This window comes from Actinoplanes sp. NPDC051346, from assembly GCF_040682215.1.
GTDB lineage: Bacteria > Actinomycetota > Actinomycetes > Mycobacteriales > Micromonosporaceae > Actinoplanes.
The window spans coordinates 1-57,671 of record NZ_JBFBAJ010000005.1 but is presented as its reverse complement, the minus strand read 5'-3'; the positions used below and the strand labels follow the sequence as shown (position 1 = coordinate 57,671).

The following is a 57,671-nucleotide window of genomic DNA, read 5'->3' as shown; positions in this document are numbered from 1 at the left end:
CGCCCGGGCGGCGTACGTCTATCCCGGCGGCAAGGTGCTGGTCACGGCGGACGCGACCACCGAGTGCCGCACCAGCGTCAAGCCGGCCACCTGCACGATGACCGCACCGGCGACGCCGACGAGCCCGCCGCCGCCCGCCGTCTTCCGGGGCGCGGACACCAGCGGCATGGTGACGCCCGCCACGGTTCTGGCCCTGTTGAACAGGGCGGCCCTCGACGCCGACGCCCGGGTCGCCCAGCGCGACACGACGATCGCCGGACGGCACGCGACCTGCGTCGACCTGACCGGCGTCGACGGCGCCGCCGCCCGCGACTTCGGGACGTGCATCACCAACGAGGGCGTGCTCGGCAGCTTCAGCGGCGTGCTCCACCAGGTGCGGGTCGACGTCGCCATGACGGACTACGCCGACCGGCTCTCCGAAGACCTGTTCGAGATGCCCAAGTCGGCAAAACTGATCGACCGCCGACGCGGCTGACCGACCGCCGACGCGGCTGATCGGCGCTAGACGTGGCCGATCGGCGCTAGACGTGGCCGATCGGCGTCAGACGCCGAGGAGGAAGCTGAGGTGGCGCGGCGGTGGTGAGCCGTGCGCGAGCATGGCGTCGTGCCAGGCCTTCGGGGTGGCGCCGAAGGGGCGGGCCGCCGCGATCGCCGCGACCTCCGTGTAGCCCACGAAGTAGGTGGAGAGCTGGGTGGAGGTGAGCAGGGCCCGTTTCCACTTGCCCGCCGCCTCACCCTCCTCCTGGAAGCCGCGCGTCATCATCAGCTCCATGGCGTCGGCCTCGGCCAGGTCCTCGCAGTGGGTCAGCTGATCGATCATCGCGTTGAGGCTGATCCGCAGCTGCATCTTGAGCTGCTGGAGGCGCACCGGCAGGCCGCCGAAGCCCAGCCCGGCCATCAGCTCCTCCGCGTAGACCGCCCAGCCCTCGACGAACGGGCCGGAGAAGCCCAGCGCCCGCACCCGGGTGCCGGCCCGGAACCGCCGGGAGTGGGCGAGCTGCAGGAAGTGCCCCGGCATGGCCTCGTGCACGGTCAGGTTGCGCAGCATGTGGTCGTTGTATTCGCGGTAGAACGACTCGACCCGCGCCGGCGACCAGTCGGCCGGCGTAGGGGCGATGCAGTAGAACGTCGGGACGTCCGCCGTCTCCAGCGGACCCGGCGGGTCACAGTTGGCCACCGCGACGCCACGGGCGAACTCCGGCATCTCCTGGATCACACAGGGGTCGTCGATGATCGTCATGAGGTCGTGCTCGCGGACGAACTCGGTGGCCTCGGCCATCGTCACCTTGGCCAGGTCGACGATCGTGGCGTTGTCGGGGTGCTGGGCCGCGCACGTGTCGAGGGCCCGGCGCACGGTCTCGTCGGTGGTCGGGCCGCCGACCAGCTCTGCCGCGGCCTCGCGGAGCCGGGCGGTGACCTCGTCGAGGTTCTGCCGGGCGCGGGCGAGAACCTCGGCCGCCGGCAGCTCGGTGTCGAGGGTGTGCCACAGCCGGGCCTCCCACAGCGGCCGGCCCAAGCGCGGGTCGCGGCCCGGCTCGCCGCTCTCCAGCCGGGCCCGGAGCCAGCCGTCGAACTCGGCTAGGGCGTCCAGCGCGGCGGCCAGCGCCGGCTCGATGCCCCGCATGTCGGGCGCCTCCGCCAGCAGGGCGGGCACCTCGTCGCGGATCAGCGCCGCCGCGCCCGCGAACTGCCCGACCGCCACCTCGGCGTGCAGCCGGGGCATGTCGCGCAGCACCGCCCGGGCGGTGGCCAGCGCGTCCGGGATGGCGGCGAGCCGGCCACCGAGGCTGGCGAGCCGCTCCCTCGCCGGGGCGAACGGGCGGGCGATCAGGGCGTGCAGCAGGGGACCCGGGTTGTGCTCCAGCGGGTTCCACTCGTGCTCGCGCACGTCGGAGAGCTCGAAGATGCCGCGCTCGACGACGGCGGAGAGGATCGCGTGGTCGACCTGGTCCTGCTGGCCGATGGCGTCCGGATCGACGCCGGCGAGGGCGTCGGCCGCGTCCCGCAGCATGGTGACCCGCTCAGCGACCGCGCCGCTCGAGTGGTCGGGCAGACGGTCGTCGTAGCGGTGGTCGCCCGCATAGGTGGCCAGGGCGGGGTCACTGTCGAGGATGGCGTCGACGATGCGCTCGGCGAGCGGCACGAACTCCGGCATGATGCGAAATCTACTCGCCGGGTGCGACATCCTCCCGAATCCGTACGGCGTCGGCGTATCGCAGCGCCGCCTGGCGCAGCAGCGCCTCGGCGTCGAGGCCGTCCGCTCGCGCCTGCGCCACCGTGCGCAGCAGGGCGGAACCGAGGTCGGGGTCGGCGGGCAACGGCACGTCCAGGCCGGCCCGATCCACCCGTTGGAGGATCTTGGCGGCCAGCGACAGCGCGGGCTGACTCAGGGCGATGCCCTCCAGCACGGAGTCGCGCGCCTTCTCCTCCTTCTTGATCCGCTCCCAGTTGGCGATGATCGCCTCGACGTCCTCGACGTCCTCGCCCGCGAAGACATGGGGGTTGCGGCGGACCATCTTGTCCACGAGGTCGCCGGCCACGTCGTCGACCGTCCAGCGTTCGTCTTCGGGAAGCTCCTCGGCCAGCCTCGCGTGCAGCACGACCTGGAGCAGCACGTCACCCAATTCCTCCCGCAGGGCGGCGAGGTCCCCGGAGACGATCGCGTCGTACGCCTCGTAGCTCTCCTCGAGCAGGTAGGGCGCGAGGGTCTCGTGGGTCTGCTGCCGCTTCCACGGGTCGCCGCCGGGCGAGGCGAGCCGGTCCATGACGGCGACGGCGTCGAGCAGCCGGGCTCCCGGTGGATCCCAGGATCCGTAGCAGAGCTCGAGCTCGGCCAGGGAGGGCTCGCGCGCCAGCCGCAGCCCGAGCCTGCGGGCGAAGTCCTCGTCACCGGCCGCGCCAGCGAGCCAGACCACCGTGCCGTGCTCGGCCAGGAGCCCGATCAGAGCTTCGGGGTCGGGCTCGACGACCGTCACAGTGACGCCGGCGGCGCGCAGGGCAGTGGCCTGGTCGCCGTCGGTCGCGGTGAGCACGGGCCCGGCGCGGACGAAATCCCACGCGGCCGCCGTCAGGATCCCGGCCGGCAGCCGCGGGGAGGTGACCAGCAGGACGATCCGGCCGGCCTCGGGCATCAGGCCGCGGTGGTCACGGCGGGGACATCCGTGACGTACGCGTTCTCGGCATCCTCACCGCCGATGGAGAGCACCACCAGCGGGAGGTCCTTGCCGTCGCCACCCTGGATCGTCAGGAGTGGGATCTGCTGGGCGCCGTACCGAGGATTGATCTTGACCTTCTGGTCCGCGACGACCCGCTGAAGGTCATTGCGCATCCCCACGAACGTCTCCAGCACCGACTTGTTCTCGGGCGAGAGCATCTTGCTCTGGAAATCGTCGAACGTGGTGGTCGGTTCGGCCGCGCCGCCCGCGATCAGCCGCCGGTAGACGTCGTGCAGATCGTCCTGGGTGAGCTGCGCCGGGGTGACGGTGGGCTCCAGCGCGGCGCGCAGCTGGTGCGCCTCCGCGTAAAGCTGGGTGTACTCCCACGTCGGCGAGTAGTTGCGGGCCTGGGCGACCTGCGCGACCGGCGCGGGGTCGGTCGGCTTCACGCCGCGTGCCTGCGCCGCCTTCCGCAGGAGGTCCACCTCGAGCAGCGCGTTCAACACGTCCTGCCGCGAGATCGGCATGGTCGGCGGCGGCAGCGCCTCGGTGGCGCCGGCGGCCTCGCCCCGGCGCTGGGCCTGCTCGCGCGCCTCGGTGAGCTGGTCGCGCACCTGGTCGTAGATTCCCTCGACCCGGTCCTCGGAGATCTTTCCACCTGAGGTGTACGCGGCCACGTCCGGTGACTGCTGGCAGGCGGTCAGGCCGGCCACGGCAAGGACGGCGACGACGGCGGTGGATGCGAGTCGGCGAGCACGCTGCATGGTCATGACTCTCTCACGCTCCGGTAGTGACGCTCGCCACGGGGGCGGAAATGTCGCCCAAGACGTCCTTGAGCAGCTGGGTGCACCACTGCAGGAGCTGGAGGTCGCGCAGCGGCTCGCCGCCCACCCGGCGGGTGCTCGGCCGGGGCACGCTGACCTGGTCGTTCGTCGTCTTGTAGACGGAGTCCGGGTGGTAGCGCTTGAGCCGCAGCTGCTTGGAGTCGGGCAGCCGCAGCGGCGAGAAGCGCAGGTGCTTGCCCTGGACCGAGACGTCGGTGAGGCCGTACGCCCGGGCGACCAGCCGGAACCGGGCGACCGCGATGAGGTTGGCGACGGGTTCGGTGGGTTCGCCGTACCGGTCGGTCATCTCGGCGACCACCTCGTCGAGGCGGGCGTCGTCGCGGGCCTCGGCCAGCTTGCGGTACATCTCGAGGCGCAGCCGCTCCACGGCGATGTACTCGGTGGGCAGATGGGCGTCGATCGGCAGGTCGACCTTGACCTCCGGCTCCTCCTCGGGCCGTTCGCCCTTGAAGGCCTGCACCGCCTCGCCGACCATGCGCACGTACAGGTCGAAGCCGACGCCCTCGATGTGGCCGGACTGCTCGCCGCCGAGCAGGTTGCCGGCGCCGCGGATCTCGAGGTCCTTCATGGCGACGTACATGCCGGCGCCGAGCTCGGTGTGCTGGGCGATGGTGGCCAGCCGCTCGTGGGCGTTCTCGGTCAGCGGCTTCTCGCGCGGGTAGAGGAAGTAGGCGTACGCGCGTTCGCGCCCCCGGCCGACCCGGCCGCGGATCTGGTGCAGCTGGGCCAGGCCGAGCAGGTCGGCGCGCTCGACGATGAGGGTGTTGGCGTTCGGGATGTCGATGCCGGACTCGACGATGGTGGTGCAGACCAGGACGTCGAACTCCTTCTCCCAGAAGCCGATCATCACCTTCTCGAGCTGCTCCTCGCTCATCTGCCCGTGCGCCACCGCGACCCGCGCCTCGGGCACCAGCTCGCGCAGCTTGCGGGCCGTCCGGTCGATCGACTCGACCCGGTTGTGCAGGTAGAAGACCTGGCCGTCGCGCAGCAGCTCGCGGTGGATGGAGGCGGCGACCTGCTTGTCGTCGTGCGCGCCCACGTACGTCAGCACGGGGTGCCGTTCCTCGGGCGGGGTGGCGATGGTGGACATCTCCCGGATGCCGGTGATCGCCATCTCCAGGGTCCGCGGGATCGGCGTGGCCGACATGGTGAGCACGTCCACCGCCGCCCGCAGCGCCTTGAGCTGTTCCTTGTGCTCGACGCCGAAGCGCTGCTCCTCGTCCACGATGATCAGGCCGAGGTTCTTGAACCGGGTCGAGTTGGCCAGCAGCCGGTGGGTGCCGATGACGATGTCGGCGGTGCCGTTGGCCGCCTCCTCGAGGGTGAGCGTGGTCTCCTTCGGCGTCTGGAACCGCGACAGCTGCTTGATCTGCACCGGGAACTGACTCATCCGCTCGGTGAAGGTGTTGTAGTGCTGCTGGGCGAGCAGTGTCGTGGGCACCAGGACGGCGACCTGCTTGCCGTCCTGCACCGCCTTGAACGCGGCCCGTACGGCGATCTCGGTCTTGCCGTAGCCGACGTCGCCGCAGATCAGCCGGTCCATCGGGACCTGCAGTTCCATGTCCTGCTTGACCTCGATGATCGCGGCCATCTGGTCGGGCGTCTCGGTGTAGGGGAACGCGTCCTCCAGCTCGCGCTGCCACGGCGTGTCCGGTCCGAACGCGTGGCCCTTCGACGCCTGCCGGGCGGCGTACAGCTGGATGAGCTGGGCGGCGATCTCCTTGACCGCCTTCTTGGCGCGGGCCTTGCTCTTCTGCCAGTCGGCGCCGCCCATCTTGTGCAGGGTCGGCGACTCGCCGCCGACGTAGCGGGAGAGCTGGTCGAGCTGGTCGGTGGGTACATAGAGCCGGTCGCCGGGCTGGCCGCGCTTGCTCGCCGCGTACTCGATGACGAGGTATTCACGGTCGGCGCCGTTGACCGTGCGCTGCACGAGCTCGACGTAGCGCCCGATGCCGTGCTGCTCATGCACGACGAAGTCGCCGGGTTTGAGCTCGAGCGGGTCGATGGTGTTGCGCCGGCGGCTCGGCATCTTGCGCATGTCCTTGGTGGACGCGCCGCGGCCGCCGCTGATGTCGTTGCCGGTGATGACGGCCAGCCGGGACCCGTCGTCGACGAAGCCGTGGTTGAGCCCGCCGCAGGTGATCAGGAGTTGGCCGGGCTCCAGCGCGCCGCTGATCGAGTCGACGGGGGTGACGCCGAGGCCGGCGTCGCGCAGCAGTTCGGTGGCGCGTTGCGCGGTGCCGTTGCCCTCGAAGACGAGCGCGATGGCCCAGCGCTCGCCGGCCCAGCGTTGCAGGTCGGCGGCGAGGCGGGCGGTGTCACCGTGGTAGAGCGGCACCGGCTGGGCCTTGAGCGTGACGGCGTCGCCGGTGTCGGGACTGACCTCGACTTCCTCCGGCGCATCCCGCCATGGCTGGTCCGTGGCGGGTTTCTCGTCGGCGTCGGCCAGGCCGAACGGCGAGACCGTCCACCATGGTTGGCGCAGGGTCGCGGCGTGGGCGCGGACGTCGGCCAGGGTGCGGAAGGCGGCGGCGCCGACGTCGATCGGGGCCTGCCCGCCGACGGCCGCCGCGGCCCAGCTCGCCTCGAGGAACTCGTCGGAGGTGCGGGTCAGGTCGTGTGCCCGGGTGCGGATCCGCTCGGGGTCGCAGAGCAGGACGTGGGTGCCCGCCGGCATGCAGTCGAGCAGCAACTCCATGCTGTCGGTGCCCTCCAGCAGGGCCGGAGCCAGCGACTCCATGCCCTCGACCGGGATGCCCTCGGCGAGCTTCTCGAGGATCTCCGACAGCTCGGGGTGCTGCTGGGCGAGCTCGGCCGCCCGGGCCCGCACCCGCGGGGTGAGCAGCAGCTCGCGGCACGGCGGCGCCCAGAGCCGCTCGGCCGCTTCGATGGTGCGCTGGTCGGCGACGGCGAAGGTGCGGATCTCCTCCACCTCATCGCCCCAGAACTCGACGCGCGACGGGTGCTCGTCGGTCGGCGGGAAGACATCCAGGATGCCGCCGCGTACGGCGAATTCGCCGCGCTTGGTCACCAGGTCGACGCGGGCGTACGCCATGTCGGACAGCCGGCGCGCCACGTCCTCGAGCTCGGCCTCTCCCCCGGGTCGCAGTTCGACCGGTTCGAGATCGCCGAGGCCCTTGAGCTGCGGCTGCAGCAGCGACCGCACGGGCGCGACGACCACTCGCAGCGGCTCGTCGCCGGGGTGCGCGAGCCGGCGCAGGACGGCGAGCCGGCGCCCGACCGTGTCCGAGCGCGGCGAGAGCCGCTCGTGCGGCAGCGTCTCCCACGAGGGAAAGACGACGACGCCGTCCGAGGAGATCAGGCAGCCGAGCGCGTCGGCCAGGTCGTCGGCTTCGCGGCTGGTCGCGGTCACGGCGAGGACCGGCCGAGCGGCGCCGCCGATGTCGGCCGGTCCGGCGACCGCGGCGACGACGAACGGGCGCAGCGCGGCGGGCGCGGTCAGGTCAAGGGCGTCCGAGTCGACCCCGCCCTTGCGGGCCAGGTCACGGGCCCGTGCCAGCCCGCGGTCGCGCAGGGCTGCCGGGACGAGGCCACTGAGTTGCATCAAAAAGACTCTCTCGAAGGCACACCGAAAAACCCCGACGCCAGTTGGACGGGGGGTATGCCACAAGCTTAGTCCGCCCCCCGGTACCCCCGGAGCGACGGACCACTATCGGACAACATGTCCGACATGGCGCCAAACGGGTAGTCAAGACTGCCCGATTGTTGTGGTGAATTGTCTGGGGAGGCAATGTGCGGGTTCTTCTGCTCGTGACTGCGTTCAACGGTCTGAGTCAGCGGATGTGGTGTGCGCTGCGCGAGGCCGGACACGACGTCGGAGTGCTGCACGCCACCAGCCCGCAGGACATGATCGACGGCGTCCACGCCGCGCAGCCCGAGCTGATCCTGTGCCCGTACCTGAAGGAGCGCGTCCCGGCCGAGGTCTGGCAGCACTGGCGGACGGTGATCCTGCATCCCGGTCCGGTCGGCGACCGCGGCCCGTCCTCGCTGGACTGGGCCATCACCGACGGCGCGCCCGCCTGGGGAGTCACGGCGCTGCAGGCCGTCGAGGAAATGGACGCCGGACCGATCTGGGCCACCCGCACCTTCGGAATGCCGGCCGCGCCCCGCAAGTCCTCCCTCTACAACGGTCCGGTCGCCGACGCCGCCCTGGAATGCGCGTTCGAGGTCCTCGCCAAGGCCGCCGACCCCGCCTTCCGGCCCACCGCCGCCACCGAGATGACCGTCGCCAAGGGCGCCCGACCGCGGCCGCCGATGACCCAGGCGGACCGCGCTTTCGACTGGTCGGCGCCGACCGAGCAGATCGTCCGGCGGATCCGGGCGGCGGACGGCGCTCCCGGCGTGCGTACCGAACTCGCGGGACTGCAGGTTTTCACCTACGACGTGCACCCGGGTCTGGCCCGGGGCGTGCGCCCCGGCACGCTCGTCGCCCGCCGGCAGGGCGCGGTGCTCGTCGGCACCGGCGACGGCAGCGTCTGGCTGGGACATCTGCGGGACGCGTCACAGCCGGGGATCAAGCTGCCCGCCACGACGCTGCTCGGCCGGCGGCTGCGCACCGTGCCGCAGTCGCCGCTGCCGGCCGGCATCGAGCCGGAGGCGCCCTCGTACCGGCAGATCCGATACCGGCGCAGCGGCGCGGTCGGCTGGCTGGCCTTCGACTTCTACAACGGAGCGATGTCCGCGGGGCACTGCCGGCGGCTGCTCGCGGCATTCCGGCACGCCGTGGGGCAGGACACCCGGGTCCTGGTGCTGCGGGGAGGCACCGACGCCTTCAGCAACGGAATCCACCTCAACGTCGCGGAGGCCGCCGCCGACCCCGCCGCGTCCGCGTGGGCGAACATCAAGGCGATCAACGCGGTGTGCGCGGCCCTGATCCGCTGCACCCGACAGGTCGTGGTCGCGGCGTACTCGGGCAACGCCGGAGCCGGTGGCGCCATGCTGGGTCTGGGCGCGGACGTCGTGGCCGCCCGGGACGGTGTGGTGCTGAATCCCTACTACGACATGGGTCTGTACGGCTCGGAGCTGCACACCTACACGCTCCCCCGGCGCGTCGGCGCGGAGGCCGCCCAGCGGCTCATCGACGCGAAACTGCCGGTCAGCACGCACGAGGCGGCATCGCTGGGGCTCGTCGACGAGGTGGGACCGCGCCACCCCGAGGCGTACGCCGAGTGGCTGACCGCCCTCGCCCTGCGCCAGGCCGACCCGCGTACGGCGGGCCGGCGCCGGGCGGCCAAAGCCAAGCGGCTCGAGGCCGAGCGGGTGCCGCTGGACGTGTACGAGTCCCGCGAGCTGGCGGAGATGAGCAGCGACATCTTCGGTGACCGCTCGGGATTCGCCGCCGCCCGGCGGGCGTTCGTCGGCAAGGCGAAGAAGGCGACACCCGAGCGGCTCCTGCTCACCGCTCCGGCGCCGCACAACGCGACCCGACCGCGGCAGTTCAGCCGGCCGCGCAACCCGGCTCCGGCCGCGGAGCAGCCGCCGCGGCTGCGGTCCGCCACGCCCATGTCCGCCTGAGGACTATTGCCGCGATCCGGACATCGACGGGTGGCGGATGCCGGTCGGCGCGATCGCTCTCTGTAGACATCGAGGGCCAATTCTCGTGAGCGTGATCACGATAGGCATCCAGAATTGCGCGCCATCCGTGTGATCATGCAACTGTCTGTCACCAGCGTCGGTGGCATCCTTGCTGCTCAGATCCACGATGGACTGGATGAGGCTACTTAGCGTCATGAAGGCGAACTACGTCGCGTCTCAGCGCGATGCATCACACACAGTCAATTTTCCACCTACCGCGAGAGGACGTCGATGAGCGAGCCGCGCCCCCCGGCCGACCCGGCACTCGCGCGAGCGCTCCACGCGCCGACCGTGGCCCTGCCGGGCCGCTACGAGTACGCGGGGTACAGCGTGTTGGCCGGTCCCGCGGAGACCGTCGACGACGACGAGCCGCGGCGGGTACGGATGCGGCCGCTCGCCCGACGCCGCCCGTTCACCACGCTGCTCATCACGCTGTTCGCGTTCGCGTTCGAGGGCACGTTCTTCACCTGGCTGATCAGCTCGATCGAGCTTCCCGACCGCGGACTGCACCTGTGGCTCTACGCGGCCACCCTCTTCATGATCGCGGCGACCGCACTCATCGAGCTGTTCCGCCTCGTCAACGTGGTGACCCTGTGCCTCGCCACGCTCTGGGCCCGCGACCCGGTGCCGATGGTCCCGGACGCCCGCCTGCGCGTCGCGTTCCTCACCACGATCGTGCCGGGCAAGGAGCCGATCGCCATGGTGGAGCGCACCCTGCGCGCCGCCCGCGCCATCCGGCACTCCGGCCCGTTCGACGTCTGGCTGCTCGACGAGGGCGACGACGACGAGGTCAAGCGGATGTGCGGCCGGATCGGCGTGAAGCACTTCTCGCGCAAGGGAAAGACCGAGTACAACACCCCGGCGGGCGCCTTCAAGGCGAAGACGAAGCACGGCAACTACAACGCCTGGATCGACGCGCAGGGCGACGGCTACGACGTCTTCGTCTCGGTCGACCCGGACCACGTGCCGCTGCCCAACTTCTGCGAGCGGCTGCTCGGCTACTTCCGCGACCCGGACGTCGCCTTCGTGGTCGGCCCGCAGATCTACGGCAACTACGACAATGTGGTCACCCGGTGGGCGGAGTCGCAGCAGTACCTTTTCCACTCGCTGCTCCAACGCGCCGGCAACCGGCTCGGCGTCTCGATGCTGGTCGGCACCAACAACGCCGTACGCATCGCGGCCCTGCGAGGCATCGGCGGACTCCAGGACTCGATCACCGAGGACATGGCCACCAGCCTGGTGGTGCACAGCGCCAAGAACCCGGAGTCCGGCCAGCGGTGGCGCTCGGTCTACACGCCGGACGTGCTCGCGGTCGGCGAGGGGCCCTCGTCGTGGACCGACTACTTCAGCCAACAGGACCGCTGGTCGCGCGGCACGGACGAGGTCGCCGTGACCTCCTTCGCGAAGTCCGCCTGGAAGCTCGGCTTCCGCCGGGGCCTGCACTACCTGCTGCTGATGTCGTACTACCCGCTCACCGCGCTGGCGTGGATCCTCGGCGCCGTCAATGCCACCTGCTACCTGGTGCTCGGCGCCAAGGGCGTCATGGTGCCGCAGGAGGTGTGGCTGATGCTCTACGTCGACGCGGCCATCTTCCAGATCGGCCTCTACGTCTGGAACCGGCGGCACAACGTCAGCCCGCACGAGGAGGCCGGCTCGTCCGGACTGGCCGGCATGCTGGTGTCCACATTGTCCACACCGATCTACGTTTCCTCGTTCATCGGTGCGATCCTGCGCCGCCGCACCGGGTTCGTGGTGACGCCCAAGGGCGACTCGGCCAGCCCGGACCGGCTGCTGACCTTCCGGCAGAGCCTGCGCTGGGCCGCGTTCTACGTCGCCCTGCTGATCGCCGCGCCGATCGGCGGCCACGTCAACGGCGCGATGTGGGTGTGGCCCAGCCTCAACCTGGTCATCTGCCTCACCCCGCCGGCCATCTGGGCCGCACAGGAATGGCAGCGCCGCCGGGCCGCCGTGCCCGCACCCGTACCCGTGGAAAGTGAGATCGACGCACCCGTGGAGTCCTACGCATGAAGCCCCGCCCCCGCCCCTCGACGGCCCGCCGCCTGCTGAGCGCCGGCATCGCCCTGGTGGTCCTGAGCGTGCTCGTGTTCGTGAACCGGCCGATGGTCGCCTTCGGCGCCGACGCCTACCACGACTTCACGATCAACCGACAGTCCTACAAGGAGAGACACGGCCACTGGTCGCGTCTGGAGGTGCCGCAGGACTTCCGGGTCAACGCGATCCACGCCGCGCTGCTGAACACCGGCAAAGTGCTCATCATCGCCGGCAGCGGCAACAACCGGGACAACTTCGAGGCAGGCACGTTCCGTACGGTGCTGTACGACCCCGCGAAGGACTCCTTCTCCGAGGTGCCCACCCCCACCGACGTGTTCTGCGCCGGGCACACCTTCCTGCCCAACGGCAACCTGCTGGTGGCCGGCGGCACGAAGTCGTACGAGGTGTTGGAGAAGGACATCACCCACGCCGCCGGGGTCATGAAGATCAAGAACGAGGCGCCCACCGGGCCGCGCACCTTCCTGAAGGGCACCACGCTGCTCGGACGGGACGGGACCGCCTACCGCACCCGGGCCGACCTCACGGTGCCGGGCGCGAAGGCGATGAAGCACGGCGACAAGGTCATGACCCACGCCGGCGAAGCGGAGGTGTGGGTGGACGCCGTGCAGGCCGGCGACGGCTCCATCGTCGACCACCCGGCGCAGTACACGGTCGCCGGACTCACCGGCAAGGACAAGCAGAACATCTACGGCCTCTCCGACAAGATCACCCGGGAGAAGCAGGAGTACGGCGGCGACAAGACGTCGTACGAGTTCGACCCGCGCACCGAGCGCTACGTGCGCACCGGCGACATGGTGAAGAGCCGCTGGTACCCGACGCTGGCCGAGCTGCCGGACGGCGATGTGCTCGCCGTCTCCGGCCTCGACGAGTTCGGCCGGATGCTGCCCGGCGACAACGAGCGCTACATCAAGGACCAGCGGCGCTGGGTGGACGCGCCGGAGCTCAAGCGGGTCTTCCCGACGTACCCGTCCCTGCACCTCATGGCCGACGGAAGACTGTTCTTCTCCGGCTCCAACTCGGGGTACGGCTCGGACACCGAGGGACGCACCCCCGGCCTCTGGAACCTGAAGAACAACGCCTTCCAGGTGGTGCCGGGGCTCAAGGACGCGCGGATGACGGAAACCAGCTCGTCGGTGCTGCTGCCGCCCGCCCAGGACCAGCGGGTGATGATCTTCGGCGGCGGCGAGGTCGGCGAATCGGCGGTGTCGACCAAGCGGACCGCGATCGCGGACCTCGACGGGACGAACCCGGAGTACGCCCCCGGCCCGGACCTGCCGAAGCCGGCGCGCTACCTGAGCACCGTGCTGCTGCCCGACGACACCGTCCTCACCACCGGCGGCTCCTCCGGATACCGCGGCGGCCGCTACGGCGACCAGACCCGCAGCGACCTCTACAACGCCCAGATCTACCGCCCCGCCACCGGAAAGTTCGAGACCGCGGCGGATTCCACGGTCGGCCGCAACTACCACTCGGAGGCGATCCTGCTGAACGACGGGCGGGTCATCACGATGGGCTCCGACCCCCTGTACGACGAGACCGGCCGCAACCCCGGCACGTTCGAGCAGCGGATCGAGGTCTACTCCCCGCCGTACCTGTTCCGCGGCAAGCGACCCACCATCGGCCGCAACCCGGTCACGGTGCAGCGCGGCACCACCTTCGGTGTAGCGACGCCCGACGCCGCGCGCATCCGGGCCGCCCGGCTCATCCGCCCCAGCGCGGTCACCCACGTCACCGACGTGGACCAGCGCTCGGTAGCGCTCGACATCACGCCGGCCACCGGCGGCCTGGCCCTGTCCGTACCGAAAACCAAGGGTCTGGTGCCGTCCGGCTGGTACATGCTGTTCCTCATCGACGCCGAGGGAGTGCCGTCGGCGGGTCGCTGGATCCAGGTGCGCTGATGCGGCACGCCCACCCGTCGCACGGCCGATGGCCACTGACCGCCGCGGGGCTGTCCCTGGTCCTGGTCCTCGCCGCCATCGCGGTGCTGTCGCTGCGCGGCGAGGACTCCCCGGTCGTCGGCGGTCCCGCCGCCGTGCGCGCCCCGGCGCCGACATCGAGCGCCGACGGCCAGGCGCTCTACGTCGATGCGAACGGCGCGGCGGCGGACCAGGTTCGCGCCTGGGAACGCTCGGGCCGCACGGCCGACGCCCGACTGATCCGGCGGATCGCCGACCAGCCGGTCGCAACCTGGTTCGCCGACGACAACGCCGGCTACGCCGACCGCGCCCGGCAACTGGTGACCGCGGCGACCACCGCCGGCCGACTTCCGGTGCTCACCCTCTACTACATTCCGGACCGCGACTGCGCCGGCCAGTCGGCCGGCGGCGCCGCCGACGCACCGGCCTACCGCACCTGGGTACGCGCCATAGCGGCGGCCCTGCACGGACATCGCGCGCTCGTCATCCTGGAACCGGACGCCGTTCCCCAGGCCATCGAGGGCTGCCTCGGAGACCGGGCGACCCGCGAGCGGTACACGCTGCTCGCCGAGGCGGTCGGCGCGCTGCGGGCCAACCCGGGCGTACGCGTCTACCTCGACGCGGGCAACCCGAGCTGGATCACCGACCCGGCCCGGATGACCGCCGCCCTGCGCGACTCCGGCATCGCCCGCGCCTCGGGCTTCGCGCTGAACGTCGCGAACTTCGAGACCACGACCGACAACATCACGTACGGGACCCGCCTGTCGGCACTGCTCGGCGGCGCCCACTTCGTCGTCGACACCAGCCGCAACGGCAACGGGCCGGCCCGCAAGGGCGCCGGGAATCAACACTGGTGCAACCCGCCGGGCCGGGCGCTCGGCAACCCGCCCACCACCCGCACCGGAGTGCCGCTCGCGGACGCGTACCTCTGGGTGAAACGGCCGGGCGAATCCGACGGCGCGTGCGGCAACGGCGCGCCGCCGGCCGGACAGTGGTGGCCCGAGTACGCCCTCGCCCTCACCCGATGAGGCTGCCTGGTCACCGACGGCTGCGGCTGCAGTCGCGCTGACCGGGGGTGAGCAGCGGCGCTCTCGGCAGGTAGCGAGTCCCTTACGCCGACTCGCTCGGGCGAAATGCCTCGAACACCTCGCGCAGGTCGCGCGCCTCGGCGACGCCGGCGCGCTGCACACCGGCGACGACCTCGGAGGCCCGCCACCAGTTCGACGCGACGATGCGGCCGGAGCGGATCGCGGCGGCGGCCGCGGCGGCGGCCTCGTCCGGCTTTTCGGCGGCGAGGAGCGCCAGTCCAAGGTCGAGCTTTGCGGATGCCACGCGCCGTGGGCGGGCGCCTTCCCGCTCGAGCTCGGCGATGACCTCGCGGGCGACCGCCTCGGCGGCCGGGTCGCCGGCCCAGGCCAACGTCGTCGCCGTGTAGGCGTGCGCTTTCGCCGGGTCGTACTGGTAGTGGTGCTCGGGGTGCTCCGGGAAGGGCCGATGGTCGGCGAGCCTCGCGACCCGGTCCAGGGTTCGCCGGGTCGCGACCCGGTCGCCGAGGCGTGCCCAGGCCCGCCCTTCCTGCGCCGTCGCCTGCACGTGGGCCGAGCTGTCCCGAGGTGCGACTTGCTGGGCGCGCTGGGACAGTTCGAGGGCTTGTCGGTAGTGACCTGCGGTCAGGACGCTCCATGCCTTTGTCTCGAGGCACCAGGCAACGATCTCCCGATGCTCGGCCTGGTCGGCGAATTCCTCAGCGGTGGACAGGTACGCGTCAGCGGCGACCTCCTGTCCCAGATCGATGTGCAACGTGGCCCGTAGCAGGGCGAGCCAGCCGCCGACGACCAGCAGCCGCCGGTGCTGATTCAGGGTCTTGCGGGCGTCGACCAGCCGGGAGGCGTAATCAAGGTGGCGGCGCACCCGTGGGACGAGCTCCGCCGGCGGGGTGGTGGCGTATGCCATGGCCAGGACGTCCACCGCGCGTTCGAGCCGGTCGAGTGTTTCGGTGCTCACGTCCGAGGCGGTCACCCGGCGGGCAAGCTCCAGCGCCTCGGTTTCGGCGTCGGAGTCGTCCGTCGCGGCGGTCGCGAGCGCGGCAACGAGCACGCCATTGGCGCGCAGGGCGTCATCGAGCCTGCTCGCGATGGCGACGGTGGGCGGCTTCCGACCGGTTTCGAGCTCGTGGAGGTAGGACTTGCCATAGTGCGCGGCGGCGGCGAGATCGCGAAGCGAAAGACCGCGTTCGGCGCGCAGGCGGCGAAGTTCACGGGCGAAGGCGGCGGCAGCGTCGGGGGTCATTCGGTCACGTCCCCGGTCGAGGTCAGGACGAAGAGGCGCCCGACCGCGACAGCCGGCCACCCCCCGTGTCGAGGCTAACTCTCCCGACCAGCTCAAAGGGTGTGGGTAACGCTCAGGTCCGGCCATCGTCTGCCGATGAACTCGATCTGATCACTGAGGGTCGCCGAAGCTCCTTGCATGGCTGCCCGGTCCGGACTGCGGTGGCCACGCCTGCCCGTGCCTGCCGTGACGCTGATTCGACTGCGTATCGCGGAGGTTGTGGTGGCTGAGCCGATGCCGTCTGCCGGCTGGTATCCCGACCCGCACGGTGGGCGCGGTGACCGGTGGTGGGACGGGCACCGCTGGGGCGATGACGTGTCGTACCGACCGCCGGTCCCGTCAGTCGTCCAACCGGCCCATGCGGTTTCCGCGGTGAGGCTGGCCGGTTCCCGGTCGTCTGCCGGAGTTGCGCTGGCCGCGGTAGTCGGGCGATATGCGATGAGGGACAGCGGTCCCCGCCGGGCCGGCCTGTTCGCGTCGATGTTTCTGCTGACGGTGGGGCTGCTGATCGCGTACGCCGGCTGGACGATTGTACGGTCGGACGTCGGACCTCAGTGGATCACGACGACCGCGACGGTCGTGGACGTCACCGAGTCCCGGTCCAGCGACGGTACGACGATGCACAGTGCGGTGTACACGTACACCGACCCGGCCGGGCAGCGGCATTCGCTCACCGGTCGGTTGGGGACCAGTTCGCGGCCGACTATCGGCGCGACGACAGACGTGGCGTTCGATCCCGCGGACCCGGATTCCGCGGTCGTCACCGGCGGGTTGGAAGGACACTCCTGGCTGATCTTCATCGGGGTCGGTGCCTTGATCGCCCTCGTTGGCGGAGTCGCGCTGGTGCGACGACTGTTCGCCCTGACCGCCGGCGTGGGCCTGGTGGTCGGAGCCTGGGCTCGCCGGCGCGCGTGACGCGCGGCCGAGAAAGCGCCGCGACCGTGACCGTCCGGGTGAGGTGGCACCCTGGGGTGCGTCGCGACGGGCGAGCCCGACGGCGATGAGGCGGGGACAACCCGCCCGCGCCCTCGGACCCGCCCGCTCAGCATCAGTCCAGGCCGTGCACCGAGGGGACCTCGAGGGTCCGCTCGGTCGGGGTGCCGCCCAGCCTGATCTCGCGCAGGGCGGTGTTGTTCTTTGTGCTCAGCTCGGTCAGCTTCTGCTCCGGGTTGGCCTTGACCTCGATGTGGTAGGTGCCGTTGGGCAGGTCGGTGATCTCGAAGGACTGGCCCGGCCGGTCCTGGGTGTAGGTGTCACCGCTGCCGACGTCGAGCACCTCGCGCACCGCGGCGGCTGTGTTCTGCCCGCAGGAGCTGGAGAGGTCGGTGTTGTCGGGGCGCCACTTGGCGTTCGGGATCGTGTAGTCGACCGCGTCCGTGTTGGCCAGGCAGAACGCCTCCTTGCCGCTGCGGACGGCCAGCTTCTTGTCCGCGGAGAGCAGGTTGTACTGCGCGAAGTCGGTGAAGTGCCAGTGCCGGTGCCCTTCGCGCGCGTCCCACTCCATCGTGCCGGCCTCGACCGATCCGACCTCCTTGCCCTTGGCGTCGAAGAAGTACTGGTACGCGTCCATCAGCTCGGAGCCGGTGCGCCGGAACCCGTCGACGAGCAATGGGGATGTTCCGGCGTTCCACACCGTGGCGCCGAAGTTGACGAACCACTTTCCGTCCTCCTGCGACAGCGAGATGCCCCAGGCGGGCAGCGAGCGCAGGTCGGGACGCGGGCCCGGGGCGATGCGGGACAGCTTGACCGCCTTCGGCGCCTTCGCCGGCGGTCGGAAGCCCGGCTTGTATGCCGAGATCTGCAGGTTCGGGTCGCCCTCGCCGGCGTGCTCGCCGTGCTCCGCGAGGGCTGCCCGCGCCGACGTGTCCTCGCCGGCTCGGGCGGCCTTGATGCGGGCCTTGGCGACTTCCGCGCCGTTGCCGTCCTCGACCGTCCGTACGGTCAGGTTGATCGTGTGCGTGGCGGTTTCCGCCGGGACCTTGAAGTGGTCGCGGTAGCGCTGGTTCAGCGTGACGGTCGCCGTGTAGCGGCCGTCGACCAGGTCGATCGGCGCCGCCTGCGGGGTGCTGCTCACCTCGGCGTTCCAGCCGGCCTGGATGCCCCAGACCGCGCCCAGGTTGAACGGGTTGAAGCCCGAGCAGCCACGCGGGTAGGGGTTCTCCGCCGGGGCGTCGCGCCGGGTCCGCGCCGAGTTGTAGGAGCTCGGGCAGAAGTCGGTCTTGTAGTTCGCCACCTCGGCGCCGGAGGCGTCCTTGATGGTGACCGTGGTGAAGTCCTTGAGCCCGTTGAAGTCGGTGACCATCCCGGCCGGCAGGCTCACCGCCTTGCGCTTGCCGTTCTTGACGACGTACTGCTGGGCCACGATCGGGTCCGAGTACGACTTGCGGGTGGCGCGGATCTCGAACGGATCCTTGCCCGCGATCGCGTGGATGCCCAGGTCGAGGTAGAGGCTCGCCTCACCGTCCCAGACGTGGCGTTCCGCCGTGACATCCGGCGTCGTGAGGATCAACGCCAGCGGTGGCGGGTCGGCCGCCGCCGAAGCTACGCCCACGCCCGCACCGGCGAGTGCGACGGCCGCCGCGACGGCACCAACCGTCAACAGCCGAGTCCTTCTTGTCATGCTTTTCCTCCCCAGAGGGTTATGTGTCGCTCAGGGAAGCCGCAACGGTGTGAAGGAGCCGTAAGGCGGTATGAGACTTGCCTCAAAGCACACAGCCAGGGCACGGCACGGATACGATCGCGGATGTCGGGACAGCGCTGTCCGCCGTACGCCACGCAAAAGGAGCGCCCCCGGTGACAGACCAGCTCGGCCAGCTCGACCCTGACGGCCCCGACGCCGCCCTGCGCGCCGACATTCGCCGCATCGGCCGGCTTCTCGGCCAGACCCTCGCCCGGCAGGAGGGCAAACCGCTACTCGACCTCGTCGAGGAGGTCCGGGCGCTGGTTCGCACGGACGCTTCCGCGGCGGCCGAGCGCCTCGCCGCGATGGACGTCATGACCGGCACGAAGCTGGCCCGGGCGTTCTCCACCTACTTCCACCTGGCGAACATCACCGAGCAGGTGCACCGGGCCCGCGATCTCCAGCGCCGCCGGGCGCGCGACGGCGGCTGGCTCGACCAGGCCGCCAAGCGGATCGCCGAGAGGGGGGTGCCGGCCGATGAGATCGCCGCGGCGGCCCGCCGGCTCGCCGTGCGCCCGGTCTTCACCGCGCACCCGACCGAGGCGGCCCGGCGTTCGATCCTGTCGAAGCTGCGCCAGCTGGCCGACTCGCTGGACGCCGAGGCCGCGGCCGCGATCCTCTACGGCGCCACCGACACGACCGGTTCGACGCGGCGGTTCGCCGAGCTCATCGACCTGCTGTGGCAAACGGACGAGCTGCGGCTGGACCGGCCGGATCCGACGGATGAGGCGCGCAACGCGGTCTACTACCTCAAGGATCTCTACGCGGAGGCCGCACCGCAGGTCCTCGACGACCTCGCCGAGACGCTGCGCCAGCTCGGCGTCGAGACATCTCCCACGTCGCGGCCGCTGACCTTCGGTTCGTGGATCGGCGGCGACCGCGACGGCAATCCGTTCGTCACGCCGGCCGTCACCCGCGAAGTGTTGATCATCCAGCATGAGCACGGCATCCAGGCCACCGAGGCGGCGATGGACGCGCTCATCGACGAGCTCTCGGTGTCGCGGCGGCTGCGCGGTGTCTCCCTCGACCTGGCGGCCAGCCTCGCCGCCGATCTCGACGCGCTGCCCGAGGTGGCGCCGCGCTTCCGGCGGGTGAACGCCGAGGAGCCGTACCGTCTCAAGGTCCGCTGTGTGAAGGCGAAGCTGGCCAATACCCGGCAGCGGCTGCGGCAGGGCACCCCCCACGTGCCGGGCCGTGACTACCTGGGCAGCGACGAGCTCATCGCCGACCTGGAGCTGATCCGGGCGTCGCTGGCCCGCAACTCCGGGCAGCTGACCGCGATCGGCACGGTCGCGTCGGCCATCCGGACCGCGTCCGCGTTCGGCCTCCAGCTCGCCACCCTCGACGTCCGCGAGCACGCGGAGCGCCACCACGAGGTGCTCGCCCAGCTGTTCGCGCGGGTCGGCGAGGTGGACGACTACCGCTCGTTGAGCCGCGAGGAACGCACCAAGCTGCTCGCCACCGAGCTGACCGGACGTCGCCCGCTGGCGTCGGCCGATGCCCCGCTGACCGACTCGGCCCGCAAGACCTTCGACGTCTTCCACACCATCCGGGAGTCCCAGGACCGCTTCGGCGCCGACGTGATCGAGTCGTACATCATCTCGATGACCCTCGGCGTCGACGACGTGCTCGCCGCCGCGGTGCTCTGCCGCGAGGCCGGCCTGATCGACATTCACACCTCCCGCGCGCGGATCGGCATCGTGCCGCTGCTGGAGACTCCGGCGGAGCTCGACGCGGGCGGCGACCTGCTCGACGAGATGCTGTCGCTGCCGGCCTACCGGGAGATCGTGCGGGCTCGGGGTGACCTGCAGGAGGTCATGCTCGGCTACTCCGACAGCAACAAGGAAGCCGGCATCACCACCAGCCAGTGGTCGATCCACAAGGCGCAGCGTGCGCTGCGGGACGTGGCGGCGCGGCACGGCGTGCGGCTGCGCCTGTTCCACGGCCGGGGCGGCACGGTCGGCCGGGGCGGCGGGCCGACCCACGAGGCGATCCTGGCCCAGCCCTACGGCACCCTCGACGGCGCCATCAAGGTGACGGAGCAGGGCGAGGTCATCTCCGACAAGTACACGCTGCCGGCCCTGGCCCGGGAGAACCTGGAGCTGACCGTGGCCGCGGTCCTGCAGGCGACCCTGCTCCACACGCAGCCGTCGGTGGACCTGTCGTCGCTGGCCCGCTGGGACTCGGCGATGGACACGGCCTCGGGCGCGGCCTTCCGGCGGTACCGGTCGCTGGTGGAGAACCCGGACCTGCCGGCGTACTTCTGGGCGGCGACCCCGACCGAGCTGCTCGGCGCGCTCAACATCGGTTCGCGCCCGGCGAAGCGGCCGAACGCGGACGCGGGTCTGGGCGGCCTGCGGGCGATTCCCTGGGTCTTCGGCTGGACCCAGACCCGCCAGATCGTTCCCGGCTGGTTCGGCGTCGGCACCGGTCTGGCCGCGGTCCGCGAGGCCGGCGGCGCCGACGTCCTGCGGGAGATGTACGCCGACTGGCAGTTCTTCCGCACCTTCGTCTCGAACGTGGAGATGATGCTGACCAAGACCGACCTGACCATCGCCCGGCGCTACGTCGAGACGCTGGTGCCGGCCGACCTGCACCCGATCTTCGCCACCATCGAGCGGGAGTACGAGAAGACGGTGAGCGAGGTCCTGGCCGTCACCGGCCGTGAGCGGCTGCTCGCCGCGCAGCCGGAGCTGGAGCGCACGCTGGGGGTCCGCGACACCTATCTGGAGCCGCTGCACCACCTCCAGGTCGCCCTGCTGCGGCAGTACCGCGACCTGGGTGACACGGAGCGCCAGCCGGCCACCGCCCCGGGAGCGCGCCGGGCGCCGTCGGAGTCGACGGCACTGGAGCGGGCGCTGCTGACGACGGTGAACGGCATCGCCGCCGGCATGCGCAACACGGGCTGAGCAGGCTCAGCGCAGCTCGCTCGCGACCGCGGTGGCCTCCGCCAGTGTCGGCAGTCCTTCGAGGCGGTAGGTCACCGTGGCGGTCGACCAGATCAATGTGGGGGCTGCCAGCCGGGCGGTCTCCGTACGCTGCGTGCCCTGCCGGTCGATGTAGGTCACCGGGTGCGGGCCGGGCAGCCAGATCGCCGTGTCCCCGCCCACCTCGGTCCACCGTGCGGCGGACGACGACTTGAGGAAGGCAGGCGACACCCGGCCGTCGAACTGATCGAAACGCACGGCGCCGCCGCGGAAGGTCATGGTCACCACCCGCGGCGCGCCGCCGGCTCCGGGGTCGGCCAGCTCCACCTTTTCGGGTACGCCCAAAGCGAGCGGAACGAGCACCGGGAACTGGGCGGCGGCTTTCGCACCGGCCAGCGTGACCGGCCCCGGGGAGGGCAACGGGCTGGGCACCGCGGGCAGGGGCGGGCCGGGCTCGGCGCGTACCTCGATGCCCACCACCCGCAGCACCTCGCCGACCGCGGCGACCACCGCCGCGCGGGCCGGCGACACCGCGGCGACCGTCGCGGCCAGGGCGGCGACGCCCGCGATGAGCCAACGCTTCGCCCGGCGCCGCGCCGCGGGGGCCGCGGCGAGCCGGGCACGGACCGCCGCACGCTGGTCGGCCGCCTCGGGCACCTCCAGCTCGGTGGCCAGCGCGCGCAGCTCTGCGATCAGGGCATCGTCGTCAGGCACCGGTCACCTCCACGGCGAGCCGGTCGCGCAGCCGGGCCAGCGCCCGCGACGTCCGCGACTTGACGGTTCCCTTCGGAATGCTCAGCGCCTGCGCGGTCTCCGCCTCGGAGAGGTCGAGGAAATAGCGGCACACCAGCACTTCCCGTTCCCGGAAGTCGAGCCGCCGGACCTGCTCGACGAGCTGTCGACGGCGCTCGACCGCCAGGGTCACCTCGGCCGGGTCGGGCCCGGTCACCCCGGTCTCCTCCACGGCCGCGGCGCGCAGGGCCAGCCCGTCGCGGCGCTTGCGGGAGCGGTGCAGGTTGCGGGTCTCGTTGGCGACGATCGAGAACAGCCAGGGCCGGAACCCGGAGTCACCGCGATACCGCGAGATCTGCCGGTACGCCTTCACGAACGCCTCCTGCACCACGTCGTCCGCGTCCTCGCCCGCACCGAGCAGCACCGCGAACCGGTGCGCGGACGCCGTGTAGCGGACGACCAGGACCTCGTACGCGTCCGGATCGCCCTCGCGGGCCAGCCCGGCGGCGGCCGCGTCGTCGATTTCGCCGACCCTGTTCAGCTCGACACCTCCGCTGTGTCGACACCGCCCGCGGCCTGAGGGTTCCCGGCGGGCGGAACTTTTCCGCGGGCGGCGGTGTCCACCGGTCATGACGACCCGGCGCACCTTCCTCATCATCGCGGGCGCGGCGGCCGGCGTGACCGGCTGCCGCTCCCCTCGCCGCCCCGCCACGGTGGCCGTACCGGACAGGCTGATCGCCGAGACCGCCGCGGGCCTGGTGGTTCTCGAGGGCTCCCGGATCCGCGCGCTGGGCACCCGCGCGGCCGCCAGCCCCGACGGCACCTTCGTGTACGTGGCCGACGAAAGGACCCTGGACGGCTGGGCGCCTCAGGTGGTCTCCGGCGACGGCACCGCCTGTGCCCTGCGGCTGAAGGACTCGCCGAAGGGTTCGCTGATGGTGGCGCGCGGGTCTGACCGGCGTCGCTACGACGTGCCGTCCACCGTCCAGCCCGACGCCTTCACCAGCGACAACACCGGCCTGTTCGTGCTGGAGTGGCTCCCGCCGGAGGATCCGGAGCGCTACCGGGTGCGGCTGATGGACCTGACGACCGGCGCGCTGCAGCCCCTCCTGACCCGCGCCAAGGTGCCGGTGCCGCCGGGAGCGGAGGAGGAGATGCGCGGTGTGGGCCGCCAGGCGGTGCTCTCCGGTGACCGCAAGGTGCTCTACACGCTGTACACCCATCAGCCCGGCCACCGGCACACCCGCGACCTGGTCGCCGGCCGCGCCAGCGGTGCCCACTCGTTCGTGCACGTCCTGCACCTCGAGCAGCGATGGGCGTACTGCCTGGATCTGCCGCATCCGTTCGGGGAGGGCCCGGCGGAGTCGCACGCGATCGCCGTCGACCCGGCCGGCGGCCGGCTGGCGGTCGTGGACGTGACCTCCGGGAAACTCGCCTATGCCCGGACCGAGAGCCTGACCATCGAGCGGGTCGACCCGGTGCCGGCCGCCACGGGCCCGGCCGCCCTCGCGCTGGCGGGCACCCGGGCGTACGTGGGCACGGGCACGACCGTGACGGTGCTCGACGGCACCTCCCGCACCCGGCTCACGACGCCGTCTCCGGTCCGGGGCCTCGGCCTGAACTCCGACGCGAGCCTGCTCTACCTGGGCGGCACCGACGAGATCCGCTGGTGCGACGCGGTGTCCGGGGAGCCCCGGAACCGGACGCCTGTGCCCGGGCTGGGACATCTGCGCCACGTGGTTGTTCACCCTGGGACATAGGCACACCTCAGGGGTGAGTAAGGGTGATCACCTGATCCCCGCGGATGACAGGTCTCCCTAGGCTGTCACCTGTGAGCCTCATCGAAACCCAAGGGTTGACCAAGACGTACGGCGGGCGGGTGACCGCCCTGCACGACCTGACCGTCTCCGTCGAGCCGGGGATCACCGGGCTGGTCGGCGCCAACGGTGCCGGCAAGTCGACCTTCATCAAGATCATGCTGGGCCTGATCCCGCCGTCCGCGGGACAGGTCCGGGTCTTCGGCCTTGACCCGACGATCGACACCGACAAGGTGCGGTCGAGGGTCGGCTATATGCCCGAGCACGACTGCCTGCCGCCGGACGTGTCCGCGGCCGAGTTCGTGACCCACCTGGGCCGGATCAGCGGCCTGCCGCGGACAGCCGCGCGTGAGCGCGCCTCCGAGGCGCTGCGGCACGCCGGGCTCTACGAGGAGCGTTACCGCCAGATCGGCGGCTACTCGACCGGCATGAAGCAGCGGGTCAAGCTCGCACAGGCCCTGGTGCACGACCCGGACCTGCTGCTGCTCGACGAGCCCACCAACGGCCTCGACCCGGCCGGCCGCGACGCGATGCTCGCGCTGATCCACCGGATCGGCAACGAGTTCGGCATCTCGGTCGTGGTCTGCTCGCACCTGCTCGGCGAGATCGAGCGGATCTGCGACTCGCTGGTCGCGATCGAGGGCGGCCGCCTGCTGCGGGCCGACCGGATCTCGAGCATGACCGAGGCCAGCGACGTGCTCGCGGTCGAGGTCGCCGAGGGCACGGACGAGCTCGCCGCCGCGTTGGTCGAGCTCGGAATGACCCCCCAGGTCGACGGGCGCCTGCTGCTCGTGGCGCTGGACCACGAGGACACCTACGACCGCATCCTGCGCGTCGTGGCCGACCTCGACCTGCCGTTGCACCGTCTCGACCAGCGACGCCACCGGGTGGCCGAGCTCTTCGCACCGAGGGAGACCGCCGATGTCTGAAGGCAGCGTTATCCATGACATCGGCTACCAGCGCTACACCGGCCCGAAGTTGGGTCGCGGGGCGGTGTTCGGTGCCGTCTACGTGCACGGGCTGCGGGCCGCGTACGGCCTCGGCCGCTCGGCCAAGGCGAAGATCTTCCCGTGGCTGGTGATGGGCATCGTCACCCTCGTGGCGGTGATCCTGGCCGCGGTCCGCTCCCAGACCGGCCTGCTGCCGCTCAACTACGTACAGTTCGCGGACGCGATGAGCTGGCTGATCATCTTCTTCGTCGCCATCGTCGCGCCCGAGCTCGTCTCGCGGGACATGGCTTCCAAGGTGCTGCCGCTCTATTTCAGCCGGCCCTTGCGGGCCGCGGACTACATCGGCGCCAAGCTCGCCGCGATGGTGACCGCGGTCTGGGCGCTGCTGGCCCTGCCGCAGTTCATCATCTTCCTGGGCGCGGCCTTCACCGCCAAGAACGGGATGTCGGACGTCTGGAACGAGCTCGGCGACCTGCTGCCGGGCTGGGGCTACAGCCTGCTGTGGGCGCTGGTGTTCACCGGCATCGGCCTGCTGATCGCGTCCCTGACCGGCAAGCGCGCGTTCGCCGCCGGCGGCATCGTCGCGGTGTTCCTGATGACCACGCCGGTGGTCGGCGTCCTGGCGAATCTGCCGTCGCGGGACGTGCAGGAGATGGCCGGCATGGCCAGCCCGATGACGCTGGTGGGCGGCGTCGGCCAGTGGCTCGTGCCGACCGCCAACACGGGCCTGCCCATCGGCAGCTTCGGCCCGGTGTACGCCATCGAGGCGGCCACGCTGATCGCCACCTGCCTGCTGCTCCTACTCGCCCGATACCGGAAGGTGGCCGCGCTGTGACCACAGTGGACCTGGCGAACGTGTCCCGCTGGTACGGCAACGTCGTCGCCGTCAACGACGTCAGCATGAGCCTCGAGGCGGGCGTGACCGGCCTGCTCGGCCCGAACGGCGCCGGCAAGACGACCATCCTGCACATGATGGCGGGCTTCCTCTCGCCGTCGAAGGGCACCGTTACCGTCGACGGCGCGCCGACCTGGCGCAACCCGGCCGTCTACCGCGAGCTCGGCCTGGTCGCGGAGCGCGAGGCCGTGCACGGCTTCCTCACCGCCCGCGAGTTCGTGCTCGCGTCGGCGAAGATGCAGAAGCTGTCCGACCCGGCGGCGGCGACCGAGTGGGCGCTGAACATGGTCGAGATGGCGCCTGCGGCGGACCGCCGGATCGAGACCTACTCCAAGGGCATGCGCCAGCGCACCCGGGTGGCGGCGGCGCTGGTGCACAACCCGCAGGTGCTGCTGCTGGACGAGCCGTTCAACGGCATGGACCCGAGGCAGCGCATGCACATGATGGCGCTGTTGCACGAGCTGGGCGACCGGGGCCACACGATCCTGTTCAGCTCGCACATCCTCGAGGAGGTCGAGCAGGTCTCCGGCACGGTCCAGGTGATCGTGTCGGGCCGGCTGGCCGCCTCGGGCGACTATCGCAAGATCCGCCGTCTGATGACCAACCGCCCGCACGTCTTCGCGGTCCAGTCGTCGGACGACCGCCGCCTGGCGGTCGCCCTCATCGGCGAGAAGTCGGTCACCGGGGTGGAGATCGACGCGACCGGGATGACCGTGCGGACCGGCGACTACGGCAGCTTCACCCGCGCCCTGCCGCGCATCGCCCTGGACTCGGGCATCCGGCTGCGCAAACTGATCCCGTCCGACGAATCCCTGGAGAGCGTCTTCTCCTACCTGCTGGAGGCCTGACATGTCGACGGTCGCGTGGATCACGGCCCGGGGCCTCTTCGGCCGCAAACGGGCGCTGCTTCTCCTGCCGCTGCCGATGCTGCTGGTCGGCCTGGCCTGGCTCTGCCAGGCGTACAACGTGGACCCGGCGGAATGGGGCCCCGCGGTGCTCATCGGGCTCGGCCTGGCGGTGCTGCTGCCGGTCGTCTCGCTGATCGTGGGCACGGGCGTGCTCGGCTCCGAGGTCGACGACGGCACGATCGTGCACATCCTGACCAAGCCGCTGCCCCGCCGGGACATCATCCTGGCGAAGCTCGGTGTGGCGGTCCTGGTGAGCACGGTGACGGCCGCGGTTCCGCTGTTCGTCGCCGGCTGGATGGCCGACTCCCCCGCGTGGGGCGGCGCGCTCGTCGCGGCCGCGTTCGTGGGCGCCCTCGCGTACTCGGCGCTCTTCCTGCTGCTGAGCCTGGTCACCCGGCGTCCGGTGCTGCTGGGCCTGGTCTACATCCTGGTCTGGGAGGGCCTGCTGGGTCGCTTCGTGAGCGGCACCCGGGTGCTGTCCATCCAGCAGTACGTCATCACGATCGCCGACAAGATCACGCCGACTGCCCTGCTCGACGCGAAGGTGTCGCTGCCGGTGGCCGTGGTGATGGGCGCGATCTTCGTGCTGGGATCCGCCATCTTCGCGGTGGACCGCCTCCGGTCGTTCTCGGTGGCCGGCGAGACGAGCTAAACCGGCCGGTGCCCGACCTAATCGGCCGGTGCCCGACCTAATCGGCCGGTGCCCGACCTAACCGGCCGGGCGCCCGACGCCCGCCTGCCCCGCGTTTCCGGCTTCGCCGCCCTGCGCGACGACCGCGTTCCCGATCGGTTGGGGAGCTCGTCGAGCGCAGAGGTAGTGCAGGCAGAACTGGGTCAGGCGGGCTCGGGCCTCGGCACGCTGCTCGGGTTTCTCGCTTCCGACGGCCGCCATGGCCTCGGTGATCGCCTTGATGGTCGCCTGCTTGGTCTTACCCGGGATGGCGGCCGGAGAGGCGTCACCGATCCCGTAGACGAGGTCGAGGGTGACCTCCAGCAACTGGGTGTCGGAGAGCTTCTTGGCCCAGTTCTCCATGTTTCTGCGGGCCACCTGGTCGAGCATCGCCGCCGTCCAGTCGATGCCCTTGCCGATCAAGGATGCGGCCCGCCGGGATTCCGCCGAGCCGGCCGCACCGGCGGGACCAGCGGGGCCGCGTCCGCCGAAATCGGCGCGTACCGCCAGCGAGCCGGCGACTCCGAAGATCACGCCGTTGATCAGACCGTTAGCGGTCGGCGACGTGAGAATGCCCAGCTGGGCGGGGAGCCAGCCGACGAATCCGCCGCCCGCCCCGGCTAGCGCCAGGTAGCAGGCGAAGCCGACGAAGAAGCCCTTACGGCTCCAACTGTGCCAGAACTGGTAGGAGCTGAAGGGGAATCCGAACACCGCGAAGACCGCCGCCGTCAGCATTGCCAGGACAAGGGACATGACCTGCTCCGCGGTTTATATGATCTCAGGTCCAGACCCTACAACTCACCGTAGACTCGGCGCTTGCCTATGAATAACTAGAAGCTGGGCATAGACGACTTATCGGGTCGGGGTGGACTCGCGATGGTGGATCAACGACGCGTGTCGGGCCGCCACGCGGGGCGGCCACCGGATCCGGCGTGGACGTCATTGAGCTCCGCCGCCGCGGAGCGCATCCTGCGGGACCTCTGCGCGCATGTCCGCGACCGCTTTCCGGACCGGATCGACGACGCGTCCATCGAGACGCTGGTGACCGACGTCCTGAACAGGTGGTACAGCGGCCCGCTGAGGGACGCCGCGGGCGAGCCGGTCACCGGACTGCGGGCCGACGCCAACCGGGCCGCGCTCGCCTGGCTCAAGGAAGCGGGAACCATCCCGGCCGGCAGCCACGAGTACGACAACCTGTTCGCCGAGACGGTCTTCCACGGCCAGTTCGACGCGACGGAGATCCGCGCGGGGATGCGGGACCTGGTGACCAGCGGTCGGGAGCTCGAGTTCCGCATCGTCACCTATTACCTCGACGTCGCCGAGCTCGACGGCAAGCCGCCCTTGCCCGCGGCGATAGCCCGCAGTCTGGGCACGCCCGCCCGCCAGCTCACCAAGGAGGCCGTCGAGGACGCCCTGACGGACTTCTACAGCCTGCTGGAGTCGAGACAGGCGTGGGGGCCGGGCCCGCGGTGACAAGGCAGGACGATCCGATGCTGCGCATGGTGCGCGCCCTGCTGGAAACCGACGGCGAGGTTCCCACGGACAGCTTCCAGGAGGGGTTCTCCGCGCTGCGCGACTATCTGTCACGGCGGTTCTCGACCCAGCTCGGCCGCGGCGACATCGAGGATCTCGCCGCCGAGGCGATAACCCAGTTCCTGGACGCGGCCCGCCGCGGCCTGCTCGTCGCGGGCGGCAATCCGACCGGCTACCTGCTCAGGATCGCCATGAACAACGGATTCGCCACGGTCAAGAGAGTGGGGGGCACGGCCGATCTGGATGGCGCCGAGGCCGCCGTCACCCTCACCGACACCGACACGGCGGCCCGCTTCGACCGCCTGGCGACGGTCGACATGCTGCGCCGGGCGATGACGCGGGCCCGCCTCGACGGGGACGTGACCGCCGTCAAGGTGGCGACCTACCTGCTCGACCACATCCAGCGGACCGGGGAGGCGCCCAGCAACCGGACCACCGGTGACGCTCTCGGCCTCAGCCACGCCGGGGTGGCCAAGGCGCTGCGCCGGCTCCGGGCCTATCTGACCTCAGCCCTGACCGCCTGACGTCGCGCCGGGCTAACGGCAGGAGTTGTGCTCGGCGACGATCGCGGCGGCGACCGAGGTCAGGCGGTCGACCTCGTCGGGCTGGGCCGGCATCGCCGCCTCGGCGATGACCTCGAATCCCAGCGTCGTCAGCCACAGCCCGGTCTCACCGGCGGGCCCGCTGCCGCTGCCGTCCGCCGTGGCGAGGCCCGTCGACAACAACGCGGACCGCGAACCGAAGGGCAGCAACTGCACGGCGGCCTGGGCGATCGACGCCGGCGCACCGTAGAGGTCTGCGAGGAATTGGCGCAGGTCGGGAGTCAGGAAGCAGAGCGCGTCGGCCGCGGACATGCCGGGGTCGTCTTGCTCAGCGATGTCGGGGTGCATCATGCCGGGCTCCCTTCACGCATCTTCATCACCTGGGTACTAGGCCGCCGGCACCCGCTGTGGAAACCGAAGTTCCGACTTTCTCGTCCCGCCGGGGCGGGCCCCGGCGCGCGCTGCCAACGTGTAAACCCCATTGTCGGCCGCCGGCCCCGCGCCGGCAGGGCTTTCGCCACCCACGTGGCGGGGGTCGAACCCCACAGTGATGGACAAACCACCTATTACGGCAGGGCGGAGGCGACTTCCACCTGGAAGACCGGCAGCTTGCCCAGCCTGCGATACGCCGCCAGCGACTCCGGCGTCGCGTCGACCGACGACTCCCGCCCCTCCTGGTTGTGCGGGGTGTCGAAGTGGACCATGGCCCGGATCTCCGGGAACCGCCGGATCTGCCGGCCCACCTCCCGGTAGAACGCCGCCTTGTGGCCCGGGTTCTTCTTCGACGACCAGACGCCCCATTCCGCCACCATCAGCGGTTTGTCCGGATGCCGCCCGGTTGCCCAGTTGTAGAAGCCGGGCCAGGTGGGCCGGGCCGACGACTGGCGGTTGAGCAGCTCCTCGAAGTCGCCGTGGCCGTAACCGGGGTCGCTGTAGGCGTAGGTGTCGAAGCCGATCCAGTCCACGACGTTGTCGCCCGGGTACATGTCGTTGAACCACTTCTGGCTGGTGTGCGGCACGTACGCCATGTGCACCAGCACCGTCACCAGGTTGTCGACCCCGTCCGCGCGCAGCCGCTCCACGACGTAGCGGAACATCCGGGCGTAGTCGGCGGCGGTGTAACCGGAGCCCGCCTTCTCCTTGACGTTGTCCTCGGCCTCGTGATGGACGGTGAAGAAGAAGTCCTCCGGGAATTCCTTCTTGATGTGGTCGGCGAGCTTGTCCAGGAACCTGTCCGTCGCCTTGTCCCCCTTGGCGATCTTGGCCCAGGACGCGCCCCGCGGCTTCCAGTTGAGGAACAGGATGCGTTCCTTGCCCGGCTCACGGGCGATCGCCATCTCCGTCTTCGTCGGGAAGAGCTGGGTGTTGCCCCGGTGGTACGCGTGATAGACGTCCTGATGCCGCTCGGTCTTCTTCTCGAAGGTCGCCAGCGCCTCCTTGCCACGCGCGTCCGTGAAGGCCCCGGGCGCCACACCCCAGAGGACCCCGCAGGTGGGGACGAGCTTTGCCCCCGTACGGCAGGATCCGGCCGGCGCCGGTGCCACCGGGTCTCCGGACGCGGGCCCGGCGGCGGAGGGCGACGCCGACGGCGACTGCGACGCCGCGCCCGAGGGCAGTGGCATCCCGGGCAGCATCGGCACGCCCGGCTCGGCGGGCGACGGCAGCCCCCGGGGCGTCCCGGGCGCGGAGGTGGCGGCCGGCCCGGGCAGCACGACCGGGTCCGGGCTGTAGGGCAGGCCGATCTGGTCGACACCGCCGGTCCAGGCCCAGGAGAGGGTCGCCACGACCGAAATGCTGAAGACGGTCGTGATGGCGGCGAGGTGCAGGAAGCGGCTGCGGCGCGGTCCACGTCTCACGATCGCCCAGTATCGACACTAAAATCCCTTTTGTCGACTACCCGACGGGTGTGGCACCCGCCGCCACAGTCGAGAACGGACAGAGCAGCGGACAGACCAAGAGCCCCGCTCGACCCCACGGACTCCGGCTGCGAAACTGTCCTCAAGTCACTGCAGGGGGAGTTTTAGGTGAACGACGGTTCTGTGCTGCCCGAGGACGTCATGCGTGACGCGCCGACGTACACACCACGCGCGCACGAACTCGCCGACCTCGAGCTGCTGCTGGCCGGGGCGTACGCGCCGCTGACCGGCTTTCTGGGCCGCGCCGATCTCCAGGCCGTGCGGCGGCGAGGCCACCTCGCCGACGGCACGTCGTGGCCCGTCGCCGTCACGCTGGAGATCCCCGCCGAGCTCGGCACCGGCCTCGACCTCGACAACCCGCTGCGGCGCACGGTCGTGCTCACCGACCCCGAGGGCGCGCCGGTGGCCGCCATCGAGATCACCGACGCCTGGCCCACGACCGAGGGCCACTTCGCGGTCGGCGGCACGGTACGCCGGATGGGCGACGGCGGGCACGGCCCGTTCCAGCGCCTGCGCCGCACCCCCGAAGAGGTCAAAGCGCTGCTGCCGCCCGGGCGTGTCCTCGGCGTCATCGCCGACCGCCCGCTGCACCGCCCCCAGCTCGCGCAGATCGCGCACGCCGCCCGCACCCTGGCCGCCCACCTGCTGATCTTCATCCCGGTGACCGGCCCGGGCCCCGAGGGACTGCCCCCGGAGGCGCTGGTCCGCGCCATCTTCGCGGCCCGCGACCGGATGCCACCGGCCACCATCGTCGCGGTCCCGCTGATGACCCGCGGCGACGAGATGCGCGACGCGCTGCTGCGGGCCCGGGTCGCCGCCGCCTACGGCGTCACCCACGTGCTGTCCACGGGCGACATGCTGTCCGGCGGTGGCCTGCGGGTGCTGGTGCCCCGCGAGCTGGCCTACGACAACCGCGACGGCCAGTGGCGCTGGCGCGACGACATCCCGCCGCGCAACCGCCGGCTGGCTATGTCCACCGCGGAGATCGGCGACCTGCTGGACCGGGGCTTCCCGCTGCCCGAGTGGCACACCCCGCCGGCCGTGGCCAAGGAGCTGGCCCGGGTCCGCCCGCCGCGCCGGCATCGAGGGCTGGTCGTCTTCTTCACCGGCTTCTCCGGCTCCGGCAAGTCCACGATCGCCCGAGGGTTGGCGGACACCCTGCGCGAGAGCGGCGAGCGGACCATCACGTTCCTCGACGGCGACGTCGTCCGCCGGGAGCTCTCGGCCGGGCTGGGGTTCAGCCGAGCCGACCGGGACCGCAACGTGCGGCGCATCGGCTGGGTGGCGGCCGAGGTCGCGCGCCACCGTGGCATGGCGATCGCGTGCCCGATCGCGCCGTACGCGGACGCCCGCGCCGCCGTGCGCCGGATGGCCGCCGACGCCGGGGCCGGTTTCGTGCTGGTGCACGTCGCCACCCCCTTGGAGGTCTGCGAGCAGCGCGACCGCAAGGGCCTCTACGCGCGTGCCCGAGCCGGCCAGCTCCGGGGCATGACGGGCGTCGACGACCCGTACGAGGTGCCCACCGACGCCGAGCTGGTGGTCGACACCACGGACATGACCGTGCCGGAGGCCATCGATCTTGTGCTGGCCCACCTCGTGGACAGTGGCTGGGTGGAGCCGGAGATGAAGTAACCGGTCGAGGCGGAGTAGTTACGCATCGGCGTACGGGCCGTTTACCCCTCGGGGGCGAAACGCCCGATTGCCGACAACTCCGCCTGCGAAAGGGCCGCCGTACCGATGGAAGCGACTCGCCCGGTGTCCGCCGACCTCTCCCACTACCTGGGGGTGTTCCGCCGGCACTGGTGGGTCGTGGTCGCCGCCACCGGCGCCGGCCTCGGCATCGGCGCCGCGGTCACCCAGGCTCTGCCGAGGGTCTACGAATCCGCCACCTCGGTGCTGGTCCAGGCCGTCGAGCAGGACACCAACGCGTCCGGTGGCCGCACCAAGGGCACGATCAACCTCGACACCGAGGCCCAGCTCGTCGGCTCCGGCGCGGTGGCGGCGAAGGCGGCGGCGCTGCTGCGCTCCCCCATCTCCCCGATCGAGCTGGCCAAGAGCGTCTCGGTCGAGGTGCCGGCCAACACCACCGTGCTCGTGATCAGCTTCGAGGCCGACAACCCGAAGGACGCGCAGTCCGGGTCGCACGCGTTCGCGGAGGCGTACCTGCGCAACCGGGAGGAGACCGCGCGCTCCGGGTTGGACACCCAGATCAAGACGCTCAACCTCAAGGTCAAGCAGCTCACCACGACTCTGACGAGCATCAACAACCGGCTGGCGCGTGCGGCCAGCGGCAGCTCGGAGCGCAGCAACCTGGAGAGCCTGCGGAGCAACTCGCAGAATCAGCTCAACAACCTCACCGGCCGGCTCAACGAGCTGACCACGGCCACCATCGGCGCGGGCAGCATCATCAGCGACGCCCGCGAGCCGGAGGAGCCGACCAGCCCGAACGCGATGCTCAACATCGCCGGCGGCGCGATGATCGGCCTGCTCGCCGGGCTCGGCCTGGCGTTCGTCCGGGAGCGCTTCGACCGCCGGCTGCGGACCGCCGCCGACGTCCGGGACCGGGGCCGGGTGCCGGTGCTCGCCGCGCTGGACGAGCGCACGACCCCGCACTTCGACGACGTGCTGCAGCCGTACGGTCCGGGCGGCCGGGTCTTCAACCGCCTCCGCAACGAGATCCTCGCCAGCCTGAGCGCGGGCGATCAGATCATCGTCGTGACCGGGGCCAGCCGCGGCTCGGCGACCACGCTCGTCGCCGCCAACCTGGCCGCCGCGCTCGCCCGTACGGGAAGCGACGTGGTCCTCATCGGCGCGCACCTGCCGGACAGCGTCGTCGACGCCGCGCCCCTGGCCCGCATGCTCGGGGTCTCCGCGATGCCCGGCCTGTCCGACCTGCTCGCCGGCCGCATCGGACTCGCGAAGGCGATGCAGCGCACCCCACGAATCCCGTCGCTGCGCGTCATCACGACCGGTGGCGCCGCGACCGCGGCGGGTCTGATGCAGTCGCAGCGGCTGCGCGACACGCTGGAGGCTCTGCGCCGGCAGACCGGGTACGTCGTCATCGAAGCCCCGTCGACCAGCAGCAGCGCCGACGCGCAGAGCCTGGCCAGCCTCGCGGACGCCGCCATCCTCGCGGTCGAGCTGCGCCGGTCGAAGCGGCCCGCCCTGCTCGACGCGGCCGAACAGCTCAGCCGGGTCGGCACGCCGCTGCTCGGCGCCGTGGTGCTGCCGCAGCTCAGCGGCATGCGGCGGTCCACGGCCGAGGAGAATCTGCCGGTGGTGGCGCTGAGCGCGCAGAAGCCGGCCGAGACCGCGGTGATCGACGGCGACCGCACCCAGCCGCTGCGCCTGCCGCAGGGCGGTCCGGTCCGGCCGCCGCGGCAGGGTGACGGCACCGAGGAGGTCACCGCCGTGATCGACCTGTCGTCCGCGGGCAAACCGTCCCCGACGGCGCCGGCTGCCAGGACCACCGAGAAGCCGGACGACAAGTGACCCTGGTCGTCCCGGGCGCGACGCAGCGGGCGGCACACAGCACGGCACCGGAACGACCGACCTGGCTGCCGGCGTGGCCGGTCGCGAGCGTGCTCGCGCTCTATCCCCTCTGGTGGGCGCTCGGCCTCGGTGTCCTGATCTTCCCGATCATGGCCGTGCCGATGCTGGTGTTGCTGTTGCGCCGCCGGGCGGCCGGGCGACCGCTGCGCCTGCCACCCGGCTTCGGCTGGTGGGCGCTGTTCCTCGCGGCGGTGGTCATCAGCATCGCCGCGCTCGGCGCCGATCCGGCCGGGACGGTGGTCGAGCACGCCAGCGACCGCCTGGTCGCGGTCGTCTACCGACTCTGCATGTACGCGTCGCTGACCGTCCTGCTCGTCTACACCGGCAACCTCACCGAGGCGGAGCTCCCCCGCCGGCGCCTGGTGAAGCTGCTCGGTTGGCTGTTCGTGGTGACGGTGGCCGGCGGCCTGCTGGGCCTGGTCGCGGGCCGGTTCGAGTTCACCTCGCCGGTCGAGTGGCTGCTGCCGGGCAGCGTGCGCGGCAAGGGCTTCGTGCAGTCGCTGGTGCACCCGTACGCGGCGCAGATCATGGACCTGGTCGGCGGCGAGAAGCCCCGCCCGGCCGCGCCGTGGGGTTACACCAACACCTGGGGCAACAACTTCTGTCTGCTGATGGGCTGGCTCGTGGTGGCCGCCTGGGCGACCCGCCGCGCCGGCACCAAGTTGCTCGCGGTGCTGTGTCTCGCGGTCGCGATCGTGCCCGCGGTCGTCTCCCTCAACCGGGGGCTGTGGATCGGCATCGGGGTCGTCGTCTGCTACGTGGCGGCCCGGTACGTGCTGATGGGTCGACTGTGGATCATCGGCGCGGTCACGCTGGCCGCCGCCGGTCTCGTCCTGGCGCTGCTCGCCACCCCGTTGGGCGACGTCGTCGACGCCCGGCTGGACAACGGCAAGTCCAACGGCGTGCGCTCGTTCCTCGTGGACCGGGCCCTGGACGGCTTCGTCGACTCGCCGATCATCGGGTACGGCTCGACCCGCAACACGATCGGCGGCCGCAACTCGATCACCGTGGGCGAAAGCTCGGGATGCGAGCGCTGCGGCAACTTCACCGTCGGCGGCAACGGCCAACTCTGGCAGCTCATGTACGCCCACGGCAGCGTCGGCACCGTCGCCTACCTGGCGTTCTTCGGATACGGCCTGTGGCGCTTCCGACGGGACCGCACCGGAATCGGCATCGCCGGCAGCGCCGCGATCGTGAGCTCGTTCGCGGCGATGCTCTGGTACAACGCGATCCCGACCCCCCTGGCGTTCATGTTCCTGGCCTACGCGCTGCTCTGGCGCAATCACCTCGAGGGGGACGCACATGCCCGTTAAGACCGCGCCGGCGGAGCTGACCGCCGGCGACGCGGCGCTGCGCACGCAATATCTGGCCGAGGTGCTCGCTCTCCTCTATCCCGCACCCTGCACGACCGACGACCGGCGCGGCGAGCCGATCGCCGAGTATCTCGTCGTCCCGGACGCCCGGCGGCCCCGGCTGCTGGTGCCGACCACGTCCCGCCGAGTCGCCGCCGCCGCCGTGCGCCGCTATGCCGAGCCGCAGTCGCGCGCCGCCCGGCTCAAGCGCGACGCGGTGGTGGCCGCCGTGCGGACCGGCGCCTCCAGCGTGCTGCTGCGCGACCGGGTGCGGGTCACCGGGCCAGCGTCGGAGAGCATCGACGGCCACCTGCGCGAGGCACTCGGCCGGGACCTGTCCCTCAGCATCCACATCGGACCCGCCCGGGCCAACCGCAAGCCGGTGTTGCAGCTCATCAGCCCCAACGGCGAGACGTTCGGCTTCGGCAAGCTCGGCACCGGCCCGCTCACCCAGCGCCTGGTGCGGGCGGAGACCGCCGCGCTGACCGCGCTCGACACGCTCAGGCTGAAAAAGCTCATCGCGCCCCGGGTGTTGCATGCCGGGCAGTGGCGCGGCTCCCAGGTGCTGATCCAGTCGGCGTTGCCGGTGTGGCTTCCACGCTCGCCGCTGACCCCGCGCCGGCTCACCTCGGCGATGCTCGAGATCGCCGGCTGCTGCGGGTACACCAACGGCACGCTGGTGGGCAGCGCGTACTGGGCGGAGCTGCGCGGACGCCTGACAGCGGTGGCCGACCGCCCCGAGGGCGTCGCCCTGGCATCAGCCGCCGAGATGCTCGCGGCGCACGCCAACGTCACCCTGCGCTACGGGGCCTGGCATGGCGACTGGGCACCATGGAACATGGCGAACCTCGCCGACGCGCTGCTGGTCTGGGACTGGGAGCGGTTCGCCAAGGGCGTGCCGGTCGGCTTCGACGCCATCCACCACGAGCTCCAGCGGCGCATCCAGTCCAGCGGGGACGCGGCCGGTGCGGTGGAGGCCACCGTACGCCGCGCCGGCGAGCTGCTCCAGCCGTTCGGCGTCGCGCCAGAGGCCCGGGAGCTGACCGCTCTGCTCTATCTCGTCGATCTCGCCGCCCGCTACCTGACCGACCGGCAGGCCGAGGCGGGCGCCCGCCTCGGTGTGTTGGGGACCTGGCTGCTGCCCGTACTGATTCGAAGGGTCGAAGAACTCTGATGGATGTTCGCAAGGTTCCCGCGCCCGTCAAACGGGTCGTGCACCTGGGGTCGCGTTCCTACGGCAGGCTGACCGCGCCCAGCCGGATGACGCCGTCGTTCCTGATCTGCGGCGGACAACGCTGCGGCACCACGTCGCTCTACCGGGCGCTCGCCGAGCATCCGGCGGTGCTCAAGGCCGTGCTGCACAAGGGGGTGCACTACTTCGACGTGTCGTACGAGCGCGGCATGTCCTGGTACAAGGCGCACTTCCCCACGCTGCGCCAGGCCGACAAGATCCACGATGAGTACGGCGTCCCGGCGCAGACGTTCGAGTCGAGCCCGTACTACATGTACCACCCGCAGGCCACCGCGCGGATCGCCGCCGATCTGCCCGCCACGAAGCTCGTGGTGCTGGTCCGCGACCCGGTGGAACGGGCGTACTCGCAGCACCACCACGAGGTGGCGCGGGGCTTCGAGCGGGAACGCAACTTCGGCAACGCCCTGGCCCTCGAGCCGGCCCGGCTGCACCGGCAGGAGGAGAAGCTCGCGGCGGACCCGGCGTACTACTCGTTCGCGCACCAGCACCAGGCCTACCGTGCCCGGGGCGAGTACGCCCGCTATCTGAGCGTGATGGCGCAGCACGTCGGCCGGGAGCGCATCCACGTGGTGGAGAGCGAGCGGTTCTTCCGCGAGCCCGAGCAGGTCTACGACGAGGTGTGCGCGTTCCTCGGCCTGCCGATCAACCTCGGCCACCCGGCCTTCGAACGGCACAACGCCCGGCCCCGACAGTCCGACATGGACCCCGGTATCCGCCGGGAACTGGCCAGCCACTACGCCTCGCACGACGAGGCGTTGATGACGTGGCTGGGCCGCGTACCCATCTGGCGCTCCTCATGACCGTGGTCGCCGAGGAGGCCCCGGCGAGGAAGGGCGCCCGGGGGGCCGCCCGCGGGGGCCTGGCGAACATGGCCGGCTCCGCGCTGGCGGGCGGCACCGGCGTTGTCGTCACGTGGGTCGTCGCGCGCAGTCTCGGCGCCGAGCAGGCGGGTGCCTTCTTCTCGGCCACCGCGGCGTTCATCCTCGTCGGAGGTCTGGCGAAGTTGGGCACCCAGACCGGCCTCGTCTACTGGCTCGCGCGGTTGCGGGCCACCGGTCGCGAGCACCTGCTCGGCGCGTGCCTGCGAACCGGCCTGACGCCGGTGCTGGTGCTGGCCACGCTGCTGGGCGCCGCGATGTGGGTCGCGGCGCCCGCCATCGCGCACCTGACCGCCGCCGAGTCACCGCAGGTGGTCGCCGAGCACACCGCCGGCCTGCGGATCCTCGCACTGTTCCTGCCCCTGCAGGCCATGGCCGACGCGCTGCTGACGGCCACCCGCGGCTACAAGGCCATGCGCCCGACCGTGACCCTCGACCGCGTCCTGCGCAGCACGCTGCAGTTGCTGTGCGTCGGCGCGGCCGGGGTGGCCACGCTCTGGATCGGCGTCAAGTTGCCCACGTTCGCCCTCGCCTGGGCGGCGCCCTACCTGCCGGTCACCATCCTGGCCGCCGTGGCGTTGCGGCGGATCTACCTGGCCGGCAAGCCCGAGCGCTTCCGCACCCGGCGCAGCGAACGCCTCGACCTGCGGCGCGACTTCTGGCGGTTCACCGGGCCGCGCGCCCTGGCCAGCGTCGCGCAGCTGGCCCTGCAACGCGTCGACGTGCTGCTGGTGGCGGCGCTCGGCGGGCTGGCGTCGGCCGCCGTCTACGCGGTCGCCGGGCGCTTTGTCGTGCTGATCCAGCTCGCCAACCAGGCCATCTCCCAGTCGGTGCAGCCGCGGCTCGCGGAGGCGCTGGCGGTCGGCGATCGCGAGACCGCCAACCACCTCTACCAGACCGCGACCGGCTGGCTCGTGCTGGTGACCTGGCCGATCAACTTTCTGGTGATCCTCTTCGCGCCGGTCTATCTAGGACTGTTCGGCGCTGGTTACCGCTCCGGCGCGCCGGTGGTGGTCGTGCTGGCCTGCGCGATGCTCGTCGCCACCGGCTGCGGCATGGTCGACATGGTGCTCGCCATGGCCGGGCGCACCTCGTGGAACCTCGTCAACGTCCTGATCGCCCTGGTCGTCACGGTCGGTCTGGACGTGCTCCTGATTCCCCGGTACGGCGCGCTGGGCGCGGCGATCGCCCTGGCCTGCGCGCTGGTCGTCAACAACCTGCTGCCGCTCGCGCAGATCGGCCGGGTGGCACGGCTGCACCCGTTCGGCCGGGGAACGCTCGCCGCCGCCGCGCTGTCGGTCGCGTGCTTCGGCGTGCTCCCGAGAGCGGTGATCGCGATGGCCGGTGCCGGCCCGGCCGTCCTCGCGCTCGCGTGCGGCCTCGCCGTGGCCACGTTCGGCGCCGGCGCCTGGCTGCTGCGCCACCGGCTCGCGCTCGACGCCTTCAAGCCTCGCAAGCTCATCCCAAGGAGGATCGATTGACCACCGAATACACCAAGGTGTTCCAGGACGCCGACGCCGTCGACAAGTACGAGCACGTCACGTACGCGCCGGACAGCTACGCGTCCCAGATCAACGAGCGGCAGCGGGCGTACCTGCGCAAGCTCGTGCAGCGGGAGTTCGGCCCGCGGCTGCCGGCCCAGCACGACTTCGCCTGCGGGACGGGACGCGCGATCCGCACCCTGCACGGCATGGTCCGCGAGGCACACGGCTACGACACCTCGGCCGAGATGATGGCCAAGGCCGAAGAGGTCGGTTCGCGGGCGCAGTGGCACCAGATCCCCTCGGACGGCCCGGTGCCGAACCCCGTGCCGGCCGGCCACCCGGCGATCGTCACCATGTTCCGGCTGCTGCTCAACGTCGACGAGGCGGTGCGGGAGCGGGCCATCGCCTTCGCCGCGAAGGCACTGCCGACCCCGGACGCCGGCGTGCTCGTGGTGGAGAACCACGGCAACGCCGGCTCCCTGCGGCACCTGCGGGCCCGGCGGCACTCCGGTGAGCGCTGGTTCGCGGAACTGTCCCACGCCGACGTCGAGCGGCTGCTCGACCTGCACGGCTTCGAGATCGTCGAACGGCGCGGCTTCTCCATGCTCACCGAGTCGCTGAACAAAAACCCGCTGGCCCGTGCCGCGGACGCGGCGGCACGCGCGCTGCCCGGCACGGACGGGTTCGCGGTCAACGTGCTCTACACGGCACGCCGGAAGGCGTAGGGGCCGTGCGCCGCGCTTGCGCCCTGCTGGGGCTGATCGCGCTCGTGCTCGCCGGCTGCACCTCGCACCGGCGGGCCGAGCCCGAGCCGACGCCGTCGCCCGACCTGACGAGCCCGCCGACGGCGGTCGCGGTGCACCCGGGCCCGTTCGAGGCGGGCCCGTTCGAGGCGCCGTCGACCGGTGCGTACCTGGGCGCGTGGATCAAGCCGGAGGCGATGACCCATGCGGGCCGGGTGGAGGCCGTGGGCGGCCTCGAACGCGACCTCGGCCGGCGGCTGGACATCGTCAACACGTACCGTCGCTTCGAGCAGTTGGTCGGCACCGAGTCGGACGCGGAATTCCTGGACCAGGACGCCACGCTGATGGTGAGCTGGGCGACCGGCGACAACCGGTCGATCGTGGCGGGCGAGCACGACCGGCTGATCCGCCAACAGGCCCGCGCGATCCGCAAGGTGAAGAAGCCGCTGCTGCTGCGGATCCGCTGGGAGATGGACAGGCCCAACCTGCGGGCGACGATGTGGTCCGGCGAGGACTACATCGCCGCGTACAGACACATCCGGGCGATCTTCGCTCAGGAGCGTACGAAGAACGTCTCCTGGGTCTGGTGCCCGACCGCCGAGGGCTTCATCCGCGGCGACGCCCCGGCCTTCTACCCGGGCGACGACCAGGTCGACTGGACCTGTGTGGACGTTTACGCCGGCAACCTCTTCCAGCCGATCGGCCAGCTCATGGGCCCGTTCCTGCAGTGGGCCGCGCAACGCCCCAAGCCGATCATCATCGGCGAGTTCGGCGTGGCGAAGGCGTGGGGGCCGGCGGGGCGGGCGGCCTGGTTGCGCGACGCCCAGCGCACTTTCAAGGCCAACCCGCAGATCAAGGCGGTCGTCTACTTCGAGTCCGATCCCGAGGGCAACGGGCCGAAGCAGCAGTTCCAGCTCACCGGGGACCGGCCCGCGTTCCAGGCCTTCACCAAACTGACCAAGGACCCCTACTTCAATCCGGAGTGAGACCGCCGGCGGGCCTGGGCCAGCAGCCGCAGCGCGTACGGTGCGTCGTGCTTGAGGTAACGCCCGGCCAGCCGGCGCGGTTCGGTGCCGAGCCGGTGCGCCCACTCCAGTCCGGTGCGCTGCATCCAGCGTGGTGCCCGCTCCACGTCGCCGGCGACGAAGTTGACCGCCGCCCCGCATCCCACGAACCACGCATCGGGCATGGTCTCCCGCAGCCGGGTGATGACCTCCTCCTGCTTCGGGAAGCCCAGGCCGACGAAGACCAGGTCGGGTTCGGCGCCGGCGACCTTCGCCCGGAAGTCCGCGTACGCCCGCTCGTCGGCCTCGAAGCCGAAGGGCGGGCAGAGCGTGCCGGCGACGCGCAGGCCCGGGCACTCGGCGGCGAGCCGGTCCGCGGCCCGGGTGGCGCCGTCCTGGACCCCGTCGGACTCCGGCGTGCCGCCGATGACGAAGATCGACCGGCCGTCGTGCCCGAGGCCGCGCGACAGTGACCAGATGAGACTGCTGCCCGCGACCCGTTCGGGCAGCGGCGTGCCGCTCAGCTTGCTCGCCCAGACGAGCGGCATGCCGTCGGCCACGATGAGGTTGGCGTCGGCGAGGTAGCCGCGGACCCGGTCGTCCCCGCGCGACTGCCGCAGGATGTCGATGTTCGGTGTGACGATCCGGCCGCCGCGGCCAGCCATGATCGCCTCCCGGACCAGGGCCACCACCTCGCCCTCGGTGACCGGGTCGAACCCCGTACCGTCAAGCTGGACTCGGTCGAAAGCCTCGATGACCACCCAACGCCTCCTTCAGGCTTGTTCGCTCGTTATAGGAGCGAAACGAGCGAAGGCGGTCAGAAGTGGCACGAGTCGTGTATCTGGGCGGATTAGGACGAAGCGGAACGACTCTCGTCGAGCGGCTTCTCGGCGAACTGCCCTCGGTATGCACCCTCGGCGAGATCGTCCACCTCTGGCAGCGCGACATCCGGGACAACGAGCGGTGCGGCTGCGGCGCCCGGTTCGCCGCCTGCACGTTCTGGAGGCGAGTCGGCGAGCAGGCGTACGGCGGCTGGCACAACGTGGACGTCGACCGCGTGCACGCGCTGCGCGACGCTGTCGAGCGCACCCGCTTCATCCCCCGCCTCGCCGCCGCCCAACTCCCCGCCGCCCAGCTCGCCGACGTACGCGAATACGCGACCTTCTACACCCGGGTGTACGCGGCCGCGGCCGAGGTCTCCGGCGCGGAGGTCGTCGTCGACTCGTCCAAGCACAGCGCCCTCGCCCACGTCCTGCGCTGGGCGGACGACGTGGACCTGCGGGTCGTGCACGTGGTGCGGGACGCCCGCGGGGTGGCGTACTCCTGGACCAAGACCGTCACCCGCCCGGAAGCCGACGGCGGCGAGGAGATGACCCGCTACTCCCCCGGCCGCTCGGCCATGCTCTGGAACGCGCACAACGCGGCCTTCGGGCTGCTGGCCCGGCGCGGAGTTCCGGTCCGGCGCATCCGCTACGAGCAGTTTCTCTCCGACCCGCGGGCGGCCCTGCGCGAGCTCGCCGACTACGCCGGCGTGCCGGTCGACGAGGCCGGCCTCGGCTTCCTCGGCGATGGATACGCGGACCTGGGCGTGAGCCACAGCGCCGCCGGCAACCCGATGCGCTTCACGGTCGGGCGGCTGCCGCTGCGCCGCGACGACGCGTGGGTCCGCGCCCTCCCCAACAACCAGCGGCGGCTCGTCGGCGCGGTGTGCGCACCGATGCTGCGCGCGTACGGCTACCCGCTCAACCCCGCAGAAGCACCTCAGGAGGCGTGATGAACTGGCCGTCCGTAGGCGTCGTGATCCCCACCCGCAACCGCCCCGAGCTGGTCCGCAAGGCGATCGCCGCGGTCCGCGAGCAGCACTACCCCGGCGAGATCAAGGTCGTCGTCGTCTACGACCAGACCGAGCCCGACTACCTGCTCGCCTGCACCGAGGGCGTCCAGGTCCTGGTGCTGACCAACTGGCGCACCTCCGGCCTGGCCGGTGCCCGCAACACCGGCATCCTGGCCCTGGACACCGAGCTCGTGGCGTTCTGCGACGACGACGACCGCTGGGCGCCGGACAAGCTGCGCCGCCAGGTCGCCGCCCTGGTGGCCGAGCCGGACGCCGAGTTCGCCACGTGTGCGATCGAGGTGGAGTACGAGGGCAAGTGCACGCCACGACTGGCCGGGCACAGCCGGGTTACCGTCGACGAGCTGGCCCGCTCCCGGATGGCGATGCTGCACTCGTCGTCGTTCCTCGTGCGTCGGGAGGCCCTCGGCACCGACGCCATCGGCCTGGTCGCCGAGGACGCGCCGGGCAGCCAGAACGAGGACTGGGACCTGCTGCTGCGCGCGGCCCGGCGCAGGCCGATCGTGCACCTCGACGAGCCGCTGGTCCGGGTGCTGTGGGGCCGGACCTCGCATTATGCGTACGAGTACGCGACGAAGATCTCCTCGCTGCGCTGGATGATGCAACGCCATCCGGAGATCAGCGGCTGCCGTCCCGGCGCGGCCCGGGTCTACGGGCAGCTCGCCTGCTGGTCGGCGGCGACCGGCAACCGTTCGCAGGCCTGGCAGTTCAGCAAGGAGGCGGTACGCGCGAACTGGAAGGAACCGCGGACGGCGATCGCGCTGGCGGCGATGACCGGAGCCGTGAAGGTGGAAAATGTCCTCTCCGCCTTGCACAAACGGGGACGAGGGATCTAACACACTCTTTCGCGCACACCCGATCGGCGGGTAGTGTTCGCACGTGTTCGAAATAGTGCGGTTCAAGCCGGCGAGCCGCTGATGCTCGCCCAGCAGCGCCAAGCGGCGATCCTCGACCGGGTCCGGGCGGCCGGCGGCGTCCGGGTCAGCGAGCTCGCCACCGAGTACGGCGTATCCGACATGACCATCCGCCGCGACCTGGAGTCCCTCGCCGACCGCGGCCTTCTCGCGAAGGTACACGGTGGCGCGACCACGGTAAGTCCAGGTTCGACGCACGAGCCGGGCTTCGCGGCCAAGTCGGTACGCCAGCGCGCCGAGAAGGCCGCCATGGCGATGCGCGCGGCCGCCATGGTCTCGCCCGGCGACGCGATCGCGCTCTCGGCCGGCACCACGACCGCCGAGCTCGCCCAGCGGCTCGTCGACGTGCCCGACCTGACCGTGGTCACCAACTCCATCCCGGTCGCGGACGTCTTCTACCGCGCCGGACGCCCCGACCAGACCGTGATCCTGACCGGCGGCACGCGCACGCCGTCGGACGCCCTGGTCGGCCCGGTGGCGGTGGCGGCCATCGGCACCCTGCACCTCGACATGCTGTTCCTGGGCGTGCACGGCATGAGCGAACGCGCCGGCTACACCACGCCCAACCTCATGGAGGCGGACGTCAACCGCGCCCTGGTGGACGCGGCGGAACGACTCGTGGTGCTGGCCGACCACACGAAGTGGGGTACGGTCGGCATCTCGTCGATCGTCGCGCTGCACCGCGCCGACGTGCTGATCACCGACGACGAACTCGACGAGACCGCCCGCGCGATCCTGTCCGAACAGGTGCGCGAGCTCGTGGTGGTGAGCGGATCGTGATCGGCCGGCGGACGGCGATCACGCTGTCGGACGGCCGGGAGTTGATCTACTTCGACGAGAACCCGGCCGCGGACCGCACCGGCCAGCCGGACACCCGCGACCTGCCACCCCCGCCGCCGACCTCGCAACTGCGTTACGACCCGCTCGTCGACGAATGGGTGGCAGTCGCGGCCCACCGCCAGACCCGCACGTTCCTGCCGCCGACGGACAAGTGCCCGCTGTGCCCGTCCACACCGGACTTCGCCAGCGAGATCCCGGCGCCGGACTACGACGTTGCGGTGTTCGAGAACCAGTTCCCGTCGTTCAGCGACCGGGTCGTGGCCGACGAGATCACGCGGCTGACGGACCAGGTCCCGGTCCGGCCGGCGGTGGGCCGGTGCGAGGTGGTCTGCTTCACCAGCGACCACCACACCTCCTTCGCGGCGCTGTCTCCGCAACGCGTCCGCACAGTGCTCGACGCGCTGGCGGATCGCACCGCACAGATGTCGGCACTGCCGGGTGTGGCGCAGGTTTTCCCGTTCGAGAACCGGGGTGTCGAGATAGGAGTGACGCTCAGCCACCCGCACGGCCAGATCTACGCGTACCCGATGGTGCCGCCCCGGACCACGGCGATGCTCGCGGCCGCCCGCCGCCACGCCGAACGCACCGGCGGCCGCAACCTCTACGCCGACGTCCTCGCGGCGGAGCGCCGGGCGGAGATCAGAGTCGTCGGCGCCAACGAACACTGGACCGCCTACGTGCCGGCGGCGTCCCGCTGGCCGTACGAGGTGCAGCTCGCCCCCCACCGCCACGTCCCCGACATCCCAGCCCTGACACCCCAGGAACGGGACGCCTTCGCGCCGCTGTACCTGGATGTCCTGAACCGCTTCGACGCCCTGTTCGACCGGCCGATGCCCTACATCGCGGCCTGGCACCAGGCCGTCGTCGGCGAAGGCCGAGACCTGGGCTACCTGCACCTGCAGCTCTTCAGCATCCGCCGAGCCACCGACAAACTGAAATACCTGGCCGGCTCCGAATCAGCCATGGGCGCCTTCATCAACGACGTAACCCCAGAACGCGCCGCCCACCTCCTGCGCGAAGCCCTCTGACCGACATTAGGGGGCGGGGGGCCCGGGACAAGGCCCCCCGCAGGGAAGGGACGGCAGGCTCTGGCGCCTACTGGCCACCACCTTCACGGGGATACCGATCGGCGCCCGGGACAAGGCAAGCCGGACCGGCGGGCGACTCCTCGTGCGTGGCGACCGTCATCCGTTCTGTTAGGTGAAACGAGGCGCGCTTTCCCCTGGTTACGGATCCTAAACATCACATTCGGGTGACGGACCACTTTCGCCGGATCCGCTCCCACTTTCCACCCGGGGACATGCCTTCCCCGGAACGCACGAAGGCCCTCCGGCTGTGTGCCGGAAGGCCTCTGTGCGTGGGCAGTGGTCAGGAAGCCAGCTTGCGGGCCAGGTTCTCGTCCAGTGCGTTCATGAACTCGTCGGTGGTCAGCCACGGGGCGTCCCGGCCGATGAGCAGTGCCAGGTCCTTGGTCATCTGGCCACCCTCGACCGTGGAGACGCAGATCTGCTCCAGGGTCTCGGCGAACTCGGTGACCGCCGGGGTGCCGTCGAGCTTGCCGCGGTGCTTGAGGCCGCCGGTCCAGGCGAAGATCGAGGCGATCGGGTTGGTCGAGGTCTTCTCGCCCTTCTGCCACTGCCGGTAGTGCCGGGTGACCGTGCCGTGGGCGGCCTCGGCCTCGACGGTCTTGCCGTCCGGGGTCATCAGCACCGAGGTCATCAGGCCGAGCGAGCCGAAGCCCTGGGCGACCGTGTCGGACTGCACGTCGCCGTCGTAGTTCTTGCAGGCCCAGACGTAGCCGCCCTCCCACTTCATCGCGGCGGCGACCATGTCGTCGATCAGGCGGTGCTCGTAGGTGAGGCCGGCCTTCTTGAAGTCCTCGGCGAACTCGGTCTCGAAGATCTCCGCGAACAGGTCCTTGAAGCGCCCGTCGTACGCCTTCAGGATCGTGTTCTTGGTCGACAGGTAGACCGGGTAGTCGCGGGCCAGGCCGTAGCGGAACGAGGCGCGCGCGAAGTCGCGGATCGACTCGTCGTAGTTGTACATCGCCATCGCGACGCCGCCGCCCGGGTAGTCGGCGACGTGGAACTCCATCGGCGCCGAGCCGTCCTCGGGGGTGAAGGTGACGGTCAGCTTGCCGGCGCTGGGCACGACGAAGTCGGTCGCCTTGTACTGGTCGCCGTGCGCGTGGCGGCCGATGATGATCGGCTTGGTCCAGCTGGGTACCAGCCGGGGGACGTTCGACATGATGATGGGCTCGCGGAAGACGACGCCGCCGAGGATGTTGCGGATGGTGCCGTTCGGCGACCGCCACATCTTCTTCAGGCCGAACTCGTCGACGCGGGCCTCGTCCGGGGTGATCGTCGCGCACTTGACGCCGACGCCGTGCCGCTTGATGGCGTTGGCCGAGTCGATGGTGACCTGGTCGTCGGTCTCATCGCGGTGCTGGATCGAGAGGTCGTAGTACTCGAGGTCGACGTCGAGGTAGGGCAGGATCAACTGCTCACGGATCTGCTTCCAGATGATCCGGGTCATCTCGTCGCCGTCGAGCTCCACGACCGGGTTGTTGACCTTGATTTTCGCCATCGACCGGCGCTCCTCTCCCGGGACATGTATTTAGCAGTACGAGCGTACTGCCTGTCGGTTGACGCTCGCCGCCGGGCCCGGCCTGGCGCGAGGGTTCTACGCTGTTTTCCGATGACTCATTCCGAGCACCGTGACGAACGTCCCACGACGCCCGTGACCAGGATCATCCTCGTCACGGCAGCCGTGGCGGCGCTGCTGCTCGCGGTCACCATCAACAGCTTGCTCCTCGTGGCCGCCGCCGTCATTCCGGCCGCCGCCTGCGTGTTGCGCGAGCCGTCGTCGGAACGCGCTGCCGCGTCGACGGTCACCGTGCTGGCCGCCGGTCTCAGTCTCATCCTCATCGGCCTGGGCATCGCGCACGCCTGAACCGCGCAAAAAAGGCCGGACCCGTTCGGGCCCGGCCTTTCGTGCAGCGACGATCAGAGGTCGGCGACGTCCGCCTGCTTGGCGCGGACGGCCTCGGCGGCCTCCTTGAGACCGGCGATCTCGGTGTCGGTCAGCTTCTCCTCGACGATCTTCTTGATGCCCGTGGCGCCGATCTCGGCCTCGACACCCAGGTAGACACCCGAGATGCCGTACTCGCCGTCGACCCAGGCGCAGACCGGCATGACCACGCCGGAGTCCTCGACCACGGCCTTGGCCATGCGGGCCGCGGCGGCCGACGGGGCGTAGTACGCCGAGCCGGTCTTGAGCAGCGCGACCACCTCGGCGCCACCGTTGCGGGTGCGAACGACGAGCTCTTCGATCTTCTCGGCCGGCAGCAGGTCGGCGAGCGGCTTGCCGTCGACGGTGCAGCGCGACGGGACCGGCACCATGGTGTCGCCGTGCGAGCCGAGGGTCAGCGCCTTGACGCTTCCCACCGGGACGTTCAGGGTCTCGGCGATCGAGTTGGTGAAGCGGGCGGTGTCGAGCACGCCGGCCTGGCCGAAGACCCGGTTCTTGGGGAACTGGGTGGCGATCTGGGCCAGCGCGGTCATCTCGTCGACCGGGTTGGAGACGACGATCACGACGGCGTTCGGGGCGTACTTGGCGACGTTCTCCGCCACCTGGCGCACGATCTTGGCGTTGACCTCGAGCAGGTCCATGCGGCTCATGCCCGGCTTGCGCGGCAGACCGGCCGTGATGACCACGACGTCGGAGCCCTCGATGGCCTCGTAGCCCTCGCCGTTCGGGCCGGTGGTGGCACCGACGATCTTGGTCTCGAAGCCCTCGATCGGCCGGGACTGGTTCATGTCGAGCGCCAGGCCGGCGGGCTTGCCCTCGATGATGTCGGTGAGCACCACGGTCTCGAAGATGTCGTACTCGGCGAGACGCTGTGCGGTCGTGGACCCGTAGAATCCGGCGCCTACGACGGTGACCTTCTTGCCCATTGCTCAACTCCCAGTCGGCGGGACGGCTTTTTCGGCGACCGTATCAGTCGGTTGGGGCCGCTATACCGGGTAGGGCCTCATCGGGCGAGGTAAGCCACTCCGGGCTATCCGATGACGGCGCCGTGTGCCTGGGCGAACAGCCCCGCCTGGGCGATGTCGATCTTCGCGCCGGTCAGATCGACCTCACGGAGGGCCACCGCGTCGAGATCGGCACCGCGCAGGTCGGCACCCTTGAGCACCGCGTCCCTGAGCCGGGCGGCGGACAGGTCGGCGCCGCGCAGATCGGCGCGGGTGAGGTTGGCGCCCTCGAGATCGGCCTCGTGCAGCCGCAGCCCGGCCAGCGACACGGCGGTCAGGTTCGCGCCGCGCAGCGACACGAAGGACCAGTCGCCGCCGTCGACGGTCAGGGGACGCAGATCGCAGTCGGAGAACTGCGTACCCGTGAGCTTGCACTCGGTCAGCGTCGCGTCGAAGAAATTGCACCGTCGCAGCGTGGACTGCAGGATCGCGCAGCTGCTCAGCTCGGTCGCGTTGAACCGGATGTTGCCGAACTCGCAGCGCAGGAACGTGCAGCCCGAGAGCCGGGCCTCCGACCAGTCGACGTCGTGGAACGCGCAGTCCTCGTAGACCGCGCGTTCCACCTCGGCGAGCGCCCAGTCCTTCCCGGAGAAGGTTTGGCCGCTGATGCTCGGCGCCTCCACGTCAGTGGTAGAAGTGCCGGGTGCCGGTCAGATAGACGGTGAGCCCGGCCTTCTCGGCCGCCTCGATGACCAGGTTGTCGCGGATCGAGCCGCCGGGCTGCACCACGGCCTTCACCCCGGCCGCGATCAGCACCTCGAGCCCGTCCGGGAAGGGGAAGAACGCGTCCGACGCGGCCACGCTGCCCTTCGCCCGGTCGGTGCCGGCCCGGTTGACCGCGAGGTGCGCCGAGTCGACCCGGTTGACCTGTCCCATCCCGACGCCGACGGTGGCGCCGTCGTGGGCGAGCAGGATCGCGTTGCTCTTCACCGAGCGGACGGCCCGCCAGGCGAACGCCAGGTCGCGCAGGTCCTCCGCGGAGGCCGCCTCGCCGGTCGCCAGGGTCCAGTTCGCCGGGTTGTCGCCCTCGGCGTCGATCCGGTCGGCCAGCTGCACCAGCATGCCGCCGCCGATCTGCTTGACCTCCGCGGGCGGCGGGCTCCAGGCCGGTGCGACGAGCACCCGCAGGTTCTTCTTCTCCTGGAAGATCGCCAGCGCGTCCGCCGCGAACGACGGCGCGACGATCACCTCGGTGAAGATGCCGTCGAGCTGCTTCGCCAGTTCCGCGGTCACCTCCCGGTTGACCGCGATGACCCCGCCGAACGCCGACACCGGGTCACACGCGTGCGCCTTGCGGTGCGCGTCGGCCACGTCCGCGCCGATCGCGATGCCGCACGGGTTGGCGTGCTTGATGATCGCGACGCACGGCTCGGTGAAGTCGTTGGCGCTGCGCCAGGCCGCGTCCGCGTCGACGTAGTTGTTGTACGACATCTCCTTGCCGTGCAACTGCTCCGCCTGCGCGAGCCCGGCGGGCGCGTTCGGGTCGGTGTAGAGGGCCGCCTGCTGGTGCGGGTTCTCGCCGTAGCGCAGGGCGCTCTCCCGCTGGAGGGCGAGCCCGGCGAACTCCGGCCACTCCTGCGGCGCCAGCGTGGTGGCACACCAGTTGGCGACCGCGACGTCGTACTCCGCGATGTCGGCGAAGGCGCGAGCGGCGAGCATTTTGCGCTGCGTCAGCGTGAAACCGCCGTCCCGCAGGGCGTCGAGGATCAGCGGGTACGCCGCCACGGCCGTCACCACCGCCACCGACGGATGGTTCTTCGCCGCCGCCCGCACCATCGCCGGCCCACCGATGTCGATCTGCTCGACGCACTCGTCCACGCTCGCGCCCGAGGCCACCGTCTGGGTGAACGGATACAGATTGCTCACCAGCAGGTCAAAAGGCGCGATGTCGAGCTCGGCGAGCTGCCGCTCGTGGTCGGGCAGGCGCAGGTCGGCGAGCAGGCCGGCGTGGACCCGCGGGTGCAGGGTCTTGACCCGCCCGTCGAGGCACTCCGGGAAGCCGGTCAGCTCCTCCACCCGGGTCACCGGCACGCCGGCTCCCTCGACCATCGAGGCGGTCGAACCGGTGGAGACGATCTGCACCCCTGCGGCGTGCAGCGCCTGCGCGAGCTCGACCAGGCCGGTCTTGTCATACACGCTGAGCAGAGCCCGCCCAATCGGGCGGCGACCGTCCCCGCTCATGCCGGCACTCCGCTTCGCTCCGCGCCGTCATGAGGCACGGCCGGGCTGAGCTTGATGACGCCCTCGCTGCGCTCGGTCATGGGATGGTGACCTTCCTGTCCGTGATGGTCCAACCGTCGCGCACCAGCCGGCCGACGTAGTCGACGAGCTGCCGGCGTTCGGCTTCCTTGATCCGCTCGGTCAGCGCCTCCTCCGTGTCGTCGTCGAGGACGGGCACGCTGACCTGGGCGATGATGGGTCCGGTGTCGACTCCGGCGTCGACGAAGAAGAGGGTCGCGCCGGCGATCTTCACGCCGTAGGCCAGGGCGTCGCGGGGGCCGTGGATGCCCGGGAACGCCGGAAGCAGCGCGTTGTGGGTGTTGACGTACCGGTCGCCGAACGCGGCCAGGAACCGCTTGCCGACGAGCTTGAGGAAGCCGGCCGAAATCACCAGATCGGGCTCGTACGCCGCGACGTGCGCGGCCAGAGCGGCATCCCAGTCGTCCCGGGTCGGATAGGCCTTCACGGAGTCCACGAAGGTGGGCACTCCAGCGGCCGAGGCACGGTCGAGGCCGGCGATTCCGTCCCGGTCGGCGCCGACGGCGACCACCTTCGCGCCGTACGCGGGGTCCGCGGAGGCGTCGAGAAGGGCCTGCAGATTGCTGCCGGAGCCGGAGACGAGGACGACCAGCCGGGCGGGCGCGGGGTCTGTCACGCGAGCACCCTACCTGAGGCGGCGAAGCCGTCAGCCGACGCGGCCCGGCCGTCGGCGGCGCACCCCGACCACTTTGTGGGCAGCGGTAAGGGCTGATCATCGGTTAGGCTGCGCCCGCCCGCGTGAGGCTACGGGGGCGCCTCGATCCGCATTTCACCGCCTCAGGGCGGAACTATCTGGAGGATTCGCCGTGACCCCACCGCCCAACTACGGCCCACCCGCCGGGGGACCCGCCGCGCCGAACAACACCATGGGTCTCGTCGGAATGATCCTCGGCATCATCTCGATCCCCCTCGCGTGCTGCTTCTACCTCGGAATTCCGGTCGGCATCGCCGGCGCGATCCTCGGCTACCTCGGACGCCAGAAGGCCGACAGCGGGTTCGCCAACAACCGCGGCCAGGCTCAGGCCGGTCTCATCTGCGGCGCGATCGGCGCCGTGCTGGGAATCGCCCTCATCATCCTGTCGTTCACCGTGCGGAACTTCGACTGGAGCACCTACCTGAACCGCTGACGCGGCTCGATGCGGGTGGCTGCTCTGGATCACACCGGAGTGGCCACCCCGTTTTCTGTAACTCTCCTGGTGGACCAGTTCTACTTGTGGACCGGGGCCCGGAACGCCCGCCCGGCCGCCGCGCCGATGCAGCTCGACACCCCGACGACCGTGGTCGCGATCAGGGCGACATGCCACGGCACCGGGCCGATCTCCGCCATCCGGCCGTCGCCGAGCGGCCCGCCGGACAACCAGGCCAGCACGCCCAGGACCAGGCCCGCCACCGGACCGGCGAGCAGCGCCGAGCCCAGCACCAGCGACCAGGCCGGCTCGGCGGGCAGCGCCTCGCCCGGGCGCACGGCTCGCCGGTTGTCGCGCAGATGCCCGTCCACGACGTGGTGCACGCCCATCAGCCGCCGGGTCAGCAGCCAGCCCGCCGCCATCGCGGCCAGCACCGGCACGGCCAGCAGGGCAGCGCCGCTCGCACCCATGGGCCCGTTCGGCAGGCCGGCCAGCAGCGGCAGGGTCGGCAACGGGCCCACGCTCAGCTCGGTCAGGCGTACGGCCGAGTCGGTGCCCAGCAGGAAGCCGGGGCCGAGCAGGTAGGCCGCGGCCCAGACCGCGCCGTTGGCCCCGTACCCGAGGCTCACCAGGGTGATGCCGGCCTGGCCGACGACCCCGGTGCGGTAGGCCCCGATCATGTCGGCGGCCTGCCCGCCGCCGACCGCGACGGAGAGCCCGGCGAACGCCGCGCCGGCGGCCAGGATCAGCAGCGCCGCCACCACACCCGTCCGCAGGGCGTGCCGCACCGGCGGCGGCAGCCGTCGGGCGATCACGACCAGGGCGTCCGTGCCGCGCAACGATCCGATCAGGGCACACACGAAGCCGGCGAGGAAGAGATGGACCGCGGCCCGGGCCGGCGAGACGTCCGTGCCGCGGCCGTCGACGACGAGCGCGGCCAGCAGGCCCAGGATCGCGTACGCGGCCCCGATCGTGGCCCCGACCAGCAGCGCGGCCCGCGGTGAGGCGCTGCGCCGGGCTCCGATGGCACGGGTGACGTGCAGGCCCGCCCGGTTGAGCCGCCAGCCGGCCAGCAGTGTGAGCAGCAGCGGCGCCAGGCCCAGCGGACCGATGGACGTGCCGATGGGTACGCCGTGTCCGAGCAGCCACCCCGCGAGCCCGGCGTGCGCGGCGCTGCCGAGCCCGCCCTGACCCTCGAGGGACCGGGCCAGCCCGATGACGACGGCGACCGGAAGATAGGAGAGCAGCGCCGCCCACAAGGTGGCGAACGCGGCGGCCACCGGCAGGGGCGCGCGGCCCCGCGCGTCGGCGGGACGCCGCTGGCCCGGCACGGTGACGGTCGGGTGGTTGCCCGGATCGACGCGGACGGTCCGGTGCTGGCGCGGGTCGACCGTGACGGTCTCTCGGTCCTGCTCGCGGCCGGCGCCGGACGGTGCGGGGTCGAGGCGGACCGTGGCGTGGTCCGGCGCCGCCGGGCGGACACCCGCGGCGACCGTCTCCCGAACGATGTCGAAGTCGTCGGGCTCGGGGCTGGCCGGGACGGGACGGCCGGGCTTGCCCCGGGCAGCGTCGTCGGTGGCCTCGGCGGCCTCGATCGGATCCCCCGAGCCGGCGGATCGACCGTCGGGACGGTCGGGTGTGGTCGGCATCGTCGCCTACTTTTCCACGCCGGGCGGCCTGCGGCGACGCAGAAACGACGACGCGCCGCATCCGGCCTGCTCGGCGCCCGCCCGGACCCGTCCGAATGCGGCAAGCCAGACGAACGTCTCCGCCCTGGTCGCAGCGACGGAAACCGCCGGGGGCACATACACGGGCGCGCCGCTGCACGGGCCGGGAAGGTCCGTGCGGCGGCGCGCCTGTGGCCGTACCAAAATCAGCTCATGACCTCGCGCATGAGCCGCGCGGTCTCGCTCGGGGTCTTCCCGACCTTGACGCCCGCGGCCTCGAGGGCCTCCTTCTTGGCGTCGGCGGTGCCCGCCGAGCCGGAGATGATCGCGCCCGCGTGGCCCATCGTCTTGCCGGGAGGCGCGGTGAAGCCCGCGATGTAGCCGACCACCGGCTTGGTGACGTTGGCCTTGATGAACTCGGCGGCCCGCTCCTCGGCGTCGCCGCCGATCTCACCGATCATCACGATCGCGTCGGTGTCCGGGTCGTCCTGGAACGCCTTGAGCGCGTCGATGTGGGTGGTGCCGATGACCGGGTCGCCGCCGATGCCCACACAGGTCGAGAAGCCGAAGTCGCGCAGCTCGTACATGAGCTGGTAGGTCAGCGTGCCGCTCTTGGAGACCAGGCCGATGCGGCCGGCCGGGGTGATGTCGGCGGGGATGATGCCCGCGTTCGACGCACCCGGCGACGCGATGCCCGGGCAGTTCGGCCCGATGATCCGGGTCTTCTCGCCCTGCTCGACGTTGTAAGCCCAGAACGCGGCCGAGTCCTGCACCGGCACGCCCTCGGTGATCACCACGGCGAGCGGGATCTCGGCGTCGATCGCCTCGACCACGGCGGCCTTGGTGTGCGCCGGCGGCACGAAGATGACGGTCGCGTCGGCGCCGGTCTCCTTCATGGCCTCGGCGACGCTGGCGAAGACGGGCAACTCGGTGCCGTCGAAGTCCACGGTCGTGCCCGCCTTGCGCGGGTTCACACCGCCGACCACGGTGGTGCCCGCGGCCAGCATCCGGCGGGTGTGCTTCGAACCCTCCGAGCCGGTCATGCCCTGGACGATGACCTTGGAGTCCTTGGTGAGCCAGATAGCCATGTCGTCACTTCCCCGCAAACGCGAGTTCGGCGGCACGCTCGGCCGCACCGTCCATCGTGTCCACCCGCTGCACCAGCGGGTTGTTGGCCGAGTCCAGGATCGCCCGGCCGGCCTCGGCGTTGTTGCCGTCGAGGCGGACCACGAGCGGCTTGGTGACGGCCTCGCCGCGCTCACCGAGCAGGGCGAGCGCCTGGATGATGCCGTTGGCGACCTCGTCACAGGCGGTGATGCCACCGAAGACGTTGACGAACACCGCCTTGACCGCCGGGTCGCCCAGCACGATCTCGAGGCCGTTCGCCATCACCTGGGCGCTGGCGCCGCCACCGATGTCGAGGAAGTTGGCCGGCTTGACGCCGCCGTGCTTCTCGCCCGCGTACGCGACCACGTCGAGCGTCGACATGACCAGGCCCGCGCCGTTGCCGATGATGCCGACCTCGCCGTCGAGCTTGACGTAGTTGAGGTTCTTCGCCTTGGCGGCCTGCTCCAGCGGATCGACCGCGGACTGGTCCACCAGCGCCTCGTGGTCGGGGTGCCGGAACCCGGCGTTCTCGTCCAGCGTGATCTTCGCGTCCAGGCAGAGCACCCGGCCGTCGCCCACCTTGGCCAGCGGGTTGACCTCGACCAGCGTGGCGTCCTCGGCGACGAACGCCTGCCACAGCTTCACCGCGATGTCGACCACGTGCTCGGCGACCTCGGCCGGGAACTTCGCGGCGGCGACGATCTCCCGCGCCTTCGCCTCGTCCACACCCTTGTTCGCGTCGATCGCGATCTTGGCGACCCGCTCCGGGTCCTCCTCGGCAACCGTCTCGATCTCCATGCCGCCCGCGACGCTGGCGATGCAGAGGAAGGTGCGGTTGGCCCGATCGAGAAGGTAGGAGAAGTAGTACTCCTCCTTGATGTCCGCGGTCTCCGCGAGCATCACCTTGTGCACGGTGTGACCCTTGATGTCCATCCCGAGGATGTCGGTCGCGCGAGCCTCGGCCTCATTCGCGTCCGCCGCCAGCTTGACGCCACCGGCCTTACCCCGGCCACCCACCTTGACCTGGGCCTTCACGACGACCTTGCCACCGAGGCGCTCGGCGATCGCCCGCGCCTCCTGCGGGGTCTCCGCGACGCCGCCGCCCAGCACGGGCAGCCCGTGCCGTTCGAACAGGTCGCGCCCCTGATACTCGAACAGGTCCACGTGTCTCCTTTCGCTCGCGACGTTCGCCGCGGCATGCCGCGTGCCCGCGCCCCGACCTGTGTTCGCGGCGCGTCGTTGCGTCGCCGCCAGCGTGAGGAATGTCGGCCCCGGTGATGCTCGAGGCCTTAATTCGCAGCCTAGCCAGTCGGAGGACGGTGAGGGGTTCGCGGGGGGTTCCTGTGTAAGACCGCACAGGGTTTTAGGGTGGGATTCAAGATCCTTCATTGATACGCGGCTATGGGTGAACAAGCGCAACACCGGGGCTGGACCGCCTCCGGCGGCTACCGCACCCAGGCCGTAGCCACTCCAGGCCGTCCGCCCGCTCCGGCCCGGTGCTCACCATTTCGCCTCGGGAGCGCCCTGTGACTTCGGTGAGGGCCGCAACACACTCAACTCCAGTGCGGGGCCGCGCCCCCGGCGCCTTGTCAACCGGGTCACCCGTGCCTGCCCCAGCACTCCAGAGCGGGATCGCGCCCCAGCACTCCCACGCGGACCGCTCCAGTCCGGCCCGAGGGGCCAGCATTGCGGCTCAGACGGCCACCCGCTGCGCCGCGGCCCGCCGCACCGCCCGTCCCATCCGGGTCCGCTGCGTCGCCTGCCCACCCCCGTCCGGTCTGGTTTCGCACCACTGAAGCCACTGCGGCCCACGCGGCACCCGCTCCAGCCCAGCCCGGGGCGCCGGCCAGCGCGGCACAGGCGGCCGCCCGCTCCACTCCGGCCCGCCGCGCGGCCCATTCACTCGGGGCGCCTGACTGAGAGTGGGGATCAGGCGAGGGTGACGTCGACCGGTGCGCCACGCCGCCCGCTCACTCCGGCCCGCCACGCACTGCGGCCCGCCACGCCGCCCGCTCACTACCGCCCGCCGCGCACTGCGGCCCGCCACGCCGCCCGCTCACTACCGCCCGCCGCGCACTGCGGCCCGCCACGCCGCCCGCTCACTACCGCCCGCCGCGCACTGCG

At 71.2% G+C, this 57,671-nt stretch carries 48 protein-coding genes and 1 pseudogene (1 of these 49 running past the window's edge); 29 read left to right on the top strand and 20 right to left on the bottom strand.

What is annotated here, in order from left to right; translation table 11 throughout:
• Window positions 1-475, top strand: partial view of a hypothetical protein gene (locus tag AB0M36_RS14370; RefSeq protein WP_364156786.1) — the 3' portion only. The gene continues 218 nt to the left of window position 1, outside the view; only the last 475 of its 693 coding nucleotides appear in the window; its start codon lies off the left edge, out of view; its stop codon occupies window positions 473-475.
• Window positions 476-541: 66 nt separating this feature from the next.
• Here the strand turns inward: AB0M36_RS14370 and AB0M36_RS14365 are convergent, their stop codons facing one another.
• From AB0M36_RS14365 to mfd, 4 genes are read right to left on the bottom strand one after another with little or no spacing between them, the layout of a single operon-like run.
• Entirely contained in the window at window positions 542-2,155 is a 1,614-nt protein-coding gene (locus tag AB0M36_RS14365; RefSeq protein WP_364156783.1) for a DUF885 domain-containing protein, read from the bottom strand.
• Window positions 2,156-2,165: 10 nt separating this feature from the next.
• Entirely contained in the window at window positions 2,166-3,131 is a 966-nt protein-coding gene (locus tag AB0M36_RS14360; protein ID WP_364156781.1) for a MazG family protein, read from the bottom strand.
• Window positions 3,131-3,925 (bottom strand): hypothetical protein, encoded by a 795-nt coding sequence (locus AB0M36_RS14355; RefSeq protein ID WP_364156778.1) that lies wholly within the window; start codon window positions 3,923-3,925, stop codon window positions 3,131-3,133. The genes AB0M36_RS14360 and AB0M36_RS14355 overlap by 1 nt, the downstream gene beginning before the upstream one ends.
• 7 nt (window positions 3,926-3,932) lie before the next feature.
• The gene (gene mfd, locus AB0M36_RS14350; protein WP_364156775.1) at window positions 3,933-7,565 is read right to left on the bottom strand and encodes a transcription-repair coupling factor; all 3,633 of its coding nucleotides are present in this window, start codon (window positions 7,563-7,565) and stop codon (window positions 3,933-3,935) included.
• 188 nt (window positions 7,566-7,753) lie between these two features.
• Here mfd and AB0M36_RS14345 point away from each other — a divergent pair, with 188 nt between their 5' ends.
• The 4 genes from AB0M36_RS14345 to AB0M36_RS14330 all read left to right on the top strand — a co-directional run bounded on the left by AB0M36_RS14345 (window position 7,754) and on the right by AB0M36_RS14330 (window position 14,612).
• Window positions 7,754-9,535 carry a hydrogenase maturation protein gene (locus tag AB0M36_RS14345; RefSeq protein ID WP_364156772.1) on the top strand — a complete coding sequence of 594 codons (1,782 nt, stop codon included), beginning with the start codon at window positions 7,754-7,756 and terminating at the stop codon, window positions 9,533-9,535.
• Window positions 9,536-9,826: 291 nt separating this feature from the next.
• Window positions 9,827-11,623 carry a glycosyltransferase family 2 protein gene (locus tag AB0M36_RS14340; protein WP_364156770.1) on the top strand — a complete coding sequence of 599 codons (1,797 nt, stop codon included), beginning with the start codon at window positions 9,827-9,829 and terminating at the stop codon, window positions 11,621-11,623.
• Window positions 11,620-13,566: a galactose oxidase-like domain-containing protein gene (locus tag AB0M36_RS14335; protein ID WP_364156767.1), complete on the top strand. Its 1,947-nt coding sequence runs from the start codon at window positions 11,620-11,622 to the stop codon at window positions 13,564-13,566. The genes AB0M36_RS14340 and AB0M36_RS14335 overlap by 4 nt, the downstream gene beginning before the upstream one ends.
• Window positions 13,566-14,612 (top strand): glycoside hydrolase family 6 protein, encoded by a 1,047-nt coding sequence (locus AB0M36_RS14330; RefSeq protein WP_364156764.1) that lies wholly within the window; start codon window positions 13,566-13,568, stop codon window positions 14,610-14,612. Before AB0M36_RS14335 ends, AB0M36_RS14330 begins: the two co-directional genes overlap by 1 nt.
• An 82-nt stretch (window positions 14,613-14,694) precedes the next feature.
• Here AB0M36_RS14330 and AB0M36_RS14325 read toward each other — a convergent pair whose 3' ends face one another.
• Window positions 14,695-15,873 carry a helix-turn-helix transcriptional regulator gene (locus tag AB0M36_RS14325; protein WP_364156761.1) on the bottom strand — a complete coding sequence of 393 codons (1,179 nt, stop codon included), beginning with the start codon at window positions 15,871-15,873 and terminating at the stop codon, window positions 14,695-14,697.
• A 177-nt stretch (window positions 15,874-16,050) separates the two neighbouring features.
• Here AB0M36_RS14325 and AB0M36_RS14320 point away from each other — a divergent pair.
• A pseudogene (locus AB0M36_RS14320) lies at window positions 16,051-16,239 on the top strand (DUF2510 domain-containing protein); the annotation flags it as partial.
• A gap of 111 nt (window positions 16,240-16,350) precedes the next feature.
• Window positions 16,351-16,827, top strand: coding sequence for a DUF3592 domain-containing protein (locus AB0M36_RS14315; protein WP_364157731.1), 477 nt, complete (start codon window positions 16,351-16,353; stop codon window positions 16,825-16,827).
• A gap of 133 nt (window positions 16,828-16,960) precedes the next feature.
• Here AB0M36_RS14315 and AB0M36_RS14310 read toward each other — a convergent pair whose 3' ends face one another.
• A complete protein-coding gene (locus AB0M36_RS14310; RefSeq protein ID WP_364156758.1) occupies window positions 16,961-18,532 on the bottom strand; it encodes a lysyl oxidase family protein in 1,572 nt (523 codons plus the stop codon).
• A 173-nt stretch (window positions 18,533-18,705) separates the two neighbouring features.
• Here AB0M36_RS14310 and ppc point away from each other — a divergent pair, with 173 nt between their 5' ends.
• Window positions 18,706-21,501, top strand: coding sequence for a phosphoenolpyruvate carboxylase (ppc, locus tag AB0M36_RS14305; protein ID WP_364156755.1), 2,796 nt, complete (start codon window positions 18,706-18,708; stop codon window positions 21,499-21,501).
• A 6-nt stretch (window positions 21,502-21,507) separates the two neighbouring features.
• On the opposite strand, the gene AB0M36_RS14300 is transcribed toward ppc, so the two are convergent.
• Window positions 21,508-22,233: a hypothetical protein gene (locus AB0M36_RS14300; RefSeq protein ID WP_364156752.1), complete on the bottom strand. Its 726-nt coding sequence runs from the start codon at window positions 22,231-22,233 to the stop codon at window positions 21,508-21,510.
• Window positions 22,226-22,882 carry an RNA polymerase sigma factor gene (locus AB0M36_RS14295; RefSeq protein WP_364156750.1) on the bottom strand — a complete coding sequence of 219 codons (657 nt, stop codon included), beginning with the start codon at window positions 22,880-22,882 and terminating at the stop codon, window positions 22,226-22,228. Before AB0M36_RS14295 ends, AB0M36_RS14300 begins: the two co-directional genes overlap by 8 nt.
• Between AB0M36_RS14295 and AB0M36_RS14290 the strand changes: the two genes are divergently transcribed.
• The 5 genes from AB0M36_RS14290 (at window position 22,881) to AB0M36_RS14270 (ending at window position 27,473) form a co-directional block, all read left to right on the top strand.
• Window positions 22,881-24,011: a hypothetical protein gene (locus AB0M36_RS14290; RefSeq protein WP_364156747.1), complete on the top strand. Its 1,131-nt coding sequence runs from the start codon at window positions 22,881-22,883 to the stop codon at window positions 24,009-24,011. The genes AB0M36_RS14295 and AB0M36_RS14290 overlap by 2 nt on opposite strands.
• A 71-nt stretch (window positions 24,012-24,082) precedes the next feature.
• The gene (locus AB0M36_RS14285; protein ID WP_364156744.1) at window positions 24,083-24,997 is read left to right on the top strand and encodes an ABC transporter ATP-binding protein; all 915 of its coding nucleotides are present in this window, start codon (window positions 24,083-24,085) and stop codon (window positions 24,995-24,997) included.
• Window positions 24,990-25,853, top strand: a complete 864-nt coding sequence (locus AB0M36_RS14280; RefSeq protein ID WP_364156741.1) for an ABC transporter permease — start codon at window positions 24,990-24,992, stop codon at window positions 25,851-25,853. The genes AB0M36_RS14285 and AB0M36_RS14280 overlap by 8 nt, the downstream gene beginning before the upstream one ends.
• Window positions 25,850-26,761 carry an ABC transporter ATP-binding protein gene (locus tag AB0M36_RS14275; protein ID WP_364156739.1) on the top strand — a complete coding sequence of 304 codons (912 nt, stop codon included), beginning with the start codon at window positions 25,850-25,852 and terminating at the stop codon, window positions 26,759-26,761. The genes AB0M36_RS14280 and AB0M36_RS14275 overlap by 4 nt, the downstream gene beginning before the upstream one ends.
• A 1-nt stretch (window position 26,762) precedes the next feature.
• Entirely contained in the window at window positions 26,763-27,473 is a 711-nt protein-coding gene (locus AB0M36_RS14270) for an ABC transporter permease subunit (RefSeq protein WP_364156736.1), read from the top strand.
• 57 nt (window positions 27,474-27,530) lie between these two features.
• Here the strand turns inward: AB0M36_RS14270 and AB0M36_RS14265 are convergent, their stop codons facing one another.
• Window positions 27,531-28,244, bottom strand: coding sequence for a hypothetical protein (locus tag AB0M36_RS14265; RefSeq protein ID WP_364156733.1), 714 nt, complete (start codon window positions 28,242-28,244; stop codon window positions 27,531-27,533).
• Window positions 28,245-28,367: 123 nt separating this feature from the next.
• On the opposite strand from AB0M36_RS14265, the gene AB0M36_RS14260 reads away from it, so the two are divergent.
• Window positions 28,368-28,964, top strand: coding sequence for a hypothetical protein (locus tag AB0M36_RS14260; RefSeq protein WP_364156730.1), 597 nt, complete (start codon window positions 28,368-28,370; stop codon window positions 28,962-28,964).
• 17 nt (window positions 28,965-28,981) lie between these two features.
• Window positions 28,982-29,548, top strand: a complete 567-nt coding sequence (locus AB0M36_RS14255; protein WP_364156727.1) for a hypothetical protein — start codon at window positions 28,982-28,984, stop codon at window positions 29,546-29,548.
• 12 nt (window positions 29,549-29,560) lie between these two features.
• Here the strand turns inward: AB0M36_RS14255 and AB0M36_RS14250 are convergent, their stop codons facing one another.
• Window positions 29,561-29,917 (bottom strand): hypothetical protein, encoded by a 357-nt coding sequence (locus AB0M36_RS14250; protein WP_364156725.1) that lies wholly within the window; start codon window positions 29,915-29,917, stop codon window positions 29,561-29,563.
• Window positions 29,918-30,132: 215 nt separating this feature from the next.
• Window positions 30,133-31,422 (bottom strand): glycosyl hydrolase, encoded by a 1,290-nt coding sequence (locus AB0M36_RS14245; protein ID WP_364156722.1) that lies wholly within the window; start codon window positions 31,420-31,422, stop codon window positions 30,133-30,135.
• 168 nt (window positions 31,423-31,590) lie between these two features.
• On the opposite strand from AB0M36_RS14245, the gene cysC reads away from it, so the two are divergent.
• From cysC to AB0M36_RS14205, 8 genes are all read left to right on the top strand, one after another.
• A complete protein-coding gene (gene cysC / locus AB0M36_RS14240) occupies window positions 31,591-33,114 on the top strand; it encodes an adenylyl-sulfate kinase (protein ID WP_364156719.1) in 1,524 nt (507 codons plus the stop codon).
• 105 nt (window positions 33,115-33,219) lie between these two features.
• Entirely contained in the window at window positions 33,220-34,974 is a 1,755-nt protein-coding gene (locus tag AB0M36_RS14235; RefSeq protein ID WP_364156716.1) for a Wzz/FepE/Etk N-terminal domain-containing protein, read from the top strand.
• Entirely contained in the window at window positions 34,971-36,347 is a 1,377-nt protein-coding gene (locus AB0M36_RS14230) for a hypothetical protein (RefSeq protein ID WP_364156713.1), read from the top strand. The genes AB0M36_RS14235 and AB0M36_RS14230 overlap by 4 nt, the downstream gene beginning before the upstream one ends.
• Complete coding sequence (locus AB0M36_RS14225; protein ID WP_364156710.1) at window positions 36,337-37,560, top strand: hypothetical protein; 1,224 nt, start codon at window positions 36,337-36,339, stop codon at window positions 37,558-37,560. The genes AB0M36_RS14230 and AB0M36_RS14225 overlap by 11 nt, the downstream gene beginning before the upstream one ends.
• Window positions 37,560-38,438: a sulfotransferase domain-containing protein gene (locus AB0M36_RS14220; protein ID WP_364156707.1), complete on the top strand. Its 879-nt coding sequence runs from the start codon at window positions 37,560-37,562 to the stop codon at window positions 38,436-38,438. Before AB0M36_RS14225 ends, AB0M36_RS14220 begins: the two co-directional genes overlap by 1 nt.
• Complete coding sequence (locus AB0M36_RS14215; RefSeq protein ID WP_364156704.1) at window positions 38,402-39,997, top strand: oligosaccharide flippase family protein; 1,596 nt, start codon at window positions 38,402-38,404, stop codon at window positions 39,995-39,997. Before AB0M36_RS14220 ends, AB0M36_RS14215 begins: the two co-directional genes overlap by 37 nt.
• Window positions 39,994-40,725 (top strand): methyltransferase domain-containing protein, encoded by a 732-nt coding sequence (locus AB0M36_RS14210; protein ID WP_364156701.1) that lies wholly within the window; start codon window positions 39,994-39,996, stop codon window positions 40,723-40,725. Before AB0M36_RS14215 ends, AB0M36_RS14210 begins: the two co-directional genes overlap by 4 nt.
• A gap of 5 nt (window positions 40,726-40,730) precedes the next feature.
• Window positions 40,731-41,729, top strand: coding sequence for an endoglucanase (locus tag AB0M36_RS14205; protein ID WP_364156698.1), 999 nt, complete (start codon window positions 40,731-40,733; stop codon window positions 41,727-41,729).
• Here the strand turns inward: AB0M36_RS14205 and AB0M36_RS14200 are convergent.
• Complete coding sequence (locus tag AB0M36_RS14200) at window positions 41,711-42,508, bottom strand: WecB/TagA/CpsF family glycosyltransferase (protein ID WP_364156695.1); 798 nt, start codon at window positions 42,506-42,508, stop codon at window positions 41,711-41,713. The two genes, AB0M36_RS14205 and AB0M36_RS14200, sit on opposite strands and share 19 nt — an antisense overlap.
• 62 nt (window positions 42,509-42,570) lie before the next feature.
• On the opposite strand from AB0M36_RS14200, the gene AB0M36_RS14195 reads away from it, so the two are divergent.
• From AB0M36_RS14195 to galT, 4 genes are all read left to right on the top strand, one after another.
• Window positions 42,571-43,521, top strand: a complete 951-nt coding sequence (locus AB0M36_RS14195; RefSeq protein ID WP_364156692.1) for a sulfotransferase — start codon at window positions 42,571-42,573, stop codon at window positions 43,519-43,521.
• Window positions 43,521-44,435, top strand: a complete 915-nt coding sequence (locus AB0M36_RS14190; protein WP_364156689.1) for a glycosyltransferase family A protein — start codon at window positions 43,521-43,523, stop codon at window positions 44,433-44,435. The genes AB0M36_RS14195 and AB0M36_RS14190 overlap by 1 nt, the downstream gene beginning before the upstream one ends.
• A gap of 81 nt (window positions 44,436-44,516) precedes the next feature.
• The gene (locus AB0M36_RS14185; protein ID WP_364156686.1) at window positions 44,517-45,293 is read left to right on the top strand and encodes a DeoR/GlpR family DNA-binding transcription regulator; all 777 of its coding nucleotides are present in this window, start codon (window positions 44,517-44,519) and stop codon (window positions 45,291-45,293) included.
• A complete protein-coding gene (galT, locus tag AB0M36_RS14180) occupies window positions 45,290-46,381 on the top strand; it encodes a galactose-1-phosphate uridylyltransferase (RefSeq protein ID WP_364156683.1) in 1,092 nt (363 codons plus the stop codon). Before AB0M36_RS14185 ends, galT begins: the two co-directional genes overlap by 4 nt.
• A 340-nt stretch (window positions 46,382-46,721) precedes the next feature.
• On the opposite strand, the gene AB0M36_RS14175 is transcribed toward galT, so the two are convergent.
• Window positions 46,722-47,939 (bottom strand): NADP-dependent isocitrate dehydrogenase, encoded by a 1,218-nt coding sequence (locus AB0M36_RS14175; protein WP_364156680.1) that lies wholly within the window; start codon window positions 47,937-47,939, stop codon window positions 46,722-46,724.
• Window positions 47,940-48,050: 111 nt separating this feature from the next.
• Between AB0M36_RS14175 and AB0M36_RS14170 the strand changes: the two genes are divergently transcribed.
• Window positions 48,051-48,305: a hypothetical protein gene (locus AB0M36_RS14170; protein WP_364156677.1), complete on the top strand. Its 255-nt coding sequence runs from the start codon at window positions 48,051-48,053 to the stop codon at window positions 48,303-48,305.
• A gap of 53 nt (window positions 48,306-48,358) precedes the next feature.
• Here the strand turns inward: AB0M36_RS14170 and mdh are convergent, their stop codons facing one another.
• From mdh to purN, 4 genes are all read right to left on the bottom strand, one after another.
• A complete protein-coding gene (gene mdh, locus AB0M36_RS14165; RefSeq protein WP_364156674.1) occupies window positions 48,359-49,309 on the bottom strand; it encodes a malate dehydrogenase in 951 nt (316 codons plus the stop codon).
• A gap of 104 nt (window positions 49,310-49,413) precedes the next feature.
• Window positions 49,414-50,010, bottom strand: coding sequence for a pentapeptide repeat-containing protein (locus AB0M36_RS14160; RefSeq protein WP_364156671.1), 597 nt, complete (start codon window positions 50,008-50,010; stop codon window positions 49,414-49,416).
• Window position 50,011: 1 nt separating this feature from the next.
• A complete protein-coding gene (gene purH / locus AB0M36_RS14155) occupies window positions 50,012-51,568 on the bottom strand; it encodes a bifunctional phosphoribosylaminoimidazolecarboxamide formyltransferase/IMP cyclohydrolase (RefSeq protein ID WP_364156668.1) in 1,557 nt (518 codons plus the stop codon).
• A gap of 76 nt (window positions 51,569-51,644) precedes the next feature.
• A complete protein-coding gene (purN, locus tag AB0M36_RS14150) occupies window positions 51,645-52,262 on the bottom strand; it encodes a phosphoribosylglycinamide formyltransferase (RefSeq protein ID WP_364156665.1) in 618 nt (205 codons plus the stop codon).
• Window positions 52,263-52,452: 190 nt separating this feature from the next.
• On the opposite strand from purN, the gene AB0M36_RS14145 reads away from it, so the two are divergent.
• On the top strand, window positions 52,453-52,773 hold the full coding sequence (locus AB0M36_RS14145; RefSeq protein ID WP_364156662.1) for a DUF4190 domain-containing protein: 321 nt from the start codon (window positions 52,453-52,455) through the stop codon (window positions 52,771-52,773).
• Between the two features lie 80 nt (window positions 52,774-52,853).
• Here AB0M36_RS14145 and AB0M36_RS14140 read toward each other — a convergent pair whose 3' ends face one another.
• The 3 genes from AB0M36_RS14140 to sucC all read right to left on the bottom strand — a co-directional run bounded on the left by AB0M36_RS14140 (window position 52,854) and on the right by sucC (window position 56,711).
• Window positions 52,854-54,422, bottom strand: a complete 1,569-nt coding sequence (locus AB0M36_RS14140) for a DUF6350 family protein (protein ID WP_364156659.1) — start codon at window positions 54,420-54,422, stop codon at window positions 52,854-52,856.
• A gap of 224 nt (window positions 54,423-54,646) precedes the next feature.
• Window positions 54,647-55,528: a succinate--CoA ligase subunit alpha gene (gene sucD, locus AB0M36_RS14135; RefSeq protein WP_364156656.1), complete on the bottom strand. Its 882-nt coding sequence runs from the start codon at window positions 55,526-55,528 to the stop codon at window positions 54,647-54,649.
• 4 nt (window positions 55,529-55,532) lie between these two features.
• Entirely contained in the window at window positions 55,533-56,711 is a 1,179-nt protein-coding gene (sucC, locus tag AB0M36_RS14130; RefSeq protein ID WP_364156653.1) for an ADP-forming succinate--CoA ligase subunit beta, read from the bottom strand.
• Window positions 56,712-57,671: the final 960 nt, after the last annotated feature.

What these genes read in the sequence shown, in the direction of transcription:
- AB0M36_RS14250 (WP_364156725.1), bottom strand. Translation starts at nt 29,917, where the DNA reads ATGATGCACCCCGACATCGCTGAGCAAGACGACCCCGGCATGTCCGCG.
- AB0M36_RS14270 (WP_364156736.1), top strand. Translation starts at nt 26,763, where the DNA reads ATGTCGACGGTCGCGTGGATCACGGCCCGGGGCCTCTTCGGCCGCAAA.
- AB0M36_RS14330 (WP_364156764.1), top strand. Translation starts at nt 13,566, where the DNA reads ATGCGGCACGCCCACCCGTCGCACGGCCGATGGCCACTGACCGCCGCG.
- AB0M36_RS14235 (WP_364156716.1), top strand. Translation starts at nt 33,220, where the DNA reads ATGGAAGCGACTCGCCCGGTGTCCGCCGACCTCTCCCACTACCTGGGG.
- mfd (WP_364156775.1), bottom strand. Translation starts at nt 7,565, where the DNA reads ATGCAACTCAGTGGCCTCGTCCCGGCAGCCCTGCGCGACCGCGGGCTG.
- AB0M36_RS14360 (WP_364156781.1), bottom strand. Translation starts at nt 3,131, where the DNA reads ATGCCCGAGGCCGGCCGGATCGTCCTGCTGGTCACCTCCCCGCGGCTG.
- AB0M36_RS14220 (WP_364156707.1), top strand. Translation starts at nt 37,560, where the DNA reads ATGGATGTTCGCAAGGTTCCCGCGCCCGTCAAACGGGTCGTGCACCTG.
- AB0M36_RS14225 (WP_364156710.1), top strand. Translation starts at nt 36,337, where the DNA reads ATGCCCGTTAAGACCGCGCCGGCGGAGCTGACCGCCGGCGACGCGGCG.
- AB0M36_RS14365 (WP_364156783.1), bottom strand. Translation starts at nt 2,155, where the DNA reads ATGCCGGAGTTCGTGCCGCTCGCCGAGCGCATCGTCGACGCCATCCTC.
- AB0M36_RS14190 (WP_364156689.1), top strand. Translation starts at nt 43,521, where the DNA reads ATGAACTGGCCGTCCGTAGGCGTCGTGATCCCCACCCGCAACCGCCCC.
- AB0M36_RS14310 (WP_364156758.1), bottom strand. Translation starts at nt 18,532, where the DNA reads ATGACAAGAAGGACTCGGCTGTTGACGGTTGGTGCCGTCGCGGCGGCC.
- sucD (WP_364156656.1), bottom strand. Translation starts at nt 55,528, where the DNA reads ATGGCTATCTGGCTCACCAAGGACTCCAAGGTCATCGTCCAGGGCATG.
- AB0M36_RS14290 (WP_364156747.1), top strand. Translation starts at nt 22,881, where the DNA reads ATGACGACCCGGCGCACCTTCCTCATCATCGCGGGCGCGGCGGCCGGC.
- AB0M36_RS14295 (WP_364156750.1), bottom strand. Translation starts at nt 22,882, where the DNA reads ATGACCGGTGGACACCGCCGCCCGCGGAAAAGTTCCGCCCGCCGGGAA.
- AB0M36_RS14340 (WP_364156770.1), top strand. Translation starts at nt 9,827, where the DNA reads ATGAGCGAGCCGCGCCCCCCGGCCGACCCGGCACTCGCGCGAGCGCTC.
- purH (WP_364156668.1), bottom strand. Translation starts at nt 51,568, where the DNA reads ATGAGCGGGGACGGTCGCCGCCCGATTGGGCGGGCTCTGCTCAGCGTG.
- AB0M36_RS14170 (WP_364156677.1), top strand. Translation starts at nt 48,051, where the DNA reads ATGACTCATTCCGAGCACCGTGACGAACGTCCCACGACGCCCGTGACC.
- AB0M36_RS14255 (WP_364156727.1), top strand. Translation starts at nt 28,982, where the DNA reads ATGCTGCGCATGGTGCGCGCCCTGCTGGAAACCGACGGCGAGGTTCCC.
- AB0M36_RS14280 (WP_364156741.1), top strand. Translation starts at nt 24,990, where the DNA reads ATGTCTGAAGGCAGCGTTATCCATGACATCGGCTACCAGCGCTACACC.
- AB0M36_RS14335 (WP_364156767.1), top strand. Translation starts at nt 11,620, where the DNA reads ATGAAGCCCCGCCCCCGCCCCTCGACGGCCCGCCGCCTGCTGAGCGCC.
- AB0M36_RS14140 (WP_364156659.1), bottom strand. Translation starts at nt 54,422, where the DNA reads ATGCCGACCACACCCGACCGTCCCGACGGTCGATCCGCCGGCTCGGGG.
- AB0M36_RS14185 (WP_364156686.1), top strand. Translation starts at nt 44,517, where the DNA reads ATGCTCGCCCAGCAGCGCCAAGCGGCGATCCTCGACCGGGTCCGGGCG.
- mdh (WP_364156674.1), bottom strand. Translation starts at nt 49,309, where the DNA reads ATGGGCAAGAAGGTCACCGTCGTAGGCGCCGGATTCTACGGGTCCACG.
- AB0M36_RS14355 (WP_364156778.1), bottom strand. Translation starts at nt 3,925, where the DNA reads ATGACCATGCAGCGTGCTCGCCGACTCGCATCCACCGCCGTCGTCGCC.
- AB0M36_RS14265 (WP_364156733.1), bottom strand. Translation starts at nt 28,244, where the DNA reads ATGTCCCTTGTCCTGGCAATGCTGACGGCGGCGGTCTTCGCGGTGTTC.
- AB0M36_RS14315 (WP_364157731.1), top strand. Translation starts at nt 16,351, where the DNA reads ATGAGGGACAGCGGTCCCCGCCGGGCCGGCCTGTTCGCGTCGATGTTT.
- AB0M36_RS14325 (WP_364156761.1), bottom strand. Translation starts at nt 15,873, where the DNA reads ATGACCCCCGACGCTGCCGCCGCCTTCGCCCGTGAACTTCGCCGCCTG.
- AB0M36_RS14175 (WP_364156680.1), bottom strand. Translation starts at nt 47,939, where the DNA reads ATGGCGAAAATCAAGGTCAACAACCCGGTCGTGGAGCTCGACGGCGAC.
- AB0M36_RS14260 (WP_364156730.1), top strand. Translation starts at nt 28,368, where the DNA reads ATGGTGGATCAACGACGCGTGTCGGGCCGCCACGCGGGGCGGCCACCG.